Source organism: Lederbergia wuyishanensis (assembly GCF_022900255.1).
Taxonomy (GTDB): domain Bacteria; phylum Bacillota; class Bacilli; order Bacillales; family Bacillaceae_C; genus Lederbergia; species Lederbergia wuyishanensis.
Window position 1 is genome coordinate 1 of sequence record NZ_JALIRM010000020.1, and the last position, 57,671, is coordinate 57,671.

A 57,671-nucleotide genomic window follows, 5' to 3' on the forward strand; every position below is an offset into this window, starting at 1 on the left:
TTTCTCTTATTATCTGGTTTTGAAGGAATGAATCCTTCACAAATACATATGTCTGGTGACGATGGCGAAGAGGTCACACCCGTTCCCATCCCGAACACGGAAGTTAAGCTCTTCAGCGCCGATGGTAGTAAGGGGCTTCCCCTTGCAAGAGCAGGACGTTGCCAGGCAACCAAAGACATCCCTTTAGCGGATGTCTTTTTTGTATCTAAATAGTACCGAAGGTACAGAAGAAAAGAAACAGAAACCATGTAGGCGAGGATCAGGAGGACCAAGAAGATCAAGGAATCAAGGGAGAGAGACTCGGAATGGGCTATGCCCATGAGAATCGAACGAGCGCGGATGACGAAGAGATTCGCCGGTCATCCTGATCCGAAGCCCGAACACGGAAGTTAGCTCTCGCGCCGATGGTAGTAAGGGGCTTCCCCTTGCAAGAGCAGGACGTTGCCAGGCAACCAAAGACATCCCTTTAGTGGATGTCTTTTTTGTATCTAAATAGTACCGAAGGTACAGAAGAAAAGAAACAGAAACCATGTAGGCGAGGATCAGGAGGACCAAGAAGATCAAGGAATCAAGGGAGGAGACTCGGAATGGGCTATGCCCATGAGAATCGAACGAACGCGGATGACGAAGAGATTCGCTGATCATCCTAATCCGCAGCCCGAACACGGAAGTTAAGCTCTCGCGCCGATGGTAGTAAGGGGCTTCCCCTTGCAAGAGCAGGACGTTGCCAGGCAACCAAAGACATCCCTTTAGTGGATGTCTTTTTTGTATCTAAATAGTACCGAAGGTACAGAAGAAAAGAAACAGAAACCATGTAGGCGAGGATCAGGAGGACCAAGAAGATCAAGGAATCAAGGGAGAGAGACTCGGAATGGGCTATGCCCATGAGAATCGAACGAACGAGGATGACGAAGAGATTCGCTGATCATCCTAATCCGCAGCCCGAACACGGAAGTTAAGCTCTCGCGCCGATGGTAGTAAGGGGCCTCCCCTTGCAAGAGCAGGACGTTGCCAGGCAACCAAAGACATCCCATTAGTGGATGTCTTTTTTGTATCTAAATAGTACTGAAGGTACAGAAGAAAAGAAACGGAAACCATGTAGGCGAGGATCAGGAGGACCAAGAAGATCGAGGAATCAAGGGAGAGAGACTCGGAATGGGCTATGCCCATGAGAATCGAACGAACGCGGATAACGAAGAGATTCGCCGGTCATCCTAATCCGCAGCCCGAACACGGAAGTTAAGCTCCCGCGCTGATGGTAGTAAGGGGCCCCCCTTGCAAGAGCAGGACGTTGCCAGGCAACCAAGGACAACCATTAATGGGTGTTTTTTTTGTTTTCCTAAAAAATGCCGAGGGCATGGAAGTAGAGAAACGAAATCAATGTAGGCGAGGATTAGGAGAACCAAGCAGATCAAAGAATCAAGGAAAAGACACGAATAGGCTAAATGCGAAAGAAATATAATATTGCAGATATCATTATCAAATCAATATCGGATTCGAGACCAAAAATGAATGTTGATTAATTTCTTTACCTAATACTACCTTGATTGCTAATAAAATTGATTGAAATTTGAATATAGCATCGAATCCTATTAATTCTAAATAAAATGGTTTGCAGCAATAAGATAAGCGATTTTATATCTTAGGCCACCAATCCAGAGATTGATGACCCAAGAAGTGTAATATTTGTTGCTGATGGTAACTAAAACGTATTGGAGCCCTAAGTCGTGAGGATATCAATATAAAAGGTAAACAGTTCGCATATTGAAGCCCTTAGTAGTAAACATATGATTCCGAAGGTCATCAATTGCTATTCTTTAGTATCAATAATCCCCACTATTATTAATCTGTTGCATTTATAGTTTCCTTCCTAGGTATTCCTCAACAAGAAACGGACCTTTTTTTTCAGTTACTTCTAGAAACGATTTAATTAAGGGAAAATCGGAATTGGGGGTAGTTTTTATTAAATCTACCCACCATTCAGTTTCGTATCTGGATATCATGCTTAGATTATATAGTAATAAATAATGAACAATCATATCTGGAAGTAGCATATTAGGATATAACTGTGCAGGCAGATAAATGTTTTGATTATATATGTGATAGCGAAAGGGTGGGGAAATAATTTTTTGATTTTTAAAAGCAGGCAACTCAATCTTATACTCTTCCCATTGTATTTCTCCCAAGTATTTCACATTCAAAAATTCCTTTAATCTTTTTTCATCCATGAAATATAATTCATGGATTTTTTTAGGTATGTTCCATTTACAATCTTCAATTTGTTCAAGTGATATCATGTTAGGTTTACCAAAACTATGTAGCATAACTTCATCTAACTCAACAATTAAAGATAGGAGATCTCCCATATTAAACTTTTCTCCTTCTAGCTGTTTCACGTGGAACAGTTGTTCCGAAAAAAAAGTACATAATCCATTTTTTTGTACCTTTATTTCATCATGTAAAAATTTATAATGGCGCCTTTTTCTTTTTCTGGTTGATACTCCATGCGCTAGAACGGTAGTGGAATTTGGATAATATGGATCAACTGTAAGAAGGCATGCTTTTATTAAATGAATAAGGCCATAATATAGCAATATAGGTTTGATCGATAGTGGTGAAGTAGATGCTTGCTTATAAAAAACTTCTCCTTGCTCAAGATAATACATAAAGGCATAACAGTTATCGTAGCTTTTCGATTCAATATCATCAATTTGCAATCCCGTATAACACTTTTTTAAGTAGTTTTGAGTCATTTCAGCTGATTGGAAAAAAGTGAAGCGTTTCCAAATGTCATCCGCAAAGTACAAGCTTAAAACCTCCAAATTGTTTGAAAAATGGAACATCAAGTCATCTTCTTGACAGTATTTTATCCAATTGATAACCTACTAATAATATTTTGGGCAGGAGGATATAAAAATGTGGGAATCAAAGTTCGCTAAAGAAGGTTTAACATTTGATGATGTGTTGTTAATCCCAGCTAAATCGGAAGTTTTACCTAAAGACGTAAGTTTGAGAGTAGAAATGACAAGTACTTTAAAATTAAATATCCCTATCATTAGTGCAGGTATGGATACTGTTACAGAATCTGAAATGGCAATTTCAATGGCGCGTCAAGGTGGCATAGGGATCATTCACAAAAATATGAGCATTGAACAGCAGGCTGAACAAGTGGATAAGGTAAAACGATCTGAAAGTGGCGTTATTACGGACCCATTCTTTTTAACTCCTGAACACAAAGTGTACGATGCTGAGCATTTAATGGGAAAATATCGAATTTCTGGTGTCCCTATTGTGAATAACGAAGAAGAACGAATTTTAGTAGGGATCATTACGAATCGCGACATGCGTTTTATCCAAGATTATTCCCTATTAATTTCAGATGTAATGACAAAGGAAAATCTTGTAACTGCTCCTGTTGGTACATCACTCGCTGAAGCAGAAAGTATTTTACAGCAACATCGCATTGAAAAGTTACCCCTTGTTGACGAAAAAGGTGTTTTACAAGGATTAATTACGATAAAAGACATTGAAAAAGTGATTGAATTCCCGAACTCGGCTAAAGATGAACAGGGAAGATTATTAGTAGGTGCAGCTGTTGGAGTTACTAAGGATACGATGAAGCGAGTGGATATGCTTGTTAAGTCACATGCTGATGTGATTGTAGTTGATACGGCTCACGGACATTCAGCGGGTGTAATATCAACTGTAAAAGAAATCAGAAGCAAGTATCCAAATTTGAATATTATCGCAGGAAATGTTGCGACGGCAGAAGCAACAGCGGAACTATTTGATGCTGGTGCGGATATTGTCAAAGTCGGTATAGGACCAGGATCTATTTGTACAACACGCGTTGTAGCAGGTGTTGGTGTTCCGCAAATTACAGCTGTGTATGATTGTGCTGGAGAAGCGAGAAAACGTGGAAAAGCAATAATTGCTGACGGCGGTATTAAGTACTCTGGAGATATCGTGAAGGCATTGGCTGCAGGTGGACATGCTGTAATGCTTGGAAGTATGCTTGCAGGAACTTCCGAAAGCCCTGGTGAAACAGAAATTTTCCAAGGACGTCGTTTTAAAGTATATCGTGGTATGGGTTCAGAAGCAGCAATGGAAAAAGGCTCAAAAGATCGTTATTTCCAAGAAGATGCAAAAAAGTTTGTTCCTGAAGGAATTGAAGGTCGTCTGCCATATAAAGGACCTCTAGCAGACACACTTTACCAATTAACAGGTGGTCTACGTTCTGGAATGGGTTATTGTGGGGCAGCTAGTTTACAGGAACTTCGTGAAAACTCCCAATTTATTAAAATGACGGGTGCAGGTTTACGTGAAAGCCATCCTCATGATGTCCAAATCACAAAAGAAGCTCCAAACTATTCAATATCTTAATTTTGTAAAAAAAAATTTGATAATTTTATATTTCAATGGTAGAACCCTGTGCTTCAATGCTCATGGGTTTCTGCCATTTTTTTGTTAGAGATGAAATACCTTTGTCGTCTACAAAAACATCATCATCTATGATAAAATGACAAAGGTGTACATATAAGGTTGGAGGGCTAACTTGTGAAAAAAAGATCGTACAAAAAAATTGTTGCTATATTCTTAGGCTTATTAATACTAATTAGTTCGATACAATTACCAAATCGTGCTTTTGCGCAAGATACTTTAAATATAAATGCTGATGCTGCTATTCTCATAGAAGCAAGTACTGGAAAAATTTTATACGCGAAAAATGAAGATACAGCCCTAGGCATTGCGTCTATGACGAAAATGATGACTGAATATATAATGTTTGAGGCAATTCATGATGGAAAAATCAAATGGGATCAAGAACAAACGGTTAGTGATTATGTAAATAAAGTATCAGTTGATACAAATCTATCAAATGTTCCGCTTGAAAAAGGGAAAAAATTTACGATTCGAGAGCTTTATGAAGCAATGGCAATTTATTCCGCAAACGGCGCAACAATCTCTATCGCAGAAGCCATTGCTGGTTCTGAATCAAAATTTGTTCAAATGATGAATAACAAAGCAAAAGATCTTGGCTTGAAAAATTATAAATTTGTTAATTCTACTGGTTTAAATAACCGTGATTTAAAAGGTATGCACCCTGAGGGAACGGGACCAGAGGACGAAAACGTAATGTCTGCAAGATCTACTGCTCAATTAGCTGCATATTTATTAAGAGATTATCCAGAAGTATTGGAAACTACAAGTATTACAAAGAAAGAATTCCGTACAATGCCTGGTGAGATGAAAAACTGGAACTGGATGCTTCCAGGTTTGGTTTATGGGTATGAAGGAGTCGATGGACTAAAAACTGGTACGACTGATTTTGCAGGATATTGCTTTACTGGTACAGCGAAGCGAAATGACTTTAGGGTAATCACGGTTGTCATGAATGCAAAAAATGCACAAGGACAAGGTGATTATAAATCTCGTTTTGATGAATCGAAAAAAATGATGGAATATGCTTTTACTAATTTCTCGATGAAGGAACTTTATCCAAAGAACTATACAATCAAGAAAAGTAAATCATTGCCTGTTACAAAAGGGAAAGAAAAGTCTGTTAACATTTATTCAGATAAGCCTGTAAAAGTAGTTATAAAAAACGGCGATGAAAAACTATATAAACCAGTCTTTAAGGTTGATAAAAAGAAACTTAATAAAGAAGGGCAACTAACAGCACCGATCAAGAAAAATGAAGTAGTAGGTACACTTGATCCTGTATATACTGGTGAAAATGATTTTGGATATTTATCAAAAGATTTTGCACCAAAAATTAATGTAGTAACTCAAGAAAAGGTAGAAAAAGCGAATTGGTTTGTGTTAATGATGAGAGGAATTGGTGGATTTTTCTCTGATATGTGGACGAGTGTAACAAAAACGGTGAAGGGTTGGTTCTAACCTAGTAATAAAGCAGCTAACTTCAAACCTATAGTGGGTTTAAGTTGGCTGCTTACCTATATTGACACAAAAGTGTTTTTATAGTTAAATTGGAATCATATAATTCCGATAGATTAACTTGTTTTAGTAGATTCAAACATCGCTAAATGAAGTTATATCCTTAGTGAATTTGGTTAAAGATGCGACAACCTACCAGTGGCATACATTTATACAAAATTGAACGAATATACAAACTTAAAGGGGAGACTGGAAATGAGAACTGGAACAGATCGTGTAAAACGCGGCATGGCAGAAATGCAAAAAGGCGGCGTAATCATGGACGTAGTCAATGCAGAACAAGCAAAATTAGCAGAGGAAGCTGGAGCGGTAGCAGTCATGGCGCTTGAGCGTGTTCCTTCTGATATAAGAGCAGCAGGTGGAGTAGCTAGAATGGCTGATCCAACTATCGTTGAAGAAGTAATGAAGGCTGTTTCTATTCCAGTTATGGCAAAGGCTCGTATTGGTCATATTGTAGAAGCTCGTGTTTTAGAAGCGATGGGTGTTGACTACATCGATGAGAGTGAAGTTCTAACCCCTGCAGATGAAGAATTCCATTTAAATAAAAAAGATTATACTGTTCCATTCGTATGCGGATGCCGCGACTTGGGTGAAGCTGCTCGCCGTATCGGAGAAGGAGCTTCAATGCTTAGAACAAAAGGAGAACCAGGAACAGGAAATATCGTTGAAGCGGTTCGCCATATCCGTAAAGTAAATGCTCAAGTGCGTAAAGTGGTAAACATGAATGAAGATGAGTTGATGACGGAAGCAAAATTACTTGGCGCTCCGTATGAACTGTTACTTGAAATTAAGCGTCTTGGCCGTTTGCCAGTAGTGAATTTTGCAGCTGGCGGCGTAGCAACTCCAGCGGATGCTGCTTTAATGATGCAGCTTGGGGCTGACGGTGTATTCGTAGGGTCTGGAATTTTTAAATCAGAAAACCCTGCTAAATTCGCTCGTGCCATTGTAGAAGCTACAACACATTACCAAGATTATGAATTAATTGCAGAGCTTTCAAAAGGTCTTGGAACAGCAATGAAGGGGATTGAAATCTCTACACTTACAAAAGAAAACCGTATGCAAGAGCGCGGGTGGTAAAATGATCACAATCGGCATACTTGGATTGCAGGGAGCGGTTCGTGAACATGTAAACGCCGTAGAACAGTGTGGAGCAAAAGCTGTTGTCGTAAAAACAGTTGATCAATTAGCTGAACTTGACGGGTTAATTCTTCCTGGTGGCGAAAGTACAACAATGCGAAGATTACTCGATAAATATCATTTTATGGAGCCATTACAAGAATTTGCGGCAAACGGAAAGCCGATGTTTGGTACATGTGCCGGGTTAATCCTACTTGCAAAGCGAATCGGTGAAGCTAACGATGTCCATCTAGGTCTCATGGATATCACAGTTGAACGGAACTCTTTTGGCCGCCAAGTAGATAGTTTTGAAGCTAATCTTACAGTAGCTGGAGTAGCTGACTCCATGACCGCTGTTTTTATTAGAGCGCCGCACATTGTTGAAGCAGGTGAAAATGTTGAAATTCTTGCGAAATATAACGGAAGAATTGTAGCAGCAAAAGAAGGACAGTTCCTCGGTTGCTCATTCCACCCTGAATTAACGGATGATATACGATTGACTGAGTACTTCATCGGTATGTGTAAAGAGGCTAAAGAGAATACTAATAAAATAGTTGCAATCGATGTTTCGATGTAGTATAGTATGAAGAAATTTATCATGAGTAGTGCGATGAGAGGAAATAGTAATAAGTATTGTCGTCTTAAGAGAGCCGATGGTTGGTGAGAATCGGTGGCGCATACTGTGAATCCATCCTCGAGCAAAATGCCGAACACTTTAGTCAGTAAGCATTTTCGGTGCAGAGCCGTTATCTAATAAGTGGAAGGCGAAAGCTTTCAATTTGGGTGGCAACGCGGGTAAACTCTCGTCCCTTTAGGGGGATGGGAGTTTTTTGTTTTGAGAAGAATTTTAAGGAGGAAAATTATATGCTTGATATTAAATTGTTACGTAATAATTTAGATGAAATTAAAGCTAAATTGCAACATCGTGGAGAAGATTTATCTGATTTAGATAAATTTGAAACTTTGGATTATAAGCGTAGAGAAGCTATTGTGAAAGTAGAACAATTAAAAAGCAAACGCAATGAAGTATCTCAACAAATTGCTAAAATGAAAAAGGAAAAGCAAAATGCTGATGATTTGATTGCCGAAATGCGTGCAGTAGGTGACGAAATAAAAGAACTGGATACTATGATTCGCGAAGTGGAAGAAGAGTTAGATCATTTAATGCTATCTATTCCAAATATTCCTCATGAAAGTGTACCCGTTGGCGAGACGGAAGATGATAACGTGGAGGTTCGCAAATGGGGAGAGGTTCGTGAGTTTGAATTTGAACCAAAGCCACACTGGGAAATAGCTGGAGATCTTGAGATTTTAGATTTTGAAAGAGCAGCGAAAGTGACTGGCAGCCGCTTTGTATTTTATAAGGGATTGGGGGCACGTTTAGAGCGGGCGCTAGCAAGCTTTATGCTCGATCTTCATATTGAAGAACATGGATATGAGGAAATTATGCCGCCATATCTCGTGAATCGCACAAGCTTGACAGGAACTGGGCAGCTTCCAAAATTTGAAGAAGATGCATTCCTTATAGAGAGCGAAGATTATTTCTTGATTCCAACAGCGGAAGTACCTGTTACAAATTATCATCGGGATGAAATCTTAAATGTTGATCAATTGCCTTTAAACTATGCTGCATTTAGTGCATGCTTCCGTTCTGAAGCCGGATCTGCTGGTAGAGATACACGAGGCCTTATCCGTCAGCATCAATTTAATAAAGTGGAATTAGTGAAGTTTGTAAAACCAGAAGATTCTTATGCAGAACTCGAGAAATTGACAGGGCATGCGGAAAAAGTGCTGCAGCTTCTTAATTTACCGTATAGAGTATTGAGCATGTGTACGGCTGATCTTGGATTTACAGCAGCAAAAAAATATGACATTGAAGTATGGATTCCAAGCCAACAAACGTACCGTGAAATTTCTTCTTGTTCAAATTTTGAAGCTTTCCAGGCAAGACGAGCAAATATTCGATACCGTCCTGAGCCAAATGCAAAGCCACAGCATGTTCATACATTAAATGGTTCAGGTTTGGCGATTGGAAGAACAGTAGCGGCTATATTGGAAAACTTCCAGCAAGCTGATGGTACAGTCATTATTCCAGAAGTGCTACGCCCATATATGAGAAATAAGGAAGTAATCGATTAATATAGAAGCCCTGTGAAAAAAATCACAGGGTTTTTATATTTTTGGTTGACTTTAAAACGTGGCCCTGTTAAAATAATTTTTGTTGCTATGGAGGAATACCCAAGTCCGGCTGAAGGGATCGGTCTTGAAAACCGACAGGCGGGTTAAACCGCGCGGGGGTTCGAATCCCTCTTCCTCCGCCATAACATTAACAGAGCATATTATTGGAGATAGAAAATCGATGCTAATTGGCATCGGTTTTTTTTATGCATTTTTCTATTTTTTTCACGATATATTCTAAAGAAGTTTGATCATTAAGGTTGTATTCTTTAATATTCAAATTAAGCACAGGACATAAGTTGAATTGATGAATCCACTTTTCATAACGACTATGTAATTCAATCCAATATTGGTCTGGTGTTTTCATTTCCATTGATCGTCCACGCTTGTGAATACGATCTATAATATAGTCGAGCGGTCCGTCCAGATAAATGAGTAAATCTGGTTTAGGGAAATAAGGGGTGAGCACCATCGCTTCAAATAAATTTATATATGTCTGGTAATCAATTTCTGTCATCGTGCCATTTTCGTAATGCATTCTAGCAAAAATATCGGCATCCTCATAAATGGAGCGGTCTTGAATAAATCCTCCACCTGCATCATAAATCCGTTTTTGCTCCTTAAATCGTTCAGTTAAAAAATAAATTTGTAGATGAAAACTCCAACTCTTAAAATCCTCATAAAACAAATGAAGATAAGGGTTCACATCTACTTGTTCAAAAGAAGCTTGAAATCGTAAAGTTTCAGCAAGTCGTTTTGTCATAGTCGTTTTTCCGACGCCGACTGTGCCAGCTATTGTAATAATGGAATTTTTACGAATGTTGTATGGAGATATATCCATTATATAAGGCTCCTTTTTTCCTGTATCAATGAAAAAATTTTTTTAAAATGATTGGAGTTTCCCACAAAATCTAATTCAGTTACATCTAAACGCAGCACTGGTATTGGGAGATCCTCCATAAATTTTTCATAGTCACATGCTATTTGCTTAAGATAACTCGGATTAATATGAAGTTCAAAATCTCTACCTCGTTTTTTTATTCTATCCATTAATATATTAATATTAGCAGTTAAATAAATAATTAATTTAGGTTTAGTAAGATCATGGGTAAGAATATGATAAATTTGTTCGTATTTTTGATATTGATGGGGATTTAACGTTCTTTTAGCAAAAATGATGTTTTTTAAAATGTGGTAATCAGCAACAACTGGACGCCCCGCACTTATATAATCGCTTTCTATGTCACCAAGCTGTTTATAGCGATTGCAAAGAAAAAACATTTCTGTTTGGAACGCCCACTCATGAATATTTTCATAAAATTTATGAAGGAATGGATTTTCTTCCACAATCTCTTGTAAAAAGTAATATCCATATTGCGTTGATATCGCATTTGCCAAAGAAGTTTTTCCCACACCAATAGGGCCCTCTACAGCGATAAAAGGTATTTGCTCCATTAAAAAACCTCCCCGTGTTTTATATATATGATATCATTGGGAGGAATTAGGAGAAACGATAGTGGCGATTCTCCGTCATTATTATTTTTTGACTATGTTAAAATTATCAGTAATTAATAGCCAGTTTTGCGGGAAGGATAGACCAAGCTTCCAATAACTTACCCCACGAAGTTTTAACTCTTTAACAAGGTCAAATTTTGCTTGAATTGATCTTGCGTCTTCAAACCAAACTTCGTGCTTTTTTCCATCCTGTGCGGTATAAGTAAAAAATGGCGCTTGTGCTTTTTGGTCGTATTGGATAGAGACATTGTTTGCAGCTGCTATTTCAATAGCACGTTGTGGACTGACTGCTTTGGCTGTTGTTCCCTGTACAAAAGGAAGTGTCCAATCATATCCATATAAATTTTGCCCCATTAGTATTTTGTTCGAAGGTATTTCAGTGATTGCATATTCCAAAACATTACGAACAGGACCTATAGGAGAGACTGCCATCGCAGGTCCGCCACTATAACCCCATTCATACGTCATGATAACAACATAATCTACGATTTCCCCATGTGCTTTATAGTCATGTGCTTCATACCATTCCCCTTTTTGGGTGGCGCTTGTTTTGGGAGCAAGTGCGGTCGATATCATTAATCCTTCACTATGCAATCGGTCACGAGCAGTACGTAAAAAGCGATTATAAGCCTCCCTATCCGTAGGTAAGAGACGTTCCAAGTCAAAGTGGACATCACCGAAACCAACTCCCTTTGCTTCTTTTATAATATTATTTAAAAATGTATTTTGGACTTGTTGGTTTGTCAGTAAAATATGGCCTAATTCCGAACTAAATTGTCCGCTTTCTTGATTGGCGACAACCATAACTAAAGTGTTCCGATTTGCACGAGCAATGGCCGGGAAATTATTCAGTGGAGGAGCGGTTAATGATCCATCTCTTTTAGCTAAATATCCAAAAGGAGATAAATACGTCAAATACGGAGCAGCTTGCCTTGCACTAGATTCTAAATTTTGAGAGACTGTTTTCCCAAATGGTTCAACATATGCATTAAATTCTCGATTTGATTTTGGTCGTTCAGGAATATATAGACGTAAGCCAACATGAATCGGTTGATTAACTTGAATTCCATTAATACGAGCCAATTCTTGGTAGGGAATTCCAAATTTTCGACCAATCGACCAAAGGCTGTCCCCACTTTTCACCCAGTAAAAGCTTCCTACTATTGGAATGACTAATGTCTGGCCAACTACAAGTTTGTCAGGATTAGGGAGTTCGTTTGCTTCTGAGATAGTATTTACTGGAACACTATATCTTGAAGCAATAGATGTCAATGTCTGATTAGGTTCAACAACATGAATTTGCATGGTATACCTCCTTATAACCAAAGAAATGGTTGTAACCATTTTATGAGGGGGAAATTAGGAATAGACATGATTTACAGAAAGAAGTTTTGTAAAATAAAAGATATTGAAAAATAGGGAGAAATTTAGATGGAACCGATGGATGAAAAGTTCATGCGAGCGGCAATTAAGGAAGCTGAAAAGGCAAGAGCTTGCGCTGAAGTGCCAATTGGTGCTGTTATTGTATTAGATGGAAAAATAATAGCATCCGCTCATAATCTGCGAGAAACAGAGCAAAATGCTACAGCTCATGCTGAGATTTTAGCCATTGAGGAGGCGTGTAAGAAACTTGGAACATGGAGATTGGAAAATGCCGAATTATTCGTGACTCTCGAACCGTGTCCGATGTGCAGTGGCGCTATCATTTTATCTAGAATAAAGAAAGTAGTATACGGTGCAGCAGATCCAAAGGCTGGATGTGCGGGAACCTTAATGAACTTACTTCAAGATAACCGATTTAATCATCAGAGTGAAGTGGTGGAGGGAGTATTGAAGGAAGAGTGCGGGATGTTGTTGAGTCAATTTTTTCGCGAGTTAAGGGAAAAAAAGAAAATGGAAAAACAAAACAATCAGTAATCCTGCTGAAACATTGATTTTATATAGAGAAAATAGTATAATAAATCATGCGCTAAGAAAATGCGCAATTGAATATGGTATCAATTTTGCCGTGCTAGACGGGGGAGTAGCGGAGCCCTGTAACCCGCAATCCGCTCCAGCGGGGTTGAATTCCTTCCCGAGGCTGTTGTACTGTAGGGTCTGCCTTAAGTAAGTGGTGTTGACATCTGGGTCCTGCGCAATGGGAATCCATGAACCATGTCAGGTCCGGAAGGAAGCAGCATTAAGTGGAACATCTCATGTGCCGTAGGGTAGCCTGGATTGAGCTAACTGCTTGAGTAACGCTTATGGTGCACAGTCAGAGGAAGGTGCGCGGCAGTTTAATTTATTTGAAAAGCACTTATATTATAAACAAGAAGATGATCACTGTTTTGAATTAAACAGGGTCATTTTTTTTGCGTTTTAAGCCTCGTTTATTAATACGGTTTTACATTCTCTGTTATTTTACTTGTTTACTATCTGTTTATTGAGAGTAAATTTCTCTATTTCCCCATTATAATAATAATCCTGATACCAGCAATCCAAGTCATTGTGGACTACATAAACAATAGAAGGATATAAGTGATAAAAATAGAACATTTTAATGCTCATATATTTTTAAAAACATTGTCATTCCCCGGGAAATAATATCGAAAATTGGTGGAAATACAAATTTACTGATGAAAGTAGTATTAATAATAAAAAAAGATTCTTTTCAATACATTGGGATATTCATTTTGAAAATACTGCCCTAAATAAGGTATAATAAAAGGACGAGAACAGAACGGCATAAAAGAGGAGGGGAGTATCGTGTACCAAGCACTATATAGAGTATGGAGACCACAGTCATTTGCAGATGTGATTGGTCAAGAACATGTGACGAAAACCCTGCAAAATGCTCTCCTCCAACAGAAAACTACCCATGCTTATTTGTTTTCTGGTCCACGTGGTACAGGTAAAACGAGTGCTGCCAAAATTTTAGCTAAAGCAGTCAATTGTGAAAGAATGCCAATCGCTGAACCGTGTAATGAATGTTCATCTTGTCGAGGAATAATGGATGGGTCGATTCCAGATGTCTTTGAAATTGATGCTGCTTCCAACAACGGAGTCGAAGAAATTAGGGATATCCGTGATAAAGTAAAATATGCCCCAAATGCTGTGCCATATAAGGTCTATATCATTGATGAGGTTCATATGCTTTCCATCGGTGCGTTTAATGCCTTATTGAAAACATTAGAGGAACCGCCAAAACACGTAATTTTTATTTTAGCAACAACAGAGCCACATAAGATACCGTTAACGATAATTTCTCGATGCCAGCGCTTTGATTTTAAGCGGATTACGGCTCAAGATATCGTTGGAAGAATGTCTCATATAGCATCAGAATCGGGCCTTCAATATGAAGAGAAAGCATTGCAGATTATTGCAAGAGCTGCAGGTGGCGGTATGAGGGATGCATTAAGTCTTCTCGATCAAGCCGTTTCTTTTAGTACAGATCATGTCACGGTGGAAGATGCTTTAACGGTAACAGGTTCAGTTTCTCACAATTATTTGAATAAAATAGGCAGAGCGGTATATGAAAAAAATATTCCGGAAGCTTTGGCCACACTTGAAGAATTAATGCTTGAAGGAAAAGATCCTGCTAGATTTGCTGAAGATTTAATTTTATATTTTCGCGATTGCTTACTTTACAAAACGGCTCCTAATCTTGAGGAATCTATGGAACGTGCAATGCTTGATGATGATTTTATAAAGCTTGCGAATGAAATTCAACCAGAGCAAATATACGATTATATAGATATACTGAATAGTACTCAGCAAGAAATGAAGTTTTCCAATCATGCACGTATATATTTGGAGGTCTGTTTAGTCAAGCTATGCCAAACAGAATCAAAAAAGAAAGTAGAAGTGGCTGGAATTCAAGAATTGCATGCTAAAATAGAGTTACTTGAAAAAGAAATTACTTCACTACGAGCAAATCGCCAGCCTATAGAGGAAGCATCGCCAGCTCAGTCCCCTAAGAAAACTGCTCGCGCGTCAAAAGAATTCCGAGTAAATACGAGGATGGTAAGAGAAATCTTAACAGATGCGACGAGAGAAGATTTGAATTCTATCAAGAGTCATTGGGGTGAATTGCTGGAGGCGCTAAATAGCAGACAAATGCGATCCCAGTCAGCATTATTAAATGATGCAGAGCCAGCAGCCGCATCACCGAAAGGATTCATATTAAAATTTAAATATGAAATTCACTGTAAAATGGCGATGGAAAATCAAACATTTATAGACATTACATCAGCCATCCTCGAAGAGATTATGGGGAAAAGACTCCAATTTGTTGGAGTTCCAGAAGACCAATGGGTGGAGATTCGTGAAGAATTTTTACAAAACCATAATCAGGATGATAAGAAAAACAATGAAGAACATGAAGATCCACTTATATCTGAAGCGATGAAACTTGTAGGTGCTGATCTTATTGAAATTAAAAATTAATTGATTATTTGGAGGTAGTTTAGAATGATGCGTGGAATGGGAAATATGCAAGGTATGATGAAGCAAATGCAAAAAATGCAAAAGAAAATGGCTGAGGCTCAGGAAAAGTTAGGGGAAGAGCGCATTGAAGGTACAGCTGGTGGCGGAATGGTTACAGTTATCGTATCTGGTCATAAAGAAGTAGTAGAAGTAAATATAAAGGAAGAAGTAGTAGATCCAGAAGATATTGAAATGCTACAAGACCTTGTCCTTGCTGCAACAAATGATGCATTAAAGAAGGCCGAAGATTTAACTAATCAAACGATGGGACAATTTACTAAAGGAATTAACCTTCCAGGGTTTTAGGAGGTTTTTAGATGCATTACCCAGAACCGATATCAAAGCTGATCGACAGCTTTATGAAACTGCCGGGAATTGGGCCGAAAACAGCAGCCCGCCTGGCGTTTTTTGTTCTTAATATGAAGGAAGAGACTGTTTTGGACTTTGCCAAGGCTCTTGTCAATGCAAAACGGGATCTAGGCTATTGTTCCGTCTGTGGCCATATTACGGACCAAGATCCATGTTATATTTGTAAGGATCCTCGCCGTGATCATAGCGTCATTTGTACTGTTCAGGAGCCCAAAGATGTTATTGCGATGGAGAAGATGAAGGAATACAATGGTCTTTATCATGTTTTGCATGGCTCTATTTCTCCAATGGAAGGAATCGGCCCCGAAGATATTAACATTCCGGATCTGCTAAAAAGGCTTCAAGATGAAACCGTTCAAGAAGTTATTTTAGCTACGAATCCGAATATTGAAGGGGAAGCAACAGCTATGTATATTTCGCGCCTTTTAAAGCCATCAGGCATCAAAGTAACAAGAATAGCCCACGGACTTCCTGTTGGGGGAGACCTAGAGTATGCCGATGAAGTTACTCTTTCAAAGGCACTTGAAGGCCGAAGAGAAATCTAGAGGCGGAGGAATCTTACTTTGATTAAGAAAAAGAAAAAGCTCCGTAAGGAATATGATAAAAAATTAATTGATTTGATGGAATCTACAAAAAATGATTGGATGATTCAATCTCAGCTTAATAAACTGAGTTTCGAGAAAAGTGATGATTTACAAGCAATTACGCAACTTGCAAAGGCAAAATACTTTTTTCTATTTCATGAAGCGAAAGTAAGAAAAATCTCTATCAATAAATAAGACGTTCAAACAATAAGTTCTTTTCGGACAATCCTTTCATACAATACATTAAAAGGATTGATCCGGGAGGGACGGTATTTGGAGTCAATTATAATCATATCTGCACTTTGTGTGTTGATCGTTTTCTTGTTAATTGCTGGTTTACCGGGTAAAGCATTGAAATGGATTGGCCAAGCATGTATGAAACTTGTGATTGGGGCATTATTTTTATTTTTCTTGAATGCAATCGGAAATCAATTCGGAATTTTTGTTCCGATAAACTTTGCCACTTCTGCCATTTCTGGGTTTTTAGGCATACCTGGCGTAGCAGCATTAGCAATGATTCAATTATGGATATTATAACTTCCACTCCATTAAGGGTGGATTTTATTTTTTCATATACCAATGATTGACACCTTTTAATAACCATGTTAGGATATAAAAGTCTTTTGAATGTGGGCCTGTAGCTCAGCTGGTTAGAGCACACGCCTGATAAGCGTGAGGTCGGTGGTTCGAGTCCACTCAGGCCCATCACCCCACAGATCATAACGGGGCCTTAGCTCAGCTGGGAGAGCGCCTGCCTTGCACGCAGGAGGTCAGCGGTTCGATCCCGCTAGGCTCCATATAGAAAAGCGGAGGCGCCTTGCTCATCGACGTACAAACTTCAGGACCTCAGACTGAGATAAAGGAAACACTACGAGGAACGAGTCGATGTTGACTTATCGTAGGGAAGAGGGCAGGAAGTTTGCTAGTCGATAGGCGCTGCAGCTGGACAGCGAAATGTTACATCTAATAAGAGGACATGATTGGTAAATACCAAATCGTGTCCTTTTTTTATGTTTATCGATTCAGTACAAACACAGCAACTGTCCTTATAGCATACAATTAGAATGCAGCAGATTCTTAAAATGAAAAATGTTAAAAAAAGTGTATACAAATGAAGGGAAATGCGCAAACTGATATGTATGGAGGTGGAGTTGTGGAAAAATGCATAATTTGTGAGGAAACGGGGAAGCAAGGTATTCATCTTTATACATCTTTTATTTGTACAGATTGCGAGAAAGCTATGATTGCCACAAGTACGAAAGATCCAATTTATAAATTTTATATTAAACAATTAAAAGCCATTACAGAAACGAAAATATTTTCATAGGGTTCTTTTCTAATTATTGGAGTTATTTAATATATCTCTCATTTAATGGATGAGACTTCAAAAAGGATTCACTCAGCTGAGAAAATAGCTGCCAACTTCATATGAACTGCTAAACAACCTTATTAGGTGTAAGAGTATGCTTCTTTAGGGTTTTACAAAACAACTGTCTTTATTAAAAACTTTTTCATAAACTTCCTCAGGCTAAAAGACAGCCTGTTTTTTTTCTGTCTAAATAGTACAATATAAGAAAGAAAAGAAGTAAGAGAGGTTTTTACATTGCAACAAAAGAATATGCCTCTATATGAAAGCCTAGTTAATCATAATAATAAAAAACCCATATCCTTCCATGTTCCCGGACATAAAAATGGTGAATTATTCGAAGGGGAAATTCCATTTAGGGACTTTGCTCAGTATGATCTCACAGAGCTTACAGGCTTGGATGATTTACATGACCCTCAGGAAGCCATTAAGAAAGCCCAAGATTTATTGACTGAATTATATCGATCTAGGAAAAGCTATTTTCTTGTAAATGGTAGTACTGTAGGAAATTTAGCGATGATTATGGCAACTTGTCATGAAGATGATACTGTAATAGTCCAGCGCAATTGTCATAAATCAATCTTGAATGGCCTAATGCTTGCAAAAGTGAAACCTGTTTTCTTTTCACCTGATATTAATAAAGATCTTTCCATTCCGGCCGGGCCAAACCAAGCAATCATTCAGGATGCTATTGAAAAATATCCACATGCGAAAGTATTGATTCTCACGTACCCCGACTATTATGGACAAGCATATGATATTAAGAAAATAATTGATTTTGCACATGATCATAATATGATCGTTCTTGTAGATGAGGCACACGGTGCACATTTTCAATTAGGGAATCCATTCCCTCACTCTTCACTTCAACAAGGAGCGGATATCGTTGTGCATTCTGCTCATAAAACTTTGCCTGCGATGACGATGGGGTCCTTTTTACATATTAATAGTGAACGAATTTCAGAGCAGAGGGTGGAATTTTACTTAAATGTTCTTCAATCAAGCAGCCCCTCATACCCGATTATGGCTTCACTTGATTTTGCACGTAATTATCTAGATAATTTTTCTAAAGCAGATATAGATTTTTTTATTCAAGAGAGAGATTGGTTTATTAAGAAGTTACGGGAAGTCTCAGGGGTAACTATTATTACAAGTGATGATCCACTTAAAATAATAGTGCGCCATGATAGTTTATCTGGTTTTGAATTACAAGAACACCTTGAACGGAAAGGTATTTTTCCTGAACTGGCTGACCCTTATCAGGTCTTATTGATTCTTCCATTAGTAAAGCAAGGGATGAGTTTTCCGTTTGAAGAAGCCATCGATAGATTTCATCAGCTTTCTTTGCAATCGCTAAACACATCGAAAAAAGACAATATTCTTTTAAAAAATCCTGTCGATTTAATTGAACTGTCCTATTCTTATAAGGAAATGCTCAATATGCCTTATGAGTGGGTATATATACAACAATCCGTCGGAAGGATTGCAGCTAAAATGATCATCCCTTATCCTCCAGGTATCCCATTATTTTTACCTGGCGAAAAAATTACGAATGAACATATTATTCAATTTCAAAAACTCATTCAAGCGGGTGCGCGTTTTCAAGGAGATACAGGATCAGAAAAGATTGCGGTATTTTAATCTTCACATTATACTAAAACCACATCTAGCACGGCTACGGAGGCAAATCATGCAAGGATTATTTATTACAATTGAAGGGCCTGAGGGAGCGGGGAAAACAACTATTCTTCAAAAACTAGCAGAGGAATTGGAAGAGAAAAAGTTTAACGTTGTGTTAACCCGGGAACCAGGTGGAATTCAAATTTCAGAACAAATTAGACAGGTTATACTTGATCCAAATCACACAGCTATGGATAGTCGAACAGAGGCATTGTTATATGCAGCAGCACGTAGACAACATTTAATAGAAAAAGTTGTTCCAGCATTAGAACGAGGTTCAATTGTGCTATGCGACCGATTTATCGATAGTTCGCTTGCCTATCAAGGTTATGCAAGAGGACTCGGAATTGATGAAATTTTTACTATTAATCAATTTGCCATTCAAGATTTAATGCCTGACAAGACTTTATATTTTGATATTGAACCAGAAATGGGTTTAAAGAGAATTGAAAAACATAAAGGACGGGAAATAAACCGCCTTGATTTAGAGGAACTAGATTTTCACCATCGAGTAAGAGAAGGGTATAAAACTCTATTAAAAATGTTTCCAAATCGAATTGTAGAAATAGATGCAAGTGAGCCATTTGAAACGGTTTATATGCATGCAAAAAGATTAGTAGAAGAAATTATTGCAAAAAAAGATACTCTTCGCATTTAAATTGGTGAGAAAATACATGAATTTCGATGTAACATACCGAGGATAGCTGATATAATAAATAATAAGAAGAAAGTAGTAAACATTATGGAGGGGTGAATGATAATGAAATTAATAATGGCAGTTGTACAAGATCAGGATAGCAATCGTTTAATGAGTGCTTTGGTTGAGAATAATTTTAGAGCAACGAAACTAGCAACAACAGGCGGATTTCTAAAGTCAGGAAACACAACATTTATGATTGGAACTGAAGATGTTCGGGTCAATAAGGCTCTTCAAGTCATTCGAGATAATTGTAAATCACGTGAACAGTTAATGGCTCCTGTATCTCCTATGGGTGGCAATGCTGATTCATACATTCCCTATCCTGTAGAGGTTTCTGTCGGAGGAGCAACTGTATTTGTTCTTCCAATTGAACAATTCCATCAATTTTAAGAAATAGCATTATTTATTATTGTAATTTTAAAAGATAGCGAGTGAATGAATGCCGTGAATTGGCAGGACTTTGAGCAAGAACAACCATTTGCAGCGAAAATGTTAAAAAGCAGCATTGAAAAGAGCCGTGTAGCCCATGCCTATTTATTTGAAGGCGAACGAGGGACTGGTAAGCGTGCTGCCAGCATATTAATCGCTGCAAGCTTGTTTTGCGAAAATATACAAAATACTTTTATTCCGTGCGGTGACTGCGTGAATTGTAAAAGGATTGAAAATGGCAACCATCCTGATATTCATATAGTAGAACCGGACGGATTATCCATAAAAATTGAACAGATACGTTCCCTAAGAACGGAGTTTAGTAAATCCGGGGTAGAATCGAAGAAAAAATTATATATCATCATAGATGCAGAGAAAATGACTATTCCAGCAGCGAATAGCTTGTTAAAGTTTCTTGAAGAACCGAATGTTGAAACAACAGCTATTCTTGTTACGGAACAACCTCAGCGTATCCTTCCGACGATTTTATCACGCTGTCAAACAGTGTCATTCAAAGCAATTCCTGTTGAAGTGTTTATAAAAAAACTAAAAGATGCTGGAATAAGTAACACAAAGGCTCCACTTTTAGCGACAGTTACCAATCATTTACAAGAGGCTTTAGCTTTAGATGGGGATGATTGGTTTGCACAAGCAAGAAAAATAGTGTTACACTTATATGAAGTCCAGAAGAAGGGTACACTTTACGCCATGACTTCTCTTCAGGATGAATGGATACACCATTTTAAAGAGAAAGCCCAAATAGACTTGGGTTTAAATCTTTTGCTTCTCATATATAAAGACATACTATATATTCAATTGGGGAAAGAAGAGCAGCTTGTCTATCCCGACTGGCGGGATACATTTGCGGCCGATGCGTTGCAAACCTCTTCAAGAAGGCTGTCTGAACAAATGACTGCAATTTTGGAAGCCAAACGGAAATTAAATGCAAATATGAATCCCCATCTTTTGATGGAACAGCTTGTGCTAAATTTGCAGGGGGGACCTTCTTGTGTATAATGTTGTAGGTGTCCGGTTTAAAAAGGCCGGTAAAATATATTATTTTGATCCAGGCGATCATCCAATTCGTAAGAATGACTTTGTGATAGTGGAAACGGCTCGTGGGATTGAATACGGAAAAGCTGTTACAGATAAGAAGCAAGTACAGGACCACGATGTTGTTCTTCCACTAAAAAAAGTAGTACGAATGGCAGATCAGAAGGATCAATTAAACGTTGAAGAAAATAAAATGGCAGCAGCGGAGGCATATCAAGTCTGTACTGAGAAAATCATTGAACATAGCCTTGATATGAAACTCGTAGATGTCGAATATACTTTTGATCGCAATAAAGTCATTTTTTATTTTACAGCCGATGGAAGAATAGATTTTCGTGATCTCGTAAAGGACTTAGCGGCTATTTTTAGAACGAGAATTGAGCTAAGACAAATTGGCGTAAGAGACGAAGCGAAAATGTTGGGAGGAATCGGTCCTTGTGGTCGAATGCTTTGTTGTTCCACATTTTTAGGTGACTTTGAACCGGTTTCAATTAAAATGGCAAAAGATCAAAACCTGTCCCTAAATCCAACAAAAATTTCCGGTCTTTGCGGAAGGCTCATGTGCTGTTTAAAATATGAAAATGATGAATATGAGGCAGCCAAAGCAGAATTACCGGATGTAGGTGACAATATTAATACACCTGATGGATCAGGGAAGGTCATTGGGTTAAATATATTGGAGCGCTTGATTCAGGTTGAATTGCCAGAACAAGAGCGTATATTGGAATACACACTAGAAGAAATTTCTGGTGAAAGTGCAACATCTGTCCCGGCTAGGGAATAATGAGGTGTAAGTCATGGATAAAAAGGAGTTCTTCGATTCAGTTAGTAGTATGGAAATGCAAATTGGCCATTTATATCAGCAACTTGGTGAATTAAAGCAATATCTTGCTGAATTAATTGAAGAAAACCATGTTTTGAAACTTGAAAATGACCATTTGCGTAAGGTTATGGAAAAAAAAACTCCGGAATCAGATGCCTCATCTGACCAAGAGAATAGTCAGGGAAAAAGTATGTATGAAAAGATTTCTGAAATAGGAGAAGGCTATGATAATTTAGCTAGACTCTATCAGGAAGGCTTCCATATTTGCAATGTACATTTTGGCAGCCCCCGTCGTGATGAAGATTGCTTGTTTTGCTTATCTTTTTTGAATAAAAAATAATACAAGATAACCTTCCTCTTACTATTGAGGAGGGTTCTTTTATTTAAACATAATAAAATATAAAATGTTATAAATGATAAGTTTTGAAAAGCGAAGAGTGTTTTGATGTCCAGGGCTACTCACAGCCGCACGGAGTCAAATAAAGTCAAAAAAGACTTTTCTGTCCAGAACATTTGCTTGTTGGGAACCGCAGGATGCGGGTCAAGAAGACCATTGCAGCGTACAGAGATGTACTAGTACAGGGAAAGCCTTAGGACGTTTCGCCCCTAGCATTCTTCCACTTCAGGCGCCTTTAGCTTTTCTATTTGGAGTGTGTATAATGATAAATCTTTATGAAGATGAACGGTTAGATTACTTGCTTGCGGAAAATTTGCGAATCATTCAAAGTCCATCTGTATTTTCTTTTTCGTTAGATGCAGTATTATTGGCACGCTTTACATATTTACCGATTCAAAAAGGGAATATTATTGACCTATGCAGTGGAAATGGTGTCATTCCTCTTTTACTTAGCCCTAGAACAAAAGCTAAGATTATAGGAGTAGAGATCCAGGATAGGCTACATGATATGGCAGTACGGAGTATTTCATATAACGAGCTAGATGATAAAATTGAAATGATCCACGGTGATATAAGGGATATGCCTAAGAGGTTAGGACATGATCGTTTCGATGTCGTAACATGCAATCCTCCGTATTTTTTATCTCCATCTTCTGATGTGATTAATGCAAATGAGCACTTAGCAATTGCCCGCCATGAAATTCTTTGTACACTAGAAGATGCCGTGAAGACGAGCAGCCAGCTACTTAGGCAAGGAGGGAAAGCAGCGTTTGTACATAGACCAGAACGGTTAATGGATATTTTAACATTAATGAGGGAATATCGCTTGGAGCCGAAAAGACTTCGATTTGTATATCCAAAGGCTGGAAAAGAAGCAAATACAATCTTAGTTGAAGGGATTAAGGATGGAAATGCAGGGTTGAAAGTATTGCCGCCTCTTTTTGTTTATAATGAAGAGAATGAATATACAGATGAAGTGAGAGACATTTTATATGGCAGCGAATGACCATTATTTTTACGTGTTAGAATGTAAGGATGGTTCTTATTATGGTGGTTATACTGTCGACCTTTCTCGAAGGCTTGCCCAGCATAATAGTGGGAAGGGAGCTAAATATACGAGAATGCGTCATCCAGTGAAAATGATCTATGCAAAAAAATTTGAAAATAAAAGTGAAGCTCTCCGAGCGGAATATGCGTTTAAACAATTACCAAGAAAGAAAAAAGAACAATTTTTAAGTGAAGCGGGTGAGTGGGATGCAAATTCAGAAAAGTTTTAGCCAAACGGAAAAAGGAATTCTGTATTTAGTGCCAACTCCAATTGGAAATCTTGAAGATATGACGTTTAGAGCTATCCGGATGATGAAAGAAGCAAATGTGATTGCCGCAGAGGATACGAGAAATACGAAAAAGCTCTGCAATTACTTCGAGATTAGCACTCCACTTATTAGCTACCATGAACATAATAAAGATAGCAGCGGTAAGGAACTCATAAGGAGGTTAGAAGTAGGAGAAACGGTTGCTTTAGTGAGTGATGCTGGAATGCCATGTATTTCTGATCCAGGGTTTGAGCTAGCTGCTGAAGCAATTCGAGCTGGAATTACAGTTGTCCCTTTACCAGGAGCGAATGCCGCTTTGACAGCTTTGATTTCTTCCGGAATTAAAACTCAGCCTTTTTATTTTTATGGTTTTTTATCAAGAGGAAAAAAAGAGAAGAAGCTAGAATTAGAAGGATTAAAAAAACAAAATGGTGCTATTATTTTTTATGAAGCACCTCATCGGTTGAAGGAAACTCTTAGATTAATGCAAGATATACTAGGAAATCGAAACATTGTTCTTTGTCGGGAGCTGACTAAAAAGTTCGAGGAATTTATTCGAGGAACAGTAGAAGAGGCTATTCAATGGGCAGATGAAGAGGAAGTTCGCGGTGAATTTTGTCTGATTTTAGAGGGAAGCGGAGAAACTAACGATCAAGATGGAGAGTCGGAATGGTGGGCGTCTATGGATATAAAAGAACATGTTCAGCATTATATCGCTGAAAAAAACCTTCCCTCCAAAGAGGCGATTAAAGAAACCTCAAAGGACCGAAATCTACCAAAACGTGAAGTGTATCAAGCCTATCACGTGGATTAATATTTTTTCTACAGAAAAGAATGTCCGGGTTGCCTGGAACATTCTTTTTTGTTGTTTTAGTAACGGTGCCTAGAATCAGATTAGCGTAATCTAAGTAAATTTAAATAAGCCTTTTTTACGATTGCCATTTTAGGCAACAAATGATAAATTAAGTAATATATTAATTCCGAGTAATTTTATCCGAAAAGGAGGATAAAGATGTCCACTGATTTTACGTCATTATTTGATGAATGGTCTCAATCCTATGATGAAACTGTTTTAGGGCATGATTTGGAATACAACGAAGTTTTTCGAAATTACATTCATATATTAGAAGAAGTCGTAAATAAATCAAAGGGAAACATAATCGAATTTGGAGTTGGAACAGGTAATCTAACGGAGTTGTTAGTAAAGAGCGGGAAAAGAGTGTGTGGTATTGAACCTTCAGCTGGAATGAGAAAAGTAGCAAAGAAAAAATTACCAGAAGTGAAGATTTTACAGGGAGATTTTCTTACGTTTACACACCCATTTCAATTCGTCGATACAATTGTCAGTACTTACGCATTTCATCATTTGACTGATGAAGAAAAAGAAACAGCGATTAGAAATTACAGTTCACTCTTGAATGGTAATGGGAAAATCGTTTTTGCTGATACATTATTTGAAGATGAAAATGCAAAAAGCAATATGATACGAAATGCGGAAGTTAACCATTTTAATAGATTGGCAAATGATTTACGGACTGAATATTATACAACTATTCCTGTAATGAAGGAGCTTTTTGAACAAAATGGTTTTACCGTTACTTTTACACAAAAAAATGATTTCGTATGGTTAATGGAAGCAACTAAACAAAGGAGAGAATAACGATGACTGTTGAAAAAAAGATGAATGTGGAAAGTTTTAATTTAGATCATACAAAAGTAAAAGCTCCTTACATCCGACTTGCAGGTGTAAAGACGGGATATAACGGAGATGAAATCCGTAAATATGATATTCGTTTTTGCCAACCAAACAAAGAGCATATGGAAATGCCTGCATTACATTCACTGGAACATATGATGGCTGAATTCAGTAGAAATTATTCGGATAAGATTGTCGATATTAGTCCAATGGGATGCCAAACAGGTTTTTATCTTTCGGTAGTAAATCATGATGATTACGATAATATTTTGTATCTTGTAGAAAAAACGTTAAATGATGTACTGACAGCAACGGAAGTTCCTGCATGCAATGAAGTACAATGCGGCTGGGCAGCAAGCCATAGTCTTGAAGGAGCAAAGGGAATTGCTGAAAAAATGCTCTCAAGACGAGATGAATGGACGGAAGTTTTCTAACATGAAATATGCAAGGAGTATTCATGAATTAGTCGGGAATACGCCATTATTGGAATTAACATCCTTTTCACTTCCTGATGGAGTAAAGCTTTTTGCAAAACTTGAGTTTTTCAACCCCGGAGGAAGTGTAAAGGATAGACTTGGTCATTATTTACTTGAGCAAGCAATACAAGAGGGCCTCTTACAAAAAGGCGGAACAATTATCGAACCAACTGCTGGAAATACAGGTATTGGACTCGCACTGGCGGCAATCAAATATGGTGTTAAAGCAATCTTTGTAACACCTAAAAAATTTAGCCGCGAAAAACAAACGTTAATGCGCGCACTTGGAGCGGAAGTAATAAATACGCCAACAGAACTTGGAATGGAAGGTGCCATTCAAAAAGCAAAGGAACTTCTTGAAGAGATTCCGAATGCATTTTATCCAGGGCAATTTCAAAATTCAAATAATCCAGCTACGTATTATGAAACCATAGGCCCGGAACTATATGAAGAATTGGAAGGAAAAATTGATGTATTTGTCGCAGGAGCGGGTTCAGGAGGAACCTTTATGGGGACTGCTACATATTTGAAAGAGCGGATTACCGAGGTAAAATGTGTGGTCGTTGAACCTGAAGGATCTATTTTAAATGGAGGGGAGTCAGGGTCTCATCGTACGGAAGGAATCGGAATGGAGTTTATTCCTAATTTTATGGATACATCCTTGTTCGATGAAATTTATACGATTTCTGATCAAGAGGCGTTTGATACTCTAAAAAATGCAGCAAAATTGGAAGGATTGTTAATAGGCAGCTCATCAGGTGCGGCACTTGCTGCGTCGCTAAAAGAAGCTCGAAAAGCAAAGCCAGGCACAAATATTGTTACGATATTTCCAGATAGTAGTGAACGATATATAAGCAGTGATATTTATGACGGAGGTGAAGTTAGTTGAAAAAGAAAACGAGATTGATTCATGGTGGTGTTGGCAGGGATCCATATACAGGAGCTGTTTCCATTCCAATCTATCAAGCTAGCACTTTTAAGCAGGATGGGGTCGGAAATTTTAAATATGAATATGCGAGAACTGGAAACCCAACAAGGGAAGCGTTAGAGAAATTAATTGCCGATATTGAAGGTGGATCAAGAGGGTTTGCTTTTGGCTCAGGTATGGCAGCTATTACAGCGGTCGTCCAGCTTTTTTCTGCAGGTGATCATCTCATCTTAACGGATGATGTATATGGTGGAACATTTAGAGTCATGACGAAAGTGTTCAACCGTTTTGGGGTTGATGTTTCATTTGTCGATACTACTGATTTAGATAAGGTAGAAAGGGCGATTTTACCAAATACAAAAGCTATATATATTGAAACTCCAACGAACCCATTATTGAAAATTACGGATATACAAGCAGTTAGTAAAATCACGAAAGAACAAGATCTATTACTTATTGTCGATAATACATTTAGCACTCCTTATTGGCAAACTCCTATCTCTCTTGGAGCTGATATTGTTCTTCATAGTGCGACGAAATATCTTGGCGGGCATAGTGATGTCGTTGCTGGTCTTGTTGTAGCAGCGAACGATAAATTAGGTGGGGAACTTCACTTCATTCAAAATTCGACAGGGGGAGTCCTTGGACCACAAGATAGCTGGTTATTAATGCGCGGAATTAAAACTTTAGGGGTAAGAATGGAAGAAATTGAAGCAAATACGAGAGTGATTGCATCCTTTCTTGCGGAACATCCTTCAGTTGAAAAAGTATATTATCCTGGGTTTGAAGAGCACCCGGGACATACGATTCACAAAAATCAAGCTGGTGGCTTTGGCGGAATGATTTCCTTCACTGTAGAAAGTGAAGAAAAAGCCTTGGATTTATTGAAAAAAGTCCAATATTTTACTTTAGCTGAAAGCTTGGGAGCAGTAGAAAGCTTAATTTCAATCCCAGCTTTAATGACACATGCTTCCATCCCACGAGAAAGAAGACTGGAGCTTGGAATAGAAGATGGCTTAGTGCGAATTTCTGTAGGTCTTGAAGATGTGGAGGATCTATTAGAGGATCTTGGTAAAGCGTTAGAACAACATACTCCAAATATATTAAAAAAGCCAGCTCACATTTAGAGCTGGCTTTACTATTATTTTTTAAATGCATTTTCAATTTCAGAAATAAGCGAATCAGCACCCTCGCGGCTAAGAACTAATTTTCCTCCTGCAAGGACTACATTGTCTTCTGAAACATTGCCTGTGATATGGCAAGTCATGCTTGGTTTGTATTTTTTTAGGATGATTTTATCATCATCAACATATATTTCCAACGCATCTTTTTCCCCTATTCCTAGAGTGCGTCGAAGTTCGATAGGAATAACTACACGGCCTAACTCATCAACTTTACGTACAATACCAGTGGATTTCATATTTCTTTGTTCCTCCCCAATTATAATTGGATCTCTATCTTTATTTTTTTATCGTCATTTTTCGACAAAGTTCTTCTTTCTTAATGATAACAGTTCTTCCATTTAAAGTCAATCAAAAAAAGCTTGGTGCACTTGGACCTATTAAAGAAATTAAAGAGGTTTTGCTCACAGAAAACTAAGAATTTTATCAGACAAAAAAAGACAAATACCGCTTTAACTAAGTTGTTAACTTAAAACCGTTATTACATTATATATCAATTTTAAAAGCCAGCATGCCTTAGTTGCGTAAATACTAATTTTCACGTATATTTTGATGATATAATAGGTAATCATGCGTATATAGGTAGAAAAGCGAAAGGCGCTACATGGAAGGAAGGCTTAAGTCGCAACGTCCTGTTGCAACGCCTTCCTGACCCGCATCCTGCGGGCCTCCGACAAGCAAATGTTCTGAGTCAAAAAAGTCCGTACTTTGACTTTTATTGACTCGGGTTATTTGACCTCGAGGGGCTGGCGTCTGGAGCTAGACAAAGAAAAGCGAAGTCGACTTAGCAGGCTAAAGTCGAACCTTAAGAAAAAAATAAAGATGGAGGGGAATTTTAGTGAAAGAAAAATTAAAAACATTTTATATAACAACCCCAATCTATTATCCGAGCGGGAATTTACATATAGGTCATGCCTATACATCAGTGGCGGGAGATGCGATGGCTCGTTATAAGAGAATGCGAGGATACGATGTCATGTATTTAACCGGAACGGATGAACATGGTCAAAAAATCCAACAAAAGGCGGAAGAAAGTGGCTTATCTCCACAAGCATATGTGGATGAAATTGTCAGTGGAATCCAAGATTTATGGAAAAAACTCGATATTTCATACGACGATTTTATACGAACTACCGAAACTCGACATAAGAATGTAGTCGAGAAGATTTTTAAGCGCCTTCTTGATCAAGGGGATATTTATTTAGATGTATATGAAGGATGGTATTGTACTCCTTGTGAATCTTTCTTTACGGAGCGTCAATTAGTAGATGGGAATTGCCCTGATTGTGGTCGTCCAGTAGAAAAAGTGAAGGAAGAGTCATATTTCTTTAAAATGAGTAAATATGTCGATCGTCTTTTGAAACATTATGAGGAAAATCCTCATTTCATCCAACCTGAATCTCGTAAAAATGAAATGATCAATAATTTCATTAAACCGGGATTGGAAGATTTAGCAGTTTCTCGGACAACTTTTGATTGGGGAATTAAAGTTCCTGGAAATCCAAAGCATGTGATTTATGTTTGGATTGATGCACTAACAAACTATATAACAGCTCTTGGATACGGAACAGATAACGATTCAAAATATGTTAAATATTGGCCAGCTGACGTTCATCTTGTCGGAAAAGAAATCGTTCGTTTCCATACGATTTATTGGCCTATTATGCTTATGGCACTTGATTTGCCGTTGCCTAAAAAAGTGTTTGCCCACGGTTGGCTGCTTATGAAAGACGGAAAAATGTCTAAGTCAAAAGGAAATGTAGTCGATCCTGTTACACTCATTGACCGCTATGGACTCGACGCACTTCGCTACTACTTACTTCGCGAAGTTCCATTTGGAGCAGATGGAGTATTTACACCAGAAGGTTTTGTCGAAAGAATCAATTTTGATTTAGCGAATGATTTAGGGAATTTATTAAATCGAACAATCGCGATGATCAATAAGTATTTTGACGGTGTCATTCCTACTTACGAGGGTTCTATTACTCCATTTGATGATGAATTACAAAAAGTAAATAAAGAAACTATTGCACAGTACGAAGATGCAATGGAAAATATGGAGTATTCCGTTGCTCTTACTTCTGTTTGGCAATTAATTAGTAGAACAAATAAATATATTGACGAAACTGCGCCATGGGTTTTGGCAAAAGATGAAGCAAAGCGCAAAGAATTGGGTAGCGTCATGGTACATTTAGCAGAATCATTAAGAAGAGTTTCGGTTTTGCTGAAGCCATTTTTAACTGAAACTCCGAATAAGATTCTTCGTCAGTTAAATATTACAAATGAACAATTTTCATCTTGGGAAAGCTTAGAAACGTTTGGCGCCATTCCGGAAGGTACATCTGTTGTTGAAAAAGGAGAGCCGATTTTCCCGCGATTAGATATGGAAGAAGAAATTAACTTTATCAAGGAACGCATGCAAGGTGGTACTACACCTGCTAAAGAACAAAAGAAAGAAGAAGTTGAAGAAGAAAAACTTCCTGAAATTACAATTGATGATTTTAAGAAGGTAGAATTACGAGTTGCAGAAGTCATTCATTGTGAGCCTGTTAAAAAAGCAGACAAACTACTCAAGCTTCAGTTAGATCTTGGATTTGAAAAACGTCAAGTCATTTCTGGAATTGCTGAATTTTACAAGCCTGAAGAATTAATTGGGAAAAAAGTGATTGTCGTGGCAAATCTGAAACCAGTGAAGCTGCGTGGAGAATTATCGCAAGGGATGATTCTTGCAGGAGAGAAAGATGGGGTTCTTTCAGTTGCGAGTGTTGCTGAAACCTTAGAAAACGGAGCGATTGTAAAGTAAATTTAATATTTCTGTTCATTCGGAACCTTTGACAAATACAGATAACATAGAGAGATATCAACTATAAAGCGGTTTTTTATATGCTCTCTATGTTATTTTATTTTGTAATGCAAATGTTAGTTAGCTGTGATAAATGTTACGAAATAAAAGAGTATACTCATAAAAGGAGTCTAAATTATGCTTTTTGATACACACGTTCACCTAAATGATGACCAATATGCTGAAGACCTCGAAGATACAATAGCCCGCGCGAAAAATGCTGGTGTTGAATATATGGTTGTAGTGGGGTTTGATCGAAAAACAATTCAAAGAGCATTGGAAATCATTAGTGAACACGAATTTATTTATGCTAGTGTTGGATGGCATCCCGTCGACGCAATTGATATGACAGAAGAAGATCTAATATGGCTTGAAGAGGTTGCGGCACATCCGAAAGTGGTAGCCTTAGGCGAAATGGGGCTTGACTATCATTGGGATAAATCGCCAAAGGAAATCCAAAAGGATGTATTCCGTAAACAAATCAGGCTAGCCAAAAAAATAAATATGCCAATTATTATACATAATCGAGATGCTACGCAGGACATCATTCAGATTTTACAGGAAGAACATGCGGAAGAAGTTGGGGGCATCATGCATTGTTTCAGTGGAAGTGCTGAGGTAGCAAAGCAATGCATGGATTTAAATTTTTATATTTCTCTCGGTGGTCCTGTTACATTTAAAAATGCGAAAAAACCGAAAGAAGTTGCGATTCAAGTCCCACTAGACCGTCTGTTAATCGAGACGGATTGCCCGTACTTAGCACCGCATCCTTATAGGGGCAAAAGGAACGAGCCTAGTTATGTAAGGCTTGTTGCTGAGCAAATTGCCGATTTAAAAGGGATAAGTTTGGAAGAAGTAGCACTAATCACAACAGCAAATGCAAAAAAAGTATTCGGCATCGATTGACAAATTCTAGTAACGGCAAATACTAGAGTACTTCAAGATTTTTAATAGGGGTTCCAGTAATTTCTACAAAACTTTACTTCTTCCAAAACTGGGGTTGTCGATAACTCTCTCTTTTCTTTTCATGCTTGTCTGTGCATAATAGAGCTTACCTTATGAAAAGGAGTGAGAGTTGACAATTTGCAAACAATGTTTGTATAATCTCACGGAGAAGAAGGAGGCGTGTTTGTATGAACACAAAACCCGCAATATACTCTAACTTTTCTTCAATCACCCGAAAGAAATTAGGCCTTTTCATTGCTAGTTTTATAGTATTTTTAGCCACTCTGACGATACTCGTCTATGAAGGAACGAAGAAAACGGTCGCTGTTTCGGTTGATGGAGAAAAAATAATAGTAAAAACCCACGCTGATACGATAGGGGATATGTTGAAAGACTTGAATGTCGTAGTAGACAAAGATGACTATATATCTCATGCGTTAAATAGCGAAGTGAAAAATAAGCTGAGCGTGGTGTGGGAACCGGCAAAGAAAGTCACAATCCAAGACGGAGAACACGAAAAAGATGTGTATACTACAGCAAAAACCGTAAAAGAATTTATGGAAAGTCAGGAGTTACACGTAAACGATCACGACAAAATGAATTATTCTTTTGAAGATCCAATATATGAAAATTTGAAACTTGTAATTGATCGAGCTTTTCCCCTTGTAATAAAAAATGGGAAACAAGAGGAAGAAGTATGGAGCACTTCGACTACGGTCGCTGACTTTTTAGAGCAACAAGGGATTACACTAGGCGAACTGGACCGTGTGGAGCCAGAGTTAGACAAAAAAGTGGAACCAAACAGTAAAATAAAAATTGTCCGCATTGAAAAAGTCACCGATGTAGTGGAAGAACCAATTGATTACGCAATTATTACGAAAAAAGACTCCACTTTAGCAGCAGGCACTGAGAAAGTCGTTCAGCAAGGCAAGGAAGGCATGCTGAAAAAAGAGTATGAAGTAACAAAGGAAAATGGCAAGGAAGTTAATCGTGAGCTAATCTCGGAAACAAAAGTAAAAGATAGTGTAAACAAAGTAGTTGCTGTTGGTACGAAGGTAGTGGTTGCGCAAGTTTCGCGTGGCAAAACAGTATCAGCTAATTCGGATGCTCCGAGCGGTGGAAAAGAAATGTATGTGAGCGCGACAGCGTATACCGCATATTGCAACGGCTGTTCAGGTGTTACTGCAACTGGTATTAATTTACGAGCAAACCCTAATCTTAAGGTAATCGCTGTAGACCCTAGAGTCATCCCACTTGGCACAAAAGTGTGGGTGGAAGGATATGGGTATGCTGTGGCAGGAGATACAGGCGGTGCAATTAAGGGTAATCGTATTGATGTCTTTGTTGCCTCTAAGGAAGAAGCTTATCGATTTGGTAGAAGACAAGTTAAAATTCGAATTTTGAATTAGATATATGATTTATGCAGGGGCAAGTGTCCTCTGCTTTTTTCTTTGTGTAAATTAAAGTAAAATGTTTCTAAGAAAATGTAATCCCCCTATGCAGCTAATGGCTGATGCTTAAACTATAGTTAAAGATACATTGAAAAAAGGGTCGATCATCTCCTGAACCGCTTGAATGATGCAAAAGATAATCGACAAAGAAGATAGGGGAAAACTATCTTACCTTATTAGACGTTCATATTACAAAAATGTTTCAACTTTTTTGGAGGAAAAATGAAAATAAAAGAAATTATTGTGGTTGAGGGAAAAGACGATACGCAAGCCATAAAAAAATCGGTAGATGCTGACACTATAGAAACGAATGGATCCGCCATTTCAATGGAGACAATTGAAAAAATAAAACTTGCTCAACAAGTTAGAGGAGTCATTATTCTTACAGACCCTGATTTCCCTGGAGAAAAGATTCGAAAAACGATTACGGAGCATGTGCCTGGATGTAAACATGCTTTTATCGATAAAAAATATGCGAGGCGTAAATCCGGTCGTGGCCTTGGAGTGGAGCATGCTCCTAGAGAAGCTATAAGAGAAGCTTTGAAGGAAGCACAAACAATGACCGAATTAACCGAAGAATTAATATCAAAAGAAGACTTAATCGATGCAGGATTAATTGGAGGTCCAAAAGCAAAGGAACGTAGAGAAAGACTTGGGGAATTGCTTAAAATTGGGTATACGAACGGTAAACAACTGCATAAACGATTGATGATGTTTCAAATATCGAAAGAAGATTTTATTAATGCATTAAAATGCGTTTTACAGGAGGAAAAATCATAGTGGAAAAAGACATTGCCACACCAATACGTACGAAAGAAATTTTAAAAAAGTATGGATTTTCATTTAAAAAGAGTCTGGGACAAAACTTCTTGATTGACCCGAACATCTTACGTAATATTACGAAGTTTGCTGGTTTGACAAAGGAAACGGGTGCGATTGAGATAGGGCCCGGAATCGGGGCGTTGACTGAGCATTTAGCAAGGTCATGTAAACAGGTTGTAGCATTCGAGATTGATGGTCGCTTATTTCCTATTCTTGAAGATACGCTTTCACCTTATAATAATGTTGAAATTATCCATCAAGATATATTAGAAGCGAATTTACAGGAAATGATTCCAGAGAAGTTTTCAAACATAAATGATGTCATGGTCGTTGCAAACCTTCCGTATTATGTAACCACCCCCATTATTTTAAAATTGCTTGAAAACAATCTTCCAATCCGTGGAATGGTCGTGATGCTGCAAAAAGAAGTAGCTGATAGGATTGCTGCAAAGCCAGGAACGAAAGATTATGGGTCATTGTCTATTGCTATCCAATATTACACAACGGCTGAAACGGTCATGATTGTTCCAAAAACGGTTTTTATGCCGCAACCGAACGTAGACTCAGCAGTTATCCGATTAATCAAAAGGGAAAAACCAGCAGTCGATGTTTTAGATGAGGCCTTTTTCTTCAATGTTATCCGAATCTCATTTGCCCAGCGTAGAAAAACAATTATCAATAATTTAACGAACGGACTTGAGAAAGGGAAAGAGAAAAAGGAGGAGATCTTGAAGGCTTTACATTCGGCAAGTATTGATCCTTCGAGAAGAGGAGAAACCCTTTCGATTCAAGAATTTGGGACGTTGAGTGACAATTTATTGCCCATATTTCGAACCAATTAGATCGTCAAGTATGAACAGTCACATGGATCAAGTCGTCTGCATAGCCTAATCCATGAGGAATATAATTTATTTGCTGTTCATTGGAGTTGACGACCGTGATTGAAATCAATATGATTGTCGGCCGCTTGTCCTATCAATGTGACATTTTATTTAGAGTCATCGATATCATGGAGATTGACGGTCGAAGGACTGCTATATTATCCGGTGAGGATTATCGGCTGGTAGCAGACGCACCTATTGATGACTTAGTCTCTATAAGTGAATCTGAACGTTTTAAGAGAACATCGCAAGTACGTTCACTTGAGGAGCAATCATTTGAATTATTTAGGCAAGATATTGATCTTATTCGGCTGGAACAAGAATACAAAGTAACTTCAGGCTATAAAAGGGATTTCAATTATTTTCAAATGCCTGGGCGTGTCCTTCATCTTGATGGAGACCCCAATTACTTGAGAAAGTGCCTAGATTTATATGATAGGCTTGGCGTAGCGGTAATCGGCATCCATTGTAATGAAAAAGAAATGCATCTCCGTGTTGGTCCGTTAATCGAAGAATATCGTCCGGATATCCTCGTTATTACCGGGCATGACTCCTATTCAAAATCGAAAGGGAAAAAAATCGATATCAATGCATACCGACATTCGAAGTATTTCGTAGAAACAGTTAAAGAGGCACGGAGAAGAGTACCTAACTTGGATCAGCTAGTGATTTTCGCGGGTGCATGTCAATCGCATTTCGAATCATTAATATTTGCAGGAGCAAACTTCGCAAGCTCCCCACAAAGAGTCAATATACACGCACTAGATCCAGTTTATATCGTTAGCAAAATCAGTTTTACACCTTTTATGGAGAATATTAATGTGTGGGATGTATTACGCAATACCCTCACAGGAGAAAAGGGTCTTGGAGGAGTGGAGACAAAAGGAGTGCTACGAACAGGCATGCCTTTTAAACCACCAATTGATGATTGAAGCATTGGAGAAATCATATCCAGTGCTTTTTCCATGAGGATTTTTTTGTCAGTACATAATTATTGAAGAAAGGCGCATAATAAAAAATGTTGGAAATGGGAATAAAATGTAGATAAAAAACCGTTGACAGGAAGTATGATTCATTGATAAAATAAATCTTTTATTTGACTTAAACTGTTCGCCGTGCTATAATAAATTACAGTGAGGTGGAGCGCAATGCCAAAAACATTAGCAAGCATTAAAAAATCCCTTGATTCCAACTTGGGTAAAAGATTAATGTTGAAAGCCAATGGAGGACGCAGGAAAACCATTGAACGTTCTGGGGTTTTGGCAGAAACTTATCCATCGGTTTTTGTCATCGAATTAGACCAAGAGGAAAATGCTTTTGAGCGTGTTTCCTACAGCTATGCAGATGTACTTACTGAAACGGTTGAACTTACATTTTTTGAAGATACAGCAGGAAATTTAGCGCTGGGACAGCAGTAAACATACATTGTTTACTGCTGTTTTTTATTGTTTTTATACAGTGGATTGGTGTTTTTAATGTAGCAAGAGACTCCATAGAGCAGCTTCCTCAATTAAGTGCAGCTCAAAGAGCTACGTAAGCGAGTAACTAGTCTACGTACGCATTTGTTAACATTTAACTCGATATTTTACTCCCTTTTGCCCACACTATAAAGGCGGGTAAAAGGAGGAATTTTTTTGGGTCGAAGAAAAGGAATCATGTCAGATAAGATGAAAGTCGAACTGGCAAAAGAGCTAGGGTTTTATGATGTTGTTCAGGATGAAGGATGGGGCGGTATAAAAGCTCGTGATGCAGGGAATATGGTTAAACGTGCGATTGAAATTGCCCAGCAACAACTTGCCAATAAACAATGACATTAAGTTATTTAACAACTGCCTAAAGATTTTCAACTACCCGCAGCCGAAGCACTAGCTTCGGTTTTTTTATTTTTCATAAGATATTTATGTGTTTATGTCATTTCATGTTAAAATGAGAAAAGCGAAAAGACGGAGAGACAAGCAGGTGAAAACATGAGACTGTTAATTAAGGCTCCAGCCAAAATAAATTTAACGTTAGATGTTCTTGGCAAGCGAGCAGATGGCTATCATGAAGTAGAGATGGTCATGACGACCATTGATTTAGCCGACAGGATAGAACTAGAAAATAGAGATGATGGTCAAATCATCATAATATCGCATAGCCGATTTGTACCTGAAGATCAAAGGAATCTTGCTTTTCAGGCAGCCAAGCTTCTTAAAGAACGTTTTAATATCCAAAATGGCGTGTCTATCTCCATTGATAAAGCCATCCCTGTTGCAGCAGGACTTGCGGGTGGAAGCAGTGATGCAGCTGCCACGTTACGAGGATTAAATACATTATGGAATCTAAATCTAACAATGGATGAATTGGCTGATCTCGGCTCGGAAATTGGCTCAGACGTTGCATTTTGTGTCTATGGAGGCACTGGGTTGGCACGCGGTAGAGGGGAGAAAGTAACGAAATTGCCGGCACCACCGAATTGCTGGGTTATTTTAGCGAAGCCTTCTATAGGAGTTTCAACTGCTGATGTATATAGAAATGTAGATTTAAAGAAGATTGATCATCCAAATACCGAAGCGATGATAAAAGCTATTCAAAATCAACAATATGATGAGGTATGTCGTAATTTAGGAAATGCTTTGGAAAAAGTTACTTTGCAGATGTATCCAGAAGTTCAGCATATTAAAGAACAAATGGAAAAGTTTGGAGCAGATGCAGTGTTAATGAGTGGTAGTGGACCAACTGTATTTGGTTTTGTCCAACATGATTCACGACTACAAAGAATATATAATGGCCTTCGAGGATTTTGCGATCAGGTTTTTGCTGTAAGAATGTTGGGTGAGTAAAATACATGATAAGAATAACATGATATTCTTATTAATTCTATCGTTTAATCCTCCTAAAACTTGCCAATTTACGTACAATAATGTATATTTACAATAATATTATTCGCATTTAGGATGTTTAGGATGTTTAGGAGGTTTAAAGATGAAATTTCGCCGTAGCGAGCGTCTAGTGGATATGACTCATTTCTTAATGAACCATCCTCGTCAACTTGTTTCGTTGACTTATTTTTCACAACGATATCAATCAGCTAAATCGTCAATTAGTGAGGATTTAGTGATAATTAAAGATACATTTGAAAATCAAGGAATTGGAACGTTGCAAACCCTTCCAGGAGCCGCGGGAGGAGTAAAATATATTCCGAAGGTAAAAAAAGAATACGCTAAAGAATTTATTCATCATTTGTGCCAGTTAATTTCAGATCCTGATCGGTTACTTCCAGGTGGATATTTATATATGACTGATTTATTGGGGGATTCACAAATTTTGAATGAAGTTGGTAAGCATCTTGCTTCTGCAGTATCTGATCGTGATATTGATGTTATTATGACGGTTGCAACTAAAGGAATTCCGATTGCACAAACTGTAGCGCACCATTTGAATGTCCCTTTTATTATCGTTAGACGTGATAATATTGCGACAGAAGGTTCAACGGTAAGTATCAACTATGTATCTGGTTCATCCAAACGTCTTCAAATGATGTCTCTATCGAAACGGAGCTTAAAAGAAGGAGCAAAAGTGCTGATCGTGGACGATTTCATGAAAGCCGGAGGAACAATAAATGGAATGGTAAACCTTCTTTCCGAGTTTAATGCTATCGTTGCCGGAACGGTGGTACTTGTTGAATCTGATTATGAAGAAGAACGTCTAGTAGACGATTATATATCACTAATAAAGCTAACAGATGTTAATGTTAAGGAAAGAAAAATTAATGTAGTTGAAGGTAATTATTTTGCAGAGCAGGCAAACTTTTTATAAGAAAGCAACTTAGAAGCTATAGGCTTAGTGATTAAAGGTTAAAAACCAGTAATCCAAGGACAACATCTAGGGTGAAGACTTTTACTTGTCGTTCCTGTTTATACACCTTTAGCTTTTAAGTGTCTGTGGAAAGCAAGAGCTTGGAAGATTCGTAAGCTAAAGAAAAATAACCATTAAGGAGAGAATGATATGCGTATTGTATCAACAGAAAAAGCACCAGCAGCAATAGGGCCATATTCACAAGGAATTGTCGTTAATAATATCTTTTATAGCTCCGGTCAAATTCCGTTGACACCAGAGGGTAACATTGTGTCAGGTGGAGTGGTCGAACAAACTCATCAAGTGTTTCAAAACCTGAAAGCAGTATTAGAAGAGGCAGGGGCATCATTGGAAACTGTAGTCAAAGCAACTGTCTTCATCAAAAATATGGATGATTTCTCAACAATAAATGAAGTATACGGTGAATATTTTTCTCAGCATAAGCCAGCCCGTTCATGTGTTGAGGTTGCAAGACTACCAAAAGATGTTTTATTAGAAATTGAAGTCATCGCACTTGTAAAATAATTGATATTTTTATGTCTAGTATAGGAAAAAACATTTTCACAAACGCTTACAAACCTGCAAATTATAAATATTAAAAAAATTTCAGGATAAAAGAAGGAGATTTCCAATCTGTGTTGAATACATAATTTATGATTCTATCAGGGAGAAGAAGGTGGTGAGCACAATGGAAGTAACAGATGTGAGATTACGCCGCGTCAACACAGAGGGTAGAATGAGAGCGATTGCTTCAATTACCCTAGATAATGAATTCGTCGTCCACGATATTCGTGTAATAGACGGTAATAATGGCCTATTCGTAGCAATGCCAAGCAAACGCACTCCGGACGGAGAATTTCGCGATATTGCTCATCCAATAAACTCTAATACAAGGAGTAAAATTCAGGATGTCGTATTGGCAGAATACCATCGTTTGGGAGAAGTTGAAGAACCGGAATTAGAAGAAGCCGGTGCTTCCTGAAATAAAGTTCACCGAGAGCCCTACTACACAAGTACGGCTCTTTTTATTTTTTATTCTTCCCCTCATCTATTTCCTCTTTTCTGCTGGCTCCTCGATGTCAAAAAAGCTGAGGTGATATAAGTCAAAAGGCAGACTATTTCACATTAGAACATTTGCTTGTCAGGGCTGAACAAGCACTTTCCATTTATCTATTTTATGAACACTTTTTATACATTTTCTTGATTTCTTGAAAAAAAGCCGTATTTAAGATATATTCATTATGGAAAAAAAGGTTATTGGGGGCCCGTTTATGACAAATCGATTCGCTGTAATACTGGCTGCTGGCCAAGGAACACGAATGAAGTCAAAACTTTATAAAGTACTTCATCCTATTTGTGGGAAGCCGATGGTAGAGCACGTTCTTGACAACATTTCAAAAGTGAACGCTGACAAAATCGTTACTGTTGTCGGACACGGAGCGGAGCTTGTAAAGACTAATTTGGAAGGAAAAAGTGATTTTGTTCTTCAAGAGGAACAGCTTGGAACTGCCCATGCGGTCAAACAAGCGAAGGAAGTGCTAGGCAAAGAGAACGGAACAACTCTCGTCATATGCGGTGATACTCCTCTTATTACAGCTGAAACTATGGAAGCGTTGATTAAACTGCATGAATCTCAAAATGCAGCTGGGACCATTCTATCAGCTAATACAGAAAAACCTGATGGCTATGGAAGAGTCATTCGCAACATTAATGCAACGGTTGAAAAAGTTGTTGAACATAAAGATGCTAGTGAAGATGAGTTAAAAGTGAAAGAAATCAATACAGGAACGTATTGTTTTGACAATCAAGCATTGTTTGAAGCACTTGAAGAAGTTTCAAATGACAATGCCCAAGGAGAATATTACCTTCCTGATGTGATTGAAATTTTAAAGGCTAAAGGGAAAAAGGTCCTTGCATTTCAAACATCGGATTTTGATGAAACAATGGGTATCAACGATCGTGTAGCGCTTGCTGAAGCGGAAAGACACATGAGAAGAAGAATTAACACCAATCATATGAAAAATGGTGTTACAATCATCGATCCTGAGAATACGTATATTGATTCAGATGTAAAAATCGGTAAGGACACAATTTTGCATCCAGGAACAGTCATAAAAGGACAAACTGTTATTGGGGAAGATTGTCAAATTGGTCCAAACAGTGAACTGGACAATGCCCAAATTGGTTCTGAAACAGTCATTAGACAATCAGTCGTACATGATAGTACGGTTGGAGAAAAAGTCCAAATCGGACCATTTGCACATATACGTCCACAATCGAATATTCACGATGATGTGAAAGTAGGAAACTTTGTTGAAATTAAAAAGTCCGAAGTTGGAAAAGGTAGTAAAGCCTCTCATTTAAGTTATATTGGTGATGCTGAGGTTGGTTCAAATGTAAATCTTGGGTGCGGTTCAATTACGGTAAATTATAATGGGAAAAGTAAATTCTTAACCAAAATAGAAGACAATGTGTTTGTTGGCTGTAACTCTAACCTAGTTGCACCTGTAACAATTGGGGAAGGCGCTTATATTGCCGCAGGTTCAACCATAACGAAGGATGTACCGGGAGAATCTCTGTCCATCGCGCGCGCCAGGCAGGTTAATAAAGAAAATTACGTCAAGAAACTAAATTTGAAAAACTAATACGGAGGTTCATCATGTCAAATCATTATCTTGACCCTAGCTTGAAAATATTTTCATTAAGTTCTAATCGTGCTTTGGCGCAAGAAATTGCAAAATTTATCGGTGTGGAGCTTGGAAAATGTTCTGTTAATAGATTTAGTGACGGAGAAATTCAAATTAATATTGAAGAAAGTATACGTGGCTGTGATGTTTATGTTGTCCAATCGACGAGTGATCCTGTCAACGATCATTTAATGGAACTTCTCATCATGATTGACGCACTTAAACGGGCTTCTGCTAAAACAATCAACCTTGTTATGCCATATTATGGTTATGCTCGTCAAGATCGAAAAGCGAGAGCACGTGAACCGATTACAGCAAAATTAGTTGCCAATCTTATTGAAACAGCTGGGGCAACACGGATGATTAATCTTGACCTCCATGCACCTCAAATTCAAGGGTTTTTTGATATTCCAAATGACCATTTAATGGGTGTTCCTATTTTAGGAGATTATTTCAAATCTAAAAATCTCTATAGAGAGGATATTGTGATCGTTTCTCCGGATCATGGTGGTGTTACTCGCGCAAGAAGACTAGCAGATCGTTTAAAAGCACCAATTGCCATTATTGATAAGCGCCGTCCTCGTCCAAATGTAGCGGAAGTAATGAATATTGTCGGTAATGTTGAAGGGAAAATAGCAATATTAATCGATGATATTATTGATACAGCAGGTACGATTACATTAGCTGCAAATGCTCTTACAGAAAGCGGAGCTAAAGAAGTGTATGCTTGCTGTACACATCCGGTTTTATCTGGGCCAGCGATTGAAAGGATACAAAATTCCAATATTAAAGAGCTAGTAGTAACGAACTCAATCGTACTTCCGGAGGAAAAGAAAATAGCAAAAATTAAAGAACTCTCCGTAGCTCCTTTATTAGGAGAAGCTATTATTCGAGTTCACGAAAATCAATCCGTAAGCACATTGTTTGATTAATATAAAAAAGCGATGATTCGCTTCTAAGATTGTCGAGAAGAGGGTAACTTTTCTCGGCAATCTTTTTTATACATGTACGTTTTTTCGCTTCAGGAACAAAATTTACGTGAAGTTTTCTGTATTAATATTAAGGTATTTCTACCATGCCCCTGCATTTCGAAGATATTGGGTAGTTTGGTATTTTTTTCGTTATATTAGAAGTTTATTTTTCTTTGTGTTAGGGTATTAATAGAGATGCATTACATAATAGGGAGAGGGAGTGTCATACTTATGAGTACAGTACTAGTGGCAAAAAGCCGTACGAATGGGAAACGTTCACAATTGACGGACATTCGTATGCAAGGTGGAATTCCAGCAGTAGTTTATGGGTACCAGGTTAAAAATACCCCAATTTCCGTGAATAGTGCCGAGTTTTTGAAAACCATGCGAGAAGTCGGCCGAAATGGTGTTATTTCTCTAGACCTTGAAGGGAAAAAGGTTAATGTACTTTTACATGAATACCAAGAAGACCCTTTGAAAAATGAAATTACGCATGCAGATTTTCTAGCAATTGATTTAAATCAAGAAATTGAAGCCAATGTAAGGGTAGAATTATCCGATGACTCAGCAGGCGTCAAAAGCGGTGGGGTTCTTCAAGTATTATTGCATGAACTTTCTGTAACCGCTGTTCCTGAAGAAATTCCTGAGGTCATCCAGATTGATATCCCTGACTTAAATATTGGTGAATCGGTAACAGTAGGAGAAATACGTAATAGGTTCTCTTGTACGATTAATCACGAAGACGATGAGCCTATTGCTAATATCCAACCTCCACGTACAGAAGAAGAAACTCCAGACGGAGGAGTACGTGAAGAAGATCCACCTGAAAACAGCAACGACGATAAAGCTGAAGGTGAAGATGTATAAATTACGACAACCTGAACCGGAAATCAACGTATAGAAAATAATAGCTTTAGAAAAAAATTGAGAAGCGCAGCCACAGGGTTGCGCTTTTGTTTCCGTTTATAAGATTTTAGCGTATAATAGATGAAATAGGTGTAACTTGGGGTGTTTAGGATGAAATTAATTGTAGGGTTAGGAAACCCCGGTCTTTCATATAAAAAAACTCGTCATAATATTGGTTTTATGATTGTAGACGAATTAGCAAACAGACTTGGAACTAAGCTTTCTGAGAAAAAATTCAACGGAATCTATTCTATTATCCATAAAAATGGAGAAAAGGTTATTTTACTAAAACCTTTAACATACATGAATTTATCAGGAGAAAGCATCCGCCCACTTATGGATTATTATGATATACCGGTAGAAGATCTACTTGTGATTTACGATGATCTTGATTTACCAGTCGGAAAGATACGACTTAGACAAAAAGGCAGTGCCGGTGGACACAATGGGATAAAGTCTACAATAGCGAATTTAGGAACACAAGAATTCAAAAGGATACGCGTGGGAATCGATCGGCCTCCTATAGGTGTAACAGTACCAGACTACGTTCTTAGTAATTTTCGCAAAGAAGAAAAAGATGACATACAATCTGTCATCGAAAAATGTGTAGATGCATGCGAAGAGTGGTTGGAAAAGCCTTTTCTAGAAGTCATGAATCATTTTAATGGTTAGTACGAATAACTCCTTATAAAGGTGTTCATACTATATGGACGAATTGCTTTTTATGAGGAGGGGTTACTATACCAATTCATTATTATTGCCGTCATTGTTCAGCTAAAATGGGAACGATTGATGATACCGTTTTCCAAGAAGAACAACTTGGCATTCATACATTAACCGATAGGGAAAAACAAGAAATGGTCACTTATGGATCGAATGGAGATATTCATATTCAGGCTATATGCGACGATTGTCATGAAGCATTTGTCAATAATCCTGATCTGCATCAATATGATTACCTTATACATTAAAAGCTTTGGATAAAAAAATCCAAAGCATTTTTCCATTTTCCATTATCATATGGTTTATAAAAAATTATCGTTTTGCGAAAGGTGCGAGACACCTTCGGGAAAAACGGTAAACGGGATATGAAGAGCATTTTGTGTCGTGTGCCGTCCGTAAAAAACGATCAATATGCAATTAACAAGCTTTTTTATATAGCAATCTAATCATAAAAAGAATTAATAGAGTTCAAGTTACCTCTTAAATTCCTTCCATTTTCTATGAAGAGGAGATAAACATGCAAGGCATTAAAAGCTTAATTATACAGCAAAACGAAATTCAATCGATTCTTTCCGGAGTCGAAGAAAATCTGCGAGAACAACTAATAGCCGGGTTATCCGGTTCGGCAAGAGCGGCATTCATTGCAGCTGCGGCGGAAAAAACCGGAAAGTCGATTATCGTTATTACCCATAATCTTTTACAGGCACAAAAGCTTCATGAGGATCTTGCTCAATTTATTGATGAGAATGAGCTTTTTCTATATCCTGCTAATGAATTAATTGCTGCTGAACTTAGTATCGCAAGCCCAGAATTACGTGCTCAAAGAATTGAAGCACTTAATTATATGGTATCGGGCAGTCGTGGTGTTTTTGTCGTTCCAGTAGCAAGCTTAAGAAAGATACTGCCACCTCCATCCGTTTGGCAAGGATTTCAACTATTTATCGAACTCGGGCAAGATTTAGATCTTGAGAAAGATCTCTTGAAGTTTGTTCAAATGGGATATAGCAGAGTAGATATGGTCAGTGCTCCAGGTGAATTTAGTGTCCGAGGAGGAATATTAGATATATATCCTCTGACGGAAGCAGATCCGATTCGCATAGAACTCTTTGATACGGAAGTTGATTCGATTAGAACATTTTCTCTCGAAGATCAACGTTCTAAAGAAAAAAGAAAAAGCGTACAAATTGGTCCAGCCACAGAAACACCGGTAAACCATAATCAATTAGCGGCAATCGTAAATCAACTTGAAGCTGGTCTTTCTCGTTCATTGAAAAAGCTTAGAAATGAAAAAGCAAAGGAACTTTTATCCGAAAATATAGGGCACGATTTAGAGCAGCTTCGAAATGGGCAAAAGCCAGAGCAATTTTATAAATATATTTCATACGCCTATGAACCTGCTGCAAGTTTGCTAGATTATCTATCTAATGATGGATTGCTAATCTTTGATGAATTAAGCCGTATTCAAGAAATGAATGAAAGTCTTGAAAAAGAAGAAGCTGAATGGCATACAGCTCTACTTGAGCAAGGAGAAATTATTCATGATTTAGCCGTTTCAAATCATTTTTCAGAGTTATTATCGAAATATCCATTTCCTAAAGTATATTTGTCTTTATTTATGAGGCATGTACCAAATACAAATCCACAAAATATATCAAATATACCATGTAGACTTATGCAGAATTTTCATGGTCAAATGCATTTGCTTAAAGGTGAAGTAGAGCGTTGGCAAAAAAATCGCTATTCCATTATTTTTCTAGCTCCAAATTCCGAAAGAGCAAAGAAATTACAATCTGTTTTATATGACTATGAAGTAGAAGCATCTATTGTAAAAGATGTTGCTAATATGTCCTCAGGGATCCAAATTATTGAAGGTGCTTTAAATACTGGTTTTGAGTTGCCGATAGCTAAAATAGCTGTAATTACTGAAGAAGAAATTTTCAATAAGAAAACCCGGAAATCGAAGCGAAGGCAAAAACTGTCAAATGCAGAACGGATTAAAAGCTATTCCGAATTACAGGTTGGAGATTATGTAGTTCACGTAAATCATGGAATAGGAAAGTATCTAGGAATTGAAACCCTTGTAATCAATGGGGTGCATAAAGATTATTTGCACCTTAGGTATCAAGCTGATGACAAGCTGTATGTACCAGTTGAGCAAATTGATCTCGTTCAAAAATATGTAGGCTCTGAAGGAAAGGAGCCAAAGGTTTATAAATTAGGTGGCAGCGATTGGAAGCGTGTAAAGAAAAAAGTAGAGTCTTCGGTTAAGGATATTGCCGATGAATTGATTAAATTATACGCAGAAAGGGAAGCGGCCAAAGGGTACGCATTTTCCCCGGATAGCGATTTACAACGTGAGCTTGAAGCTTCATTCCCATATCAAGAAACCGAGGATCAGTTGCGGTCAATCGTAGAGATTAAACGAGATATGGAAAGAGAAAGACCAATGGACCGTTTACTCTGTGGGGATGTTGGTTACGGAAAAACGGAAGTCGCAATTCGTGCGGCATTTAAAGCAATTATGGACGGGAAGCAAGTCGCTGTATTAGTGCCGACGACCATTTTGGCGCAACAGCATTTTGAAACTATCAAGGAGAGATTTCAAGATTATCCAATTAACATTGGCTTGCTGAGTCGTTTTCGTTCTAAAAAACAACAAACTGAAACGGCGAAAGGGTTAAAAAACGGAACAGTTGATATCGTAGTTGGAACTCATCGTCTTTTGTCAAAAGATATTCAATACGCTGATCTGGGACTATTAATTGTCGATGAAGAGCAACGTTTTGGAGTCACACATAAAGAAAAGATCAAACAGTTAAAAACAAATGTTGACGTGCTGACATTGACGGCTACACCTATCCCACGAACACTTCATATGTCAATGCTGGGTGTTCGTGATTTATCTGTTATCGAAACACCACCTGAAAATCGATTCCCTGTACAAACATATGTGATGGAATATAATGGTGCACTCGTAAAGGAATCGATTGAGCGTGAATTAGCAAGAGGTGGGCAAGTTTATTTCCTTTATAATCGAGTTGAGGATATTGAAAGAAAAACAGAGGAAATTTCTATGCTTGTCCCGGATGCTAGAGTTGCGTATGCACACGGGCAAATGACTGAAACTGAGCTTGAATCTGTGATTCTTAGTTTTCTTGATGGAGAATTCGATGTACTTGTAACGACGACGATTATTGAAACAGGGGTCGATATCCCGAATGTGAATACACTAATCGTTCATGATGCAGATCGAATGGGACTTTCCCAGCTTTATCAATTGAGGGGGCGGGTAGGACGCTCCAATCGTATCGCGTATGCTTACTTTACGTATAGACGAAACAAAGTTCTAACTGAAGTAGCAGAAAAAAGATTACAAGCTATTAAAGAATTTACAGAGTTAGGCTCAGGATTTAAAATTGCCATGCGTGATTTATCAATAAGAGGTGCAGGTAACTTGCTAGGTGCCCAGCAACATGGTTTCATTGATTCTGTTGGATTTGATCTATATTCTCAGATGCTGAAAGAAGCGATCGATGAACGAAAAGGAGACATTCACGAACAAAACATACCGACATTTGAAGTGGAGCTTGAATTGGACGCCTACATTCCGGATTCTTATATTCGTGATGGAAATCAAAAAATAGAAATGTACAAGCGCTTTAGAAATAATGATTCTCTTGAAGAACTTGAAGAATTACAAGAGGAAATGATCGATCGTTTCGGAGACTACCCAGAACAAGTGGGCTATTTATTTAATGTTGCTGAAATGAAAGTTTATGCTCGTCAGGCGAAGCTAGAGCTTATTAAGCAATCTAAAACGGATATATCCATTTTTATGTCTGAAGAAGGTACGAAAGAAATAGATGGAACGAAAGTCTTTGGTATATGTAATCGTCACGGACGGGCGGTTGTACCTGGTATGGATGGTTCCCGCTTAAAAATAACGATCCAAATCAATCGACTACAAACAAAAGAATGGCTAACCATTTCTACAGAAATAATGAAGGAATTGGGAAAGGCTAAAAAGTAAAAAATTGCTTTCATCTACAAAAAAATGACTTAGAATGTATAGAACTCTCTAACTGAAAGATACTAAATTCAACTACCGATGGTAATGAATTGTAAAAACGGAAGCTTTTCTTTATTTATTTTCGCTCTATTTTTCGAAAGCTTCCATAAAATCATCTGATGAAAGAGAGGCAACTTAGGATGAAAGCAACTGGAATAGTTCGTCGAATTGATGATTTAGGAAGGGTCGTAATTCCAAAGGAAATTCGGAGAACCCTTAGAATTCGTGAAGGTGACCCGTTGGAAATTTTTGTAGATCGCGATGGAGAGGTAATTTTGAAAAAATATTCTCCAATTAATGAATTGAGCGACTTTGCTAAAGAATATGGCGAAGCGTTATATGAAAGCTTAGGCAGTTCAGTAATGATTTGTGATAGAGACGCGGTCATCGCAGTTAGCGGCGGATCGAAAAAAGAATACTTAAATAAAAGTAATGGCGAAATGATTGAAAAAGCGATGTCGGAGCGTACATCCCATCTTGAAAAAAATCCTAGTAAAATTGCCTTAGTAGAGGGGCATGAGGAAGAACTATCCTCCTATACGATATCTCCAATCATTGCCAGTGGAGATCCAATAGGTGCGGTTGTAATATTTTCAAAAGATCAAACCATCGGTGAAATAGAAAAAAAATCAGCAGAAACAGCAGCAAGCTTCCTAGCAAGACAAATGGAATCATAAAAGAATATTCGAGAAAACCCGAAGTGAATACACTTCGGGTTTTGTGTTTTATGATACAGAGAAGATAGCATAAAGTTGCACTTACTCTTTTTGCTGTCTAGCTTCAGGCGACGTCGAATCGAGGTTGATACGTTAAAAATGGAAGAGACGCCTTTTTGCACATTAGAGTTTGTGTGCTAGAGCCGATAGGCGGTTCACATACGTTTTCATTAATTTCGGTAAATCATATGTTGAAAGGGCAATGTGCTATAATGTCTCTTATGAATAGTTTGCAAAGAAAGGCGAGTGCGGGATTGCCTAAACAACAATCAAATCAGTATATGCATGGGGCATTTATTTTAACGTTGGCCGCTTTTATCGTTAAAATATTGAGTGCTGTATATCGAGTGCCTTTTCAAAATATAGTAGGGGACATCGGTTTTTATATATATCAGCAGGTATATCCGATTTATGGAATAGCGGCTGTTCTAGCTAGTTCGGGTTTTCCAGTGATTATTTCTAAATTGGCAGCGGAAAGTGAAGTTGGGAAACGAAACCATCTTGCACATGGATTACAGGCTGCTTTCCTTACCCTTCTGCTTGTTGGAGTTGCATTGTTTTCATTCTTTTTTTTCGGAGCTCGTTACATATCTGTTTGGATGGGTGATGTGGCGCTAGCCCCTTTAATTAAAATTTCTGCTTTTATGTTTTTATTTTTACCTTTCATATCTATATGGAGGGGTTACTTTCAAAGTGTTGGAAAGATGGAACCAACCGCTATAAGTCAAGTGACCGAGCAATTGGCAAGGGTCACCGCTATCTTACTCATTGCTTCATTGTTCGTGTCAAAAGGGTATTCCTTATATGAGGTTGGAAGCGGCGCCGTGACAGGCTCTATTCTAGGAACGATGTTTGGCTTGATTATTCTAAGTTTCTTTGTATGGAAACATAAAGCGATTCGCCTCCTGTTCACAAAAGGTTTGTCCATTCGTAAATTTTACAAAACAGCTCAGATCGTGCTTGTTCATGGTACAGCTATTTGTTTAAGCGGAATGCTACTTATCCTTTTTCAAATGATTGATTCTTTTAGTCTATACTCCTTGCTCGTTCAATCAGGTGTGAGCATGGAAGAGGCTAAAGTGTTAAAGGGAATATTTGATCGAGGTCAGCCGTTACTTCAACTTGGGACTGTTGCAGCTTCTTCATTTTCACTAGCCTTAGTACCGCTTATAGCGTCAGCCTGGTTGAGAGATGATGAGGAAGTTATACGCCAGAAAGCAATCAGCTCAGTAAAAATAACCACAGTTATCGGCTTAGGTGCTACTGTGGGACTTGTAAACATCATCAAGCCTACGAATGCCATGTTATTCGCAAATGGTGACGGGTCCTCGGTTCTTGCTGTTTTGGCAATATCGATATTTTTTAGTTCGCTTATTTTGATATCTTCAGGAATTTTACAAGGCTTGGGACATGTTTTTGCTCCTGGGAAGTACATCATTGTCGGTCTTACTGCAAAAATTATTTTGAATTATTTATTCGTGCCGTTTTTAGGAACATTGGGTGCTGCTATAGCCACGATAACGGGTCTAGCAGTCGTATCTGCCCTCATGATCAAAAAGTTAAATAAAAGGGTGGCGGTTCTAGCGACTTTTAAAAAAATGGCGAGTAGGCTTATTGTTGCTGGAGTTGCAATGACGGCAGTTTTGCAATTATGGCTAATTCTGTTTTCTTTAATTGGTGCCAACCGCTTGATTTTTACGATAATGGCATTAAGTAGTGTGATGATAGGAGCGGCTGTTTTTTTGGTTATGATAGTAAAAAGTCATATTTTAACTGCTGAGGAACTATCGCTCATTCCTTATGGCGAGCGGTTTGTTAAAAGTAAGCGGGAAAGGAAGTAAACATGGAGAAGGAAATAATTATAATAGGGCTGGGATCAGGTGATTTAGATCAGCTTCCCCTTGGAGTTTATAAATTATTGAAGCAAGGTGGCCGCCTTATTTTAAGAACGAAAGAGCACCCTGTTGTAGATGAATTGGTTCGCGAAGATATCCACTTTGAATCATTTGATGAAGTATATGAAAAACATGATTCATTTGAGGTGGTATATGAAGAAATAACAGAAACACTTTTAAAGTTGGCGGATTCCGAAAAGGTCATATATGCTGTCCCTGGACACCCAATGGTAGCGGAGAGAACGGTTCAATTACTGCTAGAGCAAGCTCCACTTCATAGTATCACTGTAAAAATAGGTGGTGGCCAAAGCTTTTTAGACAGTCTGTTTGCAGCTGTGAAAGTAGACCCAGTGGAAGGCTTTCAATTGCTTGATGGGACTAGCTTGAAAAAAGAACAAATTCGAATTGATCAACATATAATTATTGCTCAAGTATATGATGCCTTTGTAGCGTCCGATGTAAAATTGACGCTAATGGAAAAATATCCAGATGATTATGAGGTTATGATGGTCACTGCTGCAGGCAGCATGTTAGAGCAGGTTACCAAAATGCCGCTGTATGAATTAGACAGGCAAATGGAGCTAAATAATTTAACAAGTCTTTACGTGCCGCCTATTTCTAAACAAGAGCTTACATATAGAGAGTTTGCAACGTTAAGGGATATTATTGCGGAATTAAGAGGACCGGATGGTTGTCCATGGGATAAAGAGCAGACACATGAAACATTGAAAAAATATTTAATAGAAGAAGCTTATGAGCTACTTGATGCGATTGACCGAGATGATATAGATAATATGATTGAAGAGCTGGGCGATGTCTTGCTGCAAGTCATGCTTCATGCACAAATTGGTGAAGATGAAGGAATGTTTTCTATAGATGATGTCATCGAAAGTATTAATGAAAAAATGATCCGCCGTCATCCTCATGTATTTGGAGATGTTCTAGCAGAAGATGCTGAACAAGTAGTTTCGAATTGGGCGGAAATTAAAGCAAAAGAGAAAAATTCCTCCGAAGGTAGAAAGTCATTGCTTGAAGGAACAGGTAAAGGGTTTCCAGCCTTGTTAAGATCGTATGAATACCAAAAAACTGCTGCGAAAGTGGGGTTTGATTGGGGAGCTCCAGAAGAGGCTTGGGAAAAAGTCAAAGAGGAAATGCAGGAATTTGAGAATGAATTGACGAATGGAAATAAGCATGATCAGCTTTTTGAATTTGGTGATTTACTATTTGCAATGGTAAACGTGGCTAGACTACTAGGCATTCATCCGGAAGAGGCATTGCAAACCTCAAATGAAAAGTTTATTCGCCGTTTTTCTTACATCGAGTCTAAAGTTCATGAGAGCGGGAAACCATTTGAGCACTATAGCTTAGAAGAGCTTGATCAATTTTGGAATGAAGCCAAAAAAGCCGGTTTATAAGAGGGGTGAAATAGATGGCAACAATGCGTTTGGATAAATTTTTAAAGGTGTCAAGATTAATTAAAAGGCGTACTCTCGCAAAAGAGGTAGCAGATAAAGGTAGAATTGCGATAAATGGACAAATTGCAAAGGCTAGCTCCAATGTTAAAATTGGTGACGAACTTGAAATTCGTTTTGGCCAAAAAACGGTAACAGTCAAAATTGATTTACTACAAGAATCTTCTAGAAAAGAAGAAGCGGCTAATATGTATACTGTGTTAAAAGAGGAGAAGGTAGCAAGGGACGAATCTTTAGAATAGTCTCATGTTGTTGCTTTTCTTAATTTCTAGCTGCGGCTCCTAGCGTCTATCGAACAAGCCTTTCCCTCCTCTACGATAAGTCAACATCGGCTCGTTCCTCGCCGTGTTTCCTTTATCTCAGTGCAGGAAAGTCTCCCGTTCGTACGACGCTGCGACGCACAGGATGTGCTAGTGCAGACGTTGCCACAAGACGTGGCGGTCCTAGCCTGTTAAGTCGTCTTCGCTTTTCGTAATGTCTAGCTGCGGCTCCTAGCGTCTATCGAACGAGCCATTCCTTCCCTACGATAAGTCAACATCGGCTCGTTCCTCGCCGTGTTTCCTTTATCTCAGTGCAGGAAAGTCTCCCGTTCGTACGACGCTAAACAGTCGCCTCCGCTTTTCGTACAGCTTGTTCTATTATTTCATTTTCTCTCATATGTATTAAACAAAATTAGTGCGAAAATGAGGGATGAAAATGAACCAATATTACGAATCAGTGCCTTCGAAAGGAACAATGCCTGAACACGACCTTGTAATGAGAGGAAGAAAAATCCTTGAGATAACTGGGGTAAAACAAGTAGAGAGCTTCGATAATGAAGAATTCTTGCTAGAAACCTCGATGGGATTTTTGGCAATTCGCGGCCAGAATCTACAAATGAAAAATCTCGATGTTGACAAGGGGATTGTTTCGATAAAAGGAAAAATCTTTGACCTTGTCTATCTTGATGATCACCATGGGGAGAAGGCAAAAGGGTTCTTTGGGAAGTTGTTTCGATGAGTTTATCTACTCAGTTTTATACAATGCTTTCCATGATCGCCATGGGAAGCTTTTTTGGCGCATCTCTCGACACATATCAAAGGTTTTTAAATCGAAAGAATCGAAAAAGGCTAATCGTTTTTGTCAACGATATATTGTTTTGGATTATAATGGGACTGATTTCTTTTTATGTTCTTTTTCTCGTCAATTACGGCGAACTTCGTTTTTACTTGATATTAGCGCTTCTTTGCGGTTTTTCTGCCTATCAAGCTTTATTGAAGAAGTTTTACTTAAGAGTCCTTGAAGCATTTATTCATTTCACGAAAGAAACTATTCGTTTGCTCTATAGGCTATTTATTACACTCATATATTCTCCAATCAAATGGATTGTTTTATTTCTAATAGGAGCAATCTTGTTTTTAAGCAGAGTCCTTTTGACACTTGTAAAGTTTATCGGAAAAGTGTTATTATGGGTGTTAAAGGTTGTCTTCTATCCGATAAAATTAATCGGGAAAGGACTTCTTCATCTCATTCCAAAACAAGTAAAAGAAGCTTTTCGAAAAACCTATCATGTTTTGGAAGGATATTTTAACATCATCAAGAATGTATTAATTAGAGCGTTTCATTTCATAAAAAGAATGTTTCGTATTTGAATAAAAAAGGAGGCCACAGGATGGGAGTAAGAAAAATCAAACCGATCACTTCACTGGAAACAAACTATATGAAGCAGCAAGAAGTCCTCATGAGAAGAGCGGCAAAAAGAAAAAAACTGCTCATTCGAAGATTATGCGTTTTCCTCATCTTAACTGTGGCATTATCCTATTTAGTGATCTCCACTTTTATTTTTAGAACGGATGTTTTAGAAGCTAAGAAAAAGGAAGAAGTTAACTTAAAACAAACATTAGCTCAGCTTGAAAAGAAACAAGTATCTCTAGAAAATGAAATTGTTAAACTAAACGATGATGAATATATAGCAAAACTAGCGAGAAGTGAGTATTTCCTTTCTGAGAAAGGCGAAATTATTTTTAATATTCCAGAACCAAAAAAGAAAAAGAAAGAAGATAAGGTGTCTTATTGACACTTTTTTTATAAGTTCTATATAATGTATAATAAGGCTCATTTTTTACACTTTAAGGAGGATCATTTTTTTTATGTCGATCGAAGTAGGCAGCAAGTTACAAGGTAAGGTAACAGGCATCACTCATTTTGGGGCATTCGTTGAATTGCCCGAAGGCACAACAGGTCTCGTTCACATCAGTGAAGTAGCCGACAATTATGTAAAAGATATCAATGAACATTTAAAAGTTGGCGATGAAGTCCTAGTAAAGGTCTTAAATGTTGAGAAAGACGGAAAAATTGGCTTATCAATACGTAAAGCGAAAGATCAGCCACCTGCTCAATCTCATTCAAATCCACGTCCACGCACCAATAGAGTAAATGATATGCGTACTAAAGAAAGCTTTGAACAAAAAATGAACAAGTTCTTGAAAGACAGTGAAGACCGCTTAACTTCATTGAAGCGTCATACGGAATCCAAACGTGGTGGACGAGGAGCAAGAAGAGGTTAACTTGCTGTCTGTTTTCTAAAATAAACATAAATAACTATCCGTAACCAGGAATCTAATTCTTGGTGATAGGGTAGTTTTTTGTTGTTAAGATTATATAAATACTTTATTTTTAGGAGAGTATGGAATTTCGCATATCATGTAAAATTATGATTGACATTTTTTTTAGTGGTCTGTAATATAGACATTGTGCCTTTTATTAGGTTCATGGCGGCGTAGCTCAGCTGGCTAGAGCGTACGGTTCATACCCGTGAGGTCGTGGGTTCGATCCCCTCCGCCGCTATAAAGAAAAGCGAAAGCGCCTTGCTCAGCCCCGACAAGCAAATGTTCTGGGGCAAAAAAGGCGCTTTTTTCCTTTTATGTCTAGGTGCGAAGACGCTTGATGAGGAACGATAAGCATATGTCTCTAAACTGGAAGTTCCTTTCAATCTTCCAGGGTTACTGTTTATTGACCTCCAAGCCTCTATGTCTAAAACGAAACAATAAGAAAAGGTGTAGCGCTGCTAATAGACGCCAACACAACATAACATGATAAAGCGTAAGACTTTCTTCCTGTGAGGATTAGTCTTATGCTTTTTATTTTGCCCAAATTAGTCGAACTCTTTTTTATTTCATCCCCATCAAATTGACAAAATATTAAAAAAAGCCCCTATATAATGAAAACTATTATAAACAGTGGGGAGTGTTTTAAAAGTGGAAAGAGGAGATCTAAGTATCATTACACCGTTACGGAACATGGAGCTTCAACAAAATAAGTTTGACATTTCAAAGAAGCTCAAGGTCATTCAACAAAAGTTAGACTATGTATTCCTGCAAAAAGGGATTGCTCTGCTAATCGTATCTCTACTTCTTGGCCGAGCTTTAATATTATCCCATTTAACTCCATTCGCATTACCATTCTTCGCGGTCGTCTACTTATCCAAAAGAGACAAGGCTTCATCCGTTCTTCTCGGTCTCTTAGCTGGTTCACTTACGCTTTCCATCGGAAATGCCGCTTATATCTTTACTTTATGTGCTGTTTTCCTAATAACGTATAAACTTATGGAAAATTTATTCAAACAAGCTTTTAAAATATTGCCCTATGCGGTTCTATGTATCTCCTTTTTTACCAAATGCGGTTTCTTGTATATACAAAATGGACAAACTCTCTCTCGGTACGACGGTGTTATGGCTGGAGTTGAAGCAAGTCTTGCATTTGTTCTTGTTTTTATTTTCATGCAAAGCATCCCGTTTCTTTCTTCTCAAAAAAGAAAAAAGTCTTTAAAGACGGAAGAAATTATTAGCTTAATTATCTTATTAGCTTCTGTATTAACAGGAACGATTGGATGGACGGTATATGATTTATCGATAGAACATATTCTTTCTCGTTATCTAGTTCTTCTTTTCGCTTTTACAGCTGGAGCAACAGTTGGATCGACGGTTGGGGTTGTCACAGGTTTGATTTTTAGCCTTGCTAGTATTTCAAGCCTTTATCAGATGAGCCTACTCGCTTTTTCAGGACTTCTAGGTGGCCTTCTTAAAGAAGGTAAACGCATAGGCTCCGCAATCGGGCTTATGGTGGCAACGGTTCTCATTGGTATGTACGGTGAGTCTAACACACCACTCGTTTTGACCGTTTATGAATCATGTGCAGCCATTTTCCTATTTTTCATTACCCCTTCAAGCTTGACCGAAAAATTGGCGCGTTTTATTCCTGGTACTCCGGAACATGCAAAGGACCAACAACGATATGCAAGAAAAATTCGTGATATTACCGTTCGTAGGGTTGAGCAATTTTCATCTGTTTTCCAAGCATTATCTAATAGCTTTTCCCAACCTGAAAAATGGGAAGAGGATAAGAATGAAGATCAAGAATTTGATCTGTTTCTTAGTCATGTGACTGAAAAAACATGTCAAAATTGCTTTAAACGTAATCATTGTTGGAGTTCCAACTTTGATAAAACATATGAGTTAATGAGGAATGTTATGCATGATATAGATGAAAATTCTGGAACTCTTTCTCCTACTGTTTATCGACAGTTGGACAAGCATTGTACTAAATCTAAAAAAGTACGTGATGCGGTCCATAAAGAACTAACAGTTATGAAGGCAAACCGGCAATTGAAAATACAGTTACAAGAAAGTAGGAAGCTTGTTGCAGAACAATTATTAGGCGTCTCAGAAGTAATGGGTGATTTCGCAAAAGAAATACAACGAGAACAAGAAAATCATCATAGACAAGAGGAAATGATGTTGGATGTATTGCAGGATTTTGGAATTGAAATTGAGCAAATTGAAATTTATAACCTCGAACCTGGAAACGTGGATATTGATATTACCCTTCCTCATTCCAGTAGTTTAGGTGAATTTGAAAAAATAATTGCTCCAATCGTTTCCGACATTTTGAATGAAACGATTGTCGTTAAGGGTGAGGAATATGAAGATTTTCGTTCAGATCTCTCTTATGCAACTCTTAGATCAGCAAAGGCTTATGTTGTTGAAACAGGTATTGCGCATGCTGCTAAAGGAGGAGGTTTTTTATCCGGCGATAGCTATTCGACGATTGAATTAGGCCCAGGAAAGTTTGCAGTAGCGATTAGCGACGGAATGGGAAATGGGGAAAGAGCCCATCACGAAAGTAGTGAAACGCTAAAGCTTTTACAGAAAATCCTAAAATCTGGCATTGAAGAAAAGGTGGCGATC

Annotated in this window: 57 protein-coding genes, 4 tRNA genes, 1 rRNA gene, 1 other RNA gene and 1 other annotated feature (1 of these 64 running past the window's edge); of the genes, 58 read left to right on the top strand and 5 right to left on the bottom strand. The window is 37.9% G+C overall.

Annotated features, from left to right (window positions below; genetic code table 11):
• Nucleotides 1–51 precede the first annotated feature (51 nt).
• Nucleotides 52–167, top strand: a 5S ribosomal RNA gene (rrf, locus tag MT489_RS21215).
• A 1,689-nt stretch (nt 168–1,856) separates the two neighbouring features.
• On the opposite strand, the gene MT489_RS21220 is transcribed toward rrf, so the two are convergent.
• Entirely contained in the window at nt 1,857–2,807 is a 951-nt protein-coding gene (locus MT489_RS21220) for a YaaC family protein (protein WP_244683562.1), read from the bottom strand.
• A gap of 109 nt (nt 2,808–2,916) precedes the next feature.
• Here MT489_RS21220 and guaB point away from each other — a divergent pair, with 109 nt between their 5' ends.
• The 6 genes from guaB (at nt 2,917) to MT489_RS21250 (ending at nt 9,395) form a co-directional block, all read left to right on the top strand.
• Nucleotides 2,917–4,383: an IMP dehydrogenase gene (gene guaB, locus MT489_RS21225; protein WP_244683563.1), complete on the top strand. Its 1,467-nt coding sequence runs from the start codon at nt 2,917–2,919 to the stop codon at nt 4,381–4,383.
• A gap of 225 nt (nt 4,384–4,608) precedes the next feature.
• Nucleotides 4,609–5,901: a serine hydrolase gene (locus MT489_RS21230; RefSeq protein WP_342345946.1), complete on the top strand. Its 1,293-nt coding sequence runs from the start codon at nt 4,609–4,611 to the stop codon at nt 5,899–5,901.
• A gap of 252 nt (nt 5,902–6,153) precedes the next feature.
• Complete coding sequence (gene pdxS / locus MT489_RS21235; protein ID WP_244683565.1) at nt 6,154–7,035, top strand: pyridoxal 5'-phosphate synthase lyase subunit PdxS; 882 nt, start codon at nt 6,154–6,156, stop codon at nt 7,033–7,035.
• 1 nt (nt 7,036) lies between these two features.
• Nucleotides 7,037–7,651, top strand: a complete 615-nt coding sequence (gene pdxT, locus MT489_RS21240) for a pyridoxal 5'-phosphate synthase glutaminase subunit PdxT (RefSeq protein ID WP_244683566.1) — start codon at nt 7,037–7,039, stop codon at nt 7,649–7,651.
• Between the two features lie 24 nt (nt 7,652–7,675).
• Nucleotides 7,676–7,888: a binding site (T-box leader), on the top strand.
• Between the two features lie 50 nt (nt 7,889–7,938).
• Nucleotides 7,939–9,213 (top strand): serine--tRNA ligase, encoded by a 1,275-nt coding sequence (gene serS, locus MT489_RS21245; protein ID WP_244683567.1) that lies wholly within the window; start codon nt 7,939–7,941, stop codon nt 9,211–9,213.
• Between the two features lie 89 nt (nt 9,214–9,302).
• Nucleotides 9,303–9,395: transfer RNA gene (locus tag MT489_RS21250), tRNA-Ser, on the top strand.
• A 41-nt stretch (nt 9,396–9,436) separates the two neighbouring features.
• Here MT489_RS21250 and MT489_RS21255 read toward each other — a convergent pair.
• From MT489_RS21255 to MT489_RS21265, 3 genes are all read right to left on the bottom strand, one after another.
• Nucleotides 9,437–10,093, bottom strand: a complete 657-nt coding sequence (locus MT489_RS21255) for a deoxynucleoside kinase (protein ID WP_280518737.1) — start codon at nt 10,091–10,093, stop codon at nt 9,437–9,439.
• Nucleotides 10,093–10,707 (bottom strand): deoxynucleoside kinase, encoded by a 615-nt coding sequence (locus tag MT489_RS21260; RefSeq protein WP_244683568.1) that lies wholly within the window; start codon nt 10,705–10,707, stop codon nt 10,093–10,095. The genes MT489_RS21255 and MT489_RS21260 overlap by 1 nt, the downstream gene beginning before the upstream one ends.
• An 81-nt stretch (nt 10,708–10,788) precedes the next feature.
• Nucleotides 10,789–12,072, bottom strand: coding sequence for a glycoside hydrolase family 18 protein (locus MT489_RS21265; RefSeq protein ID WP_244683569.1), 1,284 nt, complete (start codon nt 12,070–12,072; stop codon nt 10,789–10,791).
• 126 nt (nt 12,073–12,198) lie between these two features.
• On the opposite strand from MT489_RS21265, the gene tadA reads away from it, so the two are divergent.
• The 23 genes from tadA (at nt 12,199) to MT489_RS21380 (ending at nt 28,175) form a co-directional block, all read left to right on the top strand.
• Nucleotides 12,199–12,684 (top strand): tRNA adenosine(34) deaminase TadA, encoded by a 486-nt coding sequence (gene tadA, locus MT489_RS21270; protein ID WP_244683570.1) that lies wholly within the window; start codon nt 12,199–12,201, stop codon nt 12,682–12,684.
• Between the two features lie 89 nt (nt 12,685–12,773).
• Nucleotides 12,774–13,039: signal recognition particle sRNA large type (gene ffs, locus MT489_RS21275), an RNA gene on the top strand.
• A gap of 470 nt (nt 13,040–13,509) precedes the next feature.
• Nucleotides 13,510–15,192, top strand: a complete 1,683-nt coding sequence (gene dnaX / locus MT489_RS21280; RefSeq protein ID WP_244683621.1) for a DNA polymerase III subunit gamma/tau — start codon at nt 13,510–13,512, stop codon at nt 15,190–15,192.
• A 27-nt stretch (nt 15,193–15,219) separates the two neighbouring features.
• A complete protein-coding gene (locus MT489_RS21285; protein WP_244683622.1) occupies nt 15,220–15,537 on the top strand; it encodes a YbaB/EbfC family nucleoid-associated protein in 318 nt (105 codons plus the stop codon).
• Nucleotides 15,538–15,548: 11 nt separating this feature from the next.
• Nucleotides 15,549–16,145, top strand: coding sequence for a recombination mediator RecR (gene recR, locus MT489_RS21290; RefSeq protein ID WP_244683571.1), 597 nt, complete (start codon nt 15,549–15,551; stop codon nt 16,143–16,145).
• An 18-nt stretch (nt 16,146–16,163) separates the two neighbouring features.
• Entirely contained in the window at nt 16,164–16,379 is a 216-nt protein-coding gene (locus MT489_RS21295) for a YaaL family protein (protein ID WP_244683572.1), read from the top strand.
• A 78-nt stretch (nt 16,380–16,457) separates the two neighbouring features.
• The gene (locus MT489_RS21300; RefSeq protein WP_244683573.1) at nt 16,458–16,721 is read left to right on the top strand and encodes a pro-sigmaK processing inhibitor BofA family protein; all 264 of its coding nucleotides are present in this window, start codon (nt 16,458–16,460) and stop codon (nt 16,719–16,721) included.
• A gap of 94 nt (nt 16,722–16,815) precedes the next feature.
• Nucleotides 16,816–16,889 (top strand) — tRNA-Ile (locus tag MT489_RS21305).
• A 19-nt stretch (nt 16,890–16,908) separates the two neighbouring features.
• Nucleotides 16,909–16,981 (top strand) — tRNA-Ala (locus MT489_RS21310).
• Nucleotides 16,982–17,337: 356 nt separating this feature from the next.
• On the top strand, nt 17,338–17,511 hold the full coding sequence (locus MT489_RS21315; RefSeq protein ID WP_370876434.1) for a sigma factor G inhibitor Gin: 174 nt from the start codon (nt 17,338–17,340) through the stop codon (nt 17,509–17,511).
• A gap of 276 nt (nt 17,512–17,787) precedes the next feature.
• Nucleotides 17,788–19,191 carry an aminotransferase class I/II-fold pyridoxal phosphate-dependent enzyme gene (locus MT489_RS21320; RefSeq protein WP_244683574.1) on the top strand — a complete coding sequence of 468 codons (1,404 nt, stop codon included), beginning with the start codon at nt 17,788–17,790 and terminating at the stop codon, nt 19,189–19,191.
• Between the two features lie 46 nt (nt 19,192–19,237).
• On the top strand, nt 19,238–19,888 hold the full coding sequence (tmk, locus tag MT489_RS21325) for a dTMP kinase (protein WP_244683624.1): 651 nt from the start codon (nt 19,238–19,240) through the stop codon (nt 19,886–19,888).
• Nucleotides 19,889–19,990: 102 nt separating this feature from the next.
• The gene (locus MT489_RS21330) at nt 19,991–20,320 is read left to right on the top strand and encodes a cyclic-di-AMP receptor (RefSeq protein ID WP_213111928.1); all 330 of its coding nucleotides are present in this window, start codon (nt 19,991–19,993) and stop codon (nt 20,318–20,320) included.
• 54 nt (nt 20,321–20,374) lie between these two features.
• Nucleotides 20,375–21,376: a DNA polymerase III subunit delta' gene (holB, locus tag MT489_RS21335; protein ID WP_370876437.1), complete on the top strand. Its 1,002-nt coding sequence runs from the start codon at nt 20,375–20,377 to the stop codon at nt 21,374–21,376.
• Complete coding sequence (locus MT489_RS21340; protein ID WP_244683576.1) at nt 21,369–22,196, top strand: PSP1 domain-containing protein; 828 nt, start codon at nt 21,369–21,371, stop codon at nt 22,194–22,196. Before holB ends, MT489_RS21340 begins: the two co-directional genes overlap by 8 nt.
• A 13-nt stretch (nt 22,197–22,209) precedes the next feature.
• Entirely contained in the window at nt 22,210–22,575 is a 366-nt protein-coding gene (gene yabA / locus MT489_RS21345) for a DNA replication initiation control protein YabA (protein ID WP_244683577.1), read from the top strand.
• Between the two features lie 322 nt (nt 22,576–22,897).
• Nucleotides 22,898–23,638, top strand: a complete 741-nt coding sequence (locus tag MT489_RS21350; RefSeq protein ID WP_244683625.1) for a tRNA1(Val) (adenine(37)-N6)-methyltransferase — start codon at nt 22,898–22,900, stop codon at nt 23,636–23,638.
• Nucleotides 23,625–23,909 carry a GIY-YIG nuclease family protein gene (locus MT489_RS21355; protein WP_244683578.1) on the top strand — a complete coding sequence of 95 codons (285 nt, stop codon included), beginning with the start codon at nt 23,625–23,627 and terminating at the stop codon, nt 23,907–23,909. The genes MT489_RS21350 and MT489_RS21355 overlap by 14 nt, the downstream gene beginning before the upstream one ends.
• Nucleotides 23,887–24,762, top strand: coding sequence for a 16S rRNA (cytidine(1402)-2'-O)-methyltransferase (gene rsmI, locus MT489_RS21360; RefSeq protein WP_244683579.1), 876 nt, complete (start codon nt 23,887–23,889; stop codon nt 24,760–24,762). Before MT489_RS21355 ends, rsmI begins: the two co-directional genes overlap by 23 nt.
• A 198-nt stretch (nt 24,763–24,960) precedes the next feature.
• Nucleotides 24,961–25,608: a class I SAM-dependent DNA methyltransferase gene (locus MT489_RS21365; RefSeq protein ID WP_244683580.1), complete on the top strand. Its 648-nt coding sequence runs from the start codon at nt 24,961–24,963 to the stop codon at nt 25,606–25,608.
• A gap of 2 nt (nt 25,609–25,610) precedes the next feature.
• On the top strand, nt 25,611–26,078 hold the full coding sequence (locus MT489_RS21370) for an S-ribosylhomocysteine lyase (protein WP_244683581.1): 468 nt from the start codon (nt 25,611–25,613) through the stop codon (nt 26,076–26,078).
• Between the two features lies 1 nt (nt 26,079).
• Nucleotides 26,080–27,009, top strand: coding sequence for a PLP-dependent cysteine synthase family protein (locus MT489_RS21375; protein WP_244683582.1), 930 nt, complete (start codon nt 26,080–26,082; stop codon nt 27,007–27,009).
• Nucleotides 27,006–28,175: a bifunctional cystathionine gamma-lyase/homocysteine desulfhydrase gene (locus MT489_RS21380; RefSeq protein WP_244683583.1), complete on the top strand. Its 1,170-nt coding sequence runs from the start codon at nt 27,006–27,008 to the stop codon at nt 28,173–28,175. The genes MT489_RS21375 and MT489_RS21380 overlap by 4 nt, the downstream gene beginning before the upstream one ends.
• A gap of 14 nt (nt 28,176–28,189) precedes the next feature.
• Here the strand turns inward: MT489_RS21380 and MT489_RS21385 are convergent, their stop codons facing one another.
• Nucleotides 28,190–28,468 (bottom strand): transition state genes transcriptional regulator AbrB, encoded by a 279-nt coding sequence (locus MT489_RS21385; protein WP_244683584.1) that lies wholly within the window; start codon nt 28,466–28,468, stop codon nt 28,190–28,192.
• 599 nt (nt 28,469–29,067) lie between these two features.
• Between MT489_RS21385 and metG the strand changes: the two genes are divergently transcribed.
• The 28 genes from metG to spoIIE all read left to right on the top strand — a co-directional run.
• Entirely contained in the window at nt 29,068–31,032 is a 1,965-nt protein-coding gene (gene metG, locus MT489_RS21390; RefSeq protein ID WP_244683585.1) for a methionine--tRNA ligase, read from the top strand.
• A 177-nt stretch (nt 31,033–31,209) separates the two neighbouring features.
• Nucleotides 31,210–31,977: a TatD family hydrolase gene (locus MT489_RS21395; RefSeq protein WP_244683586.1), complete on the top strand. Its 768-nt coding sequence runs from the start codon at nt 31,210–31,212 to the stop codon at nt 31,975–31,977.
• A gap of 227 nt (nt 31,978–32,204) precedes the next feature.
• Nucleotides 32,205–33,425: a resuscitation-promoting factor gene (locus MT489_RS21400; RefSeq protein ID WP_244683587.1), complete on the top strand. Its 1,221-nt coding sequence runs from the start codon at nt 32,205–32,207 to the stop codon at nt 33,423–33,425.
• 264 nt (nt 33,426–33,689) lie between these two features.
• Nucleotides 33,690–34,247: a ribonuclease M5 gene (gene rnmV, locus MT489_RS21405; RefSeq protein WP_244683588.1), complete on the top strand. Its 558-nt coding sequence runs from the start codon at nt 33,690–33,692 to the stop codon at nt 34,245–34,247.
• Nucleotides 34,247–35,131: a 16S rRNA (adenine(1518)-N(6)/adenine(1519)-N(6))-dimethyltransferase RsmA gene (gene rsmA / locus MT489_RS21410; RefSeq protein WP_244683589.1), complete on the top strand. Its 885-nt coding sequence runs from the start codon at nt 34,247–34,249 to the stop codon at nt 35,129–35,131. The genes rnmV and rsmA overlap by 1 nt, the downstream gene beginning before the upstream one ends.
• Before the next feature lie 110 nt (nt 35,132–35,241).
• Nucleotides 35,242–36,102: a sporulation peptidase YabG gene (gene yabG, locus MT489_RS21415; RefSeq protein WP_244683626.1), complete on the top strand. Its 861-nt coding sequence runs from the start codon at nt 35,242–35,244 to the stop codon at nt 36,100–36,102.
• Between the two features lie 216 nt (nt 36,103–36,318).
• A complete protein-coding gene (gene veg / locus MT489_RS21420) occupies nt 36,319–36,588 on the top strand; it encodes a biofilm formation stimulator Veg (protein WP_220157316.1) in 270 nt (89 codons plus the stop codon).
• A 216-nt stretch (nt 36,589–36,804) separates the two neighbouring features.
• Nucleotides 36,805–36,981: a small, acid-soluble spore protein, alpha/beta type gene (locus MT489_RS21425; protein ID WP_244683590.1), complete on the top strand. Its 177-nt coding sequence runs from the start codon at nt 36,805–36,807 to the stop codon at nt 36,979–36,981.
• Nucleotides 36,982–37,137: 156 nt separating this feature from the next.
• Entirely contained in the window at nt 37,138–37,992 is an 855-nt protein-coding gene (ispE, locus tag MT489_RS21430; RefSeq protein WP_244683591.1) for a 4-(cytidine 5'-diphospho)-2-C-methyl-D-erythritol kinase, read from the top strand.
• Between the two features lie 142 nt (nt 37,993–38,134).
• A complete protein-coding gene (purR, locus tag MT489_RS21435) occupies nt 38,135–38,968 on the top strand; it encodes a pur operon repressor (protein WP_244683592.1) in 834 nt (277 codons plus the stop codon).
• A gap of 189 nt (nt 38,969–39,157) precedes the next feature.
• Nucleotides 39,158–39,532, top strand: coding sequence for a RidA family protein (locus MT489_RS21440; protein ID WP_244683593.1), 375 nt, complete (start codon nt 39,158–39,160; stop codon nt 39,530–39,532).
• Between the two features lie 163 nt (nt 39,533–39,695).
• Complete coding sequence (gene spoVG, locus MT489_RS21445; RefSeq protein WP_213100123.1) at nt 39,696–39,989, top strand: septation regulator SpoVG; 294 nt, start codon at nt 39,696–39,698, stop codon at nt 39,987–39,989.
• Between the two features lie 289 nt (nt 39,990–40,278).
• On the top strand, nt 40,279–41,652 hold the full coding sequence (glmU, locus tag MT489_RS21450) for a bifunctional UDP-N-acetylglucosamine diphosphorylase/glucosamine-1-phosphate N-acetyltransferase GlmU (RefSeq protein ID WP_244683594.1): 1,374 nt from the start codon (nt 40,279–40,281) through the stop codon (nt 41,650–41,652).
• A gap of 14 nt (nt 41,653–41,666) precedes the next feature.
• The gene (locus tag MT489_RS21455; RefSeq protein WP_244683595.1) at nt 41,667–42,626 is read left to right on the top strand and encodes a ribose-phosphate diphosphokinase; all 960 of its coding nucleotides are present in this window, start codon (nt 41,667–41,669) and stop codon (nt 42,624–42,626) included.
• Nucleotides 42,627–42,896: 270 nt separating this feature from the next.
• Nucleotides 42,897–43,532: a 50S ribosomal protein L25/general stress protein Ctc gene (locus MT489_RS21460; protein ID WP_244683596.1), complete on the top strand. Its 636-nt coding sequence runs from the start codon at nt 42,897–42,899 to the stop codon at nt 43,530–43,532.
• A 150-nt stretch (nt 43,533–43,682) separates the two neighbouring features.
• The gene (pth, locus tag MT489_RS21465; protein ID WP_244683597.1) at nt 43,683–44,243 is read left to right on the top strand and encodes an aminoacyl-tRNA hydrolase; all 561 of its coding nucleotides are present in this window, start codon (nt 43,683–43,685) and stop codon (nt 44,241–44,243) included.
• Nucleotides 44,244–44,311: 68 nt separating this feature from the next.
• Entirely contained in the window at nt 44,312–44,542 is a 231-nt protein-coding gene (gene fin, locus MT489_RS21470; RefSeq protein ID WP_244683627.1) for an anti-sigma-F factor Fin, read from the top strand.
• Between the two features lie 269 nt (nt 44,543–44,811).
• The gene (mfd, locus tag MT489_RS21475; protein WP_244683598.1) at nt 44,812–48,324 is read left to right on the top strand and encodes a transcription-repair coupling factor; all 3,513 of its coding nucleotides are present in this window, start codon (nt 44,812–44,814) and stop codon (nt 48,322–48,324) included.
• Between the two features lie 179 nt (nt 48,325–48,503).
• Nucleotides 48,504–49,040: a stage V sporulation protein T gene (spoVT, locus tag MT489_RS21480; RefSeq protein ID WP_244683599.1), complete on the top strand. Its 537-nt coding sequence runs from the start codon at nt 48,504–48,506 to the stop codon at nt 49,038–49,040.
• Between the two features lie 155 nt (nt 49,041–49,195).
• Nucleotides 49,196–50,920 carry a putative polysaccharide biosynthesis protein gene (locus tag MT489_RS21485; protein ID WP_244683600.1) on the top strand — a complete coding sequence of 575 codons (1,725 nt, stop codon included), beginning with the start codon at nt 49,196–49,198 and terminating at the stop codon, nt 50,918–50,920.
• Nucleotides 50,921–50,922: 2 nt separating this feature from the next.
• The gene (gene yabN / locus MT489_RS21490; protein ID WP_244683601.1) at nt 50,923–52,389 is read left to right on the top strand and encodes a bifunctional methyltransferase/pyrophosphohydrolase YabN; all 1,467 of its coding nucleotides are present in this window, start codon (nt 50,923–50,925) and stop codon (nt 52,387–52,389) included.
• A gap of 23 nt (nt 52,390–52,412) precedes the next feature.
• The gene (locus MT489_RS21495; RefSeq protein ID WP_244683628.1) at nt 52,413–52,688 is read left to right on the top strand and encodes an RNA-binding S4 domain-containing protein; all 276 of its coding nucleotides are present in this window, start codon (nt 52,413–52,415) and stop codon (nt 52,686–52,688) included.
• 454 nt (nt 52,689–53,142) lie between these two features.
• Complete coding sequence (yabP, locus tag MT489_RS21500) at nt 53,143–53,445, top strand: sporulation protein YabP (protein ID WP_244683602.1); 303 nt, start codon at nt 53,143–53,145, stop codon at nt 53,443–53,445.
• Nucleotides 53,442–54,077: a spore cortex biosynthesis protein YabQ gene (yabQ, locus tag MT489_RS21505; RefSeq protein ID WP_244683603.1), complete on the top strand. Its 636-nt coding sequence runs from the start codon at nt 53,442–53,444 to the stop codon at nt 54,075–54,077. Before yabP ends, yabQ begins: the two co-directional genes overlap by 4 nt.
• A gap of 20 nt (nt 54,078–54,097) precedes the next feature.
• A complete protein-coding gene (locus MT489_RS21510) occupies nt 54,098–54,502 on the top strand; it encodes an FtsB family cell division protein (RefSeq protein ID WP_244683604.1) in 405 nt (134 codons plus the stop codon).
• Between the two features lie 73 nt (nt 54,503–54,575).
• A complete protein-coding gene (locus tag MT489_RS21515; RefSeq protein ID WP_244683605.1) occupies nt 54,576–54,992 on the top strand; it encodes a S1 domain-containing RNA-binding protein in 417 nt (138 codons plus the stop codon).
• A 206-nt stretch (nt 54,993–55,198) separates the two neighbouring features.
• Nucleotides 55,199–55,272: transfer RNA gene (locus MT489_RS21520), tRNA-Met, on the top strand.
• A 410-nt stretch (nt 55,273–55,682) separates the two neighbouring features.
• Nucleotides 55,683–57,671, top strand: partial view of a stage II sporulation protein E gene (gene spoIIE, locus MT489_RS21525; protein ID WP_244683606.1) — the 5' portion only. Its footprint extends 492 nt past the window's final position; the window shows 1,989 of its 2,481 coding nt (coding positions 1–1,989); it begins with the start codon at nt 55,683–55,685; its stop codon lies beyond the right edge, outside the window.

Coding starts and splice junctions, on each gene's coding strand:
- purR (WP_244683592.1), top strand. CDS start 38,135: ATGAAATTTCGCCGTAGCGAGCGTCTAGTGGATATGACTCATTTCTTA.
- MT489_RS21385 (WP_244683584.1), bottom strand. CDS start 28,468: ATGAAATCCACTGGTATTGTACGTAAAGTTGATGAGTTAGGCCGTGTA.
- MT489_RS21455 (WP_244683595.1), top strand. CDS start 41,667: ATGTCAAATCATTATCTTGACCCTAGCTTGAAAATATTTTCATTAAGT.
- tadA (WP_244683570.1), top strand. CDS start 12,199: ATGGAACCGATGGATGAAAAGTTCATGCGAGCGGCAATTAAGGAAGCT.
- serS (WP_244683567.1), top strand. CDS start 7,939: ATGCTTGATATTAAATTGTTACGTAATAATTTAGATGAAATTAAAGCT.
- pth (WP_244683597.1), top strand. CDS start 43,683: ATGAAATTAATTGTAGGGTTAGGAAACCCCGGTCTTTCATATAAAAAA.
- MT489_RS21495 (WP_244683628.1), top strand. CDS start 52,413: ATGCGTTTGGATAAATTTTTAAAGGTGTCAAGATTAATTAAAAGGCGT.
- MT489_RS21365 (WP_244683580.1), top strand. CDS start 24,961: ATGTCCACTGATTTTACGTCATTATTTGATGAATGGTCTCAATCCTAT.
- MT489_RS21510 (WP_244683604.1), top strand. CDS start 54,098: ATGGGAGTAAGAAAAATCAAACCGATCACTTCACTGGAAACAAACTAT.
- yabQ (WP_244683603.1), top strand. CDS start 53,442: ATGAGTTTATCTACTCAGTTTTATACAATGCTTTCCATGATCGCCATG.
- rsmI (WP_244683579.1), top strand. CDS start 23,887: ATGCAAATTCAGAAAAGTTTTAGCCAAACGGAAAAAGGAATTCTGTAT.
- guaB (WP_244683563.1), top strand. CDS start 2,917: ATGTGGGAATCAAAGTTCGCTAAAGAAGGTTTAACATTTGATGATGTG.
- pdxT (WP_244683566.1), top strand. CDS start 7,037: ATGATCACAATCGGCATACTTGGATTGCAGGGAGCGGTTCGTGAACAT.
- MT489_RS21355 (WP_244683578.1), top strand. CDS start 23,625: ATGGCAGCGAATGACCATTATTTTTACGTGTTAGAATGTAAGGATGGT.
- glmU (WP_244683594.1), top strand. CDS start 40,279: ATGACAAATCGATTCGCTGTAATACTGGCTGCTGGCCAAGGAACACGA.
- MT489_RS21370 (WP_244683581.1), top strand. CDS start 25,611: ATGACTGTTGAAAAAAAGATGAATGTGGAAAGTTTTAATTTAGATCAT.
- MT489_RS21255 (WP_280518737.1), bottom strand. CDS start 10,093: ATGGATATATCTCCATACAACATTCGTAAAAATTCCATTATTACAATA.
- ispE (WP_244683591.1), top strand. CDS start 37,138: ATGAGACTGTTAATTAAGGCTCCAGCCAAAATAAATTTAACGTTAGAT.
- MT489_RS21265 (WP_244683569.1), bottom strand. CDS start 12,072: ATGCAAATTCATGTTGTTGAACCTAATCAGACATTGACATCTATTGCT.
- MT489_RS21400 (WP_244683587.1), top strand. CDS start 32,205: ATGAACACAAAACCCGCAATATACTCTAACTTTTCTTCAATCACCCGA.
- MT489_RS21460 (WP_244683596.1), top strand. CDS start 42,897: ATGAGTACAGTACTAGTGGCAAAAAGCCGTACGAATGGGAAACGTTCA.
- yabP (WP_244683602.1), top strand. CDS start 53,143: ATGAACCAATATTACGAATCAGTGCCTTCGAAAGGAACAATGCCTGAA.
- yabA (WP_244683577.1), top strand. CDS start 22,210: ATGGATAAAAAGGAGTTCTTCGATTCAGTTAGTAGTATGGAAATGCAA.
- yabN (WP_244683601.1), top strand. CDS start 50,923: ATGGAGAAGGAAATAATTATAATAGGGCTGGGATCAGGTGATTTAGAT.
- MT489_RS21260 (WP_244683568.1), bottom strand. CDS start 10,707: ATGGAGCAAATACCTTTTATCGCTGTAGAGGGCCCTATTGGTGTGGGA.
- mfd (WP_244683598.1), top strand. CDS start 44,812: ATGCAAGGCATTAAAAGCTTAATTATACAGCAAAACGAAATTCAATCG.
- MT489_RS21440 (WP_244683593.1), top strand. CDS start 39,158: ATGCGTATTGTATCAACAGAAAAAGCACCAGCAGCAATAGGGCCATAT.
- MT489_RS21285 (WP_244683622.1), top strand. CDS start 15,220: ATGCGTGGAATGGGAAATATGCAAGGTATGATGAAGCAAATGCAAAAA.
- MT489_RS21515 (WP_244683605.1), top strand. CDS start 54,576: ATGTCGATCGAAGTAGGCAGCAAGTTACAAGGTAAGGTAACAGGCATC.
- MT489_RS21395 (WP_244683586.1), top strand. CDS start 31,210: ATGCTTTTTGATACACACGTTCACCTAAATGATGACCAATATGCTGAA.
- recR (WP_244683571.1), top strand. CDS start 15,549: ATGCATTACCCAGAACCGATATCAAAGCTGATCGACAGCTTTATGAAA.
- rnmV (WP_244683588.1), top strand. CDS start 33,690: ATGAAAATAAAAGAAATTATTGTGGTTGAGGGAAAAGACGATACGCAA.
- pdxS (WP_244683565.1), top strand. CDS start 6,154: ATGAGAACTGGAACAGATCGTGTAAAACGCGGCATGGCAGAAATGCAA.
- spoVT (WP_244683599.1), top strand. CDS start 48,504: ATGAAAGCAACTGGAATAGTTCGTCGAATTGATGATTTAGGAAGGGTC.
- spoVG (WP_213100123.1), top strand. CDS start 39,696: ATGGAAGTAACAGATGTGAGATTACGCCGCGTCAACACAGAGGGTAGA.
- MT489_RS21330 (WP_213111928.1), top strand. CDS start 19,991: ATGAAATTAATAATGGCAGTTGTACAAGATCAGGATAGCAATCGTTTA.
- yabG (WP_244683626.1), top strand. CDS start 35,242: ATGATTGTCGGCCGCTTGTCCTATCAATGTGACATTTTATTTAGAGTC.
- MT489_RS21375 (WP_244683582.1), top strand. CDS start 26,080: ATGAAATATGCAAGGAGTATTCATGAATTAGTCGGGAATACGCCATTA.
- veg (WP_220157316.1), top strand. CDS start 36,319: ATGCCAAAAACATTAGCAAGCATTAAAAAATCCCTTGATTCCAACTTG.